Origin of the sequence: Streptomyces sp. NPDC048111 (genome assembly GCF_043202815.1) — a bacterium.
In the GTDB taxonomy this organism is placed as follows: domain Bacteria; phylum Actinomycetota; class Actinomycetes; order Streptomycetales; family Streptomycetaceae; genus Streptomyces.
Window position 1 is genome coordinate 227,394 of sequence record NZ_JBIDBD010000008.1, and the last position, 54,220, is coordinate 281,613.

The following is a 54,220-nucleotide window of genomic DNA, read 5'->3' on the forward strand; positions in this document are numbered from 1 at the left end:
GACTCGCCCTGGAGGCGGGGCTGCCCGAAGGGCTCTTCCAGGTGCTGCCGGGCGCCGGACCCGTCACGGGGAACGCGCTCGTGGAGCACCCCGGCGTCGCCAAGATCGTGTTCACCGGTTCCGGCCGGGTCGGCCGGCAGATCATGGCCACGTGCGCCCAGCGCGTGAAGCGGGTCACCCTCGAACTCGGCGGCAAGAGCCCCAACATCGTCTTCGCGGACGCCGACATCGAGGCGGCGGCCGCCGCCACCCCGATGTCCTTCCTCGACAACTCCGGCCAGGACTGCTGCGCCCGTACCCGCATCCTGGTCCAGCGCACCGCCTACGACCGCTTCATGGACCTGCTCGGCCCGGCGCTCACCCAGGTCGTGGTCGGCGACCCGGCCGACGAGAAGACGCAGATGGGCCCGCTGATCTCGCGCGCACAGCTGGACCGCGTCCGGGGCTACGTCCCCGACGGCGCTCCGGGGCTGCGCGGCAGCGCGCCCGAGGGGCCCGGCTTCTGGTTCCCGCCGACCGTCCTGACCGGTCTGGACGCGGACGCGCCCGCCGCCGTCGAGGAGGTCTTCGGGCCGGTGGCCGTGGTGCTGCCCTTCGAGGACGAGGCGGACGCGGTCCGGCTCGCCAACGCCACCGACTACGGGCTGTCCGGATCGATCTGGACCCGCGACCTCGGCCGCGCGCTGCGCGTCTCGCGGGGCGTCGCGGCGGGCAACCTCTCCGTCAACTCCCATTCCAGCGTGCGTCATTCGACCCCCTTCGGCGGCTACAAGCAGTCCGGACTCGGCCGTGAGCTCGGCCCCGACGCGCTGGCCGCCTTCACCGAGACCAAGAACGTCTTCATCAGCACGGAGGCCTGAGCACACATGAGCGACGACACCGCAACGACCGCGGGGGGCTCCCCCCTGACCCCCGTCTGCCGCCGTCTGGTCGGCCGGACCGCCGTCATCACCGGAGCCGGCAGCGGCATCGGTCTCGCCACCGCCAGGCGCCTGGCCGCCGAGGGCGCCAACGTGGTGTGCGGGGACATCGACGCGAGCGCGGGCAAGGCCGCGGCCGAAGCCGTCGGCGGCACCTTCGTCCAGGTCGACGTCACCGACCAGGAGCAGGTCGAGGCGCTGTTCAAGACGGCCTTCGACACCTATGGCAGCGTCGACATCGCGTTCAACAACGCGGGCATCTCGCCGCCCGACGACGACTCCATCCTCACCACGGGACTCGACGCCTGGCGGCGCGTCCAGGAGGTCAACCTCACCTCCGTGTACCTGTGCTGCAAGGCGGCCCTGCCGTACATGCAGCGCCAGGGCCGCGGCTCCATCATCAACACCGCCTCCTTCGTGGCCGTCATGGGCGCCGCCACCTCACAGATCTCCTACACCGCGTCCAAGGGCGGCGTGCTGGCCATGTCACGCGAACTGGGCGTGCAGTTCGCCCGCGAGGGCATCCGCGTCAACGCGCTGTGCCCGGGGCCGGTCAACACCCCGCTGCTCCAGGAGCTGTTCGCCAAGGACCCGGAGCGCGCCGCGCGCCGTCTGGTGCACATCCCGGCCGGGCGGTTCGCCGAGGCCGACGAGATCGCCGCGGCGGTGGCCTTCCTGGCCAGCGACGACTCCTCGTTCATCAACGCCACCGACTTCCTGGTCGACGGCGGCATCTCCGGCGCGTACGTCACCCCCCTCTAGACCGACCGCCCCCGTTGTTCACCCGGGGGTCACGCACCCGGCAGCCGGGCGTCGCACGACGCCCGGCTGTGCCGTCTAGCGTTCCCGACGATCTTCCCGACGACAGGAGTCCTCCCGCGTGTCCACGTCCCTCACCGCCCGCAGGCTGGCGGTCATCGCCGCGGCCCTGTCCCTGGCCGCCGCCGGACTCGCCGCGGCCCCGGCCGCCGCGGCACGCCCGGCCCACTGCCCCCAACTGACCGTCGGCCAGGGGTGGTTCGCGGACAACCAGGACCGTATCCAGGACCTGATCGACACCTACGGAACGTGCGGCGCGGGCGCCGGCGCGCGCCACGGCAAGCGGCCGCTCGCCGTCTTCGACTGGGACAACACCGTCGTCAAGAACGACATAGGCGACGCCACCCTGTACTGGCTGCTGCGCCACTCCAAGATCCGGCGCCCGGCGCACGGCGACTGGCACACCACCAGCCGCTACCTCGGCGACGAGGCGGCGGGGGCCCTCGCCGCGGCCTGCCCGGCGGGCCCCTCCACCACCCTGCCGACCGCCACCGACACCCGCTGCGCCGACGAGATCCTCGCGGTGTACGGCGAGGGCGCCACCAGCGCGGGCGCCCCCGCCTTCGCCGGTTACGACCGGCGCACCATCGAGCCCTCGTACGCCTGGCTCGCCCAGCTCCTGCGCGGCTGGACCCCCGCCCAGGTCACCTCCTTCGCGAGCGCGGCACGCGCCGAGAACCTGGCGGCGCCCGTCGACGCCGTCCAGACCGTGGGCAGCAACACCAGAGCGACGGCCTGGGTGCGCTACTACGACCAGCAGCGCGATCTGATCCGTACGCTGCGGAAGGCCGGCTTCGACGTCTGGATCACCTCGGCCTCGCCCGAGCCGGTGGTCGACGCCTGGGCGCGCGGCGCGGGCGTGGCCCCGGACCACGCGATCGGCATCCGCTCCACCACCGAGCACGGACGCATCACCGCACACCTCAAGGGCTGCGGCTCGGTCCGGGACGGCGCGGACTCGATGATCACCTACATCGACGGCAAGCGCTGCTGGATCAACCAGGAGATCCTCAAGGTGCGCGGCGCGGCGGCCGAGAAGGTGCAGCCGGCGGGCCGGCGGCAGGTGTTCGCGGCCGGCGACTCCGACACCGACGTCTCCTTCCTGCGGGACGCGACCGGCCTGCGCCTGGTCCTGAACCGCAACAAGAACGAGCTGATGTGCCGGGCGTACGACGACAGCGACGGCCGCTGGATCGTGAACCCGATGTTCATCGAGCCCAAGGGGCGGAAGGCGGCGCCCTACCCCTGCGCCGGCACCGCGTACACCGACCACGACGGCCGCACGGGCCCCGTGCGGCGGGCCGACGGGTCGGTCGTTCCGGACCAGTGGGACACGGTGTACGGGGGCTGAACGCGGTTTCCGGGGCGGCGCGCGTCAGCGGGCCGGCCCCGGCCGGTGTCCCCGCCCGGCCGGGGCCGGCGCCCGCCGTCGCCCGAGCGTGCCGGGCTACAGGAAGGGCTACAGGAAGGTGCGGCCCTCGCCCCGGTACGTCGGCACGGTGGCCGTCACCCGGTCACCCTCGATGAGCCTCAACTCCTCGAAGCGCTCGCACAGTTCGCCCGCCTTGGCGTGCCGGAACCACACCTTGTCGCCGATCAGCAGGTCGTCCGCGGCGGAGCCGAGCAGCGGCGTCTGCACCTCGCCCGCGCCCTCCTGCGGGTCGTAGCGCAGCCCCTCCGGCAGATACGGCACCGGCAGCCGGTCCGCGCCGGGCGCGCCCGAGGCCGGATAGCCGCCGCCGAGCACGGTCACCACGCCGACCCCGGGCCGGCGCACCACGGGCTGGGCGAACAGGGCGGCCGGACGGCCGCTGAACGAGGTGTAGTTGTCGAAGAGCCGCGGCACGTACAGGCCCGAGCCCGCCGCGATCTCCGTCACCGCCGCCTCGGCCGCGGTGTGCTGCACGCTCCCCGTGCCGCCGCCGTTGACGAACTCCAGGTCCGGCGCCACCGCCCGTACCGCGCGCACCACTTCGGCCCGCCGCGCCGCCAGCTCCTTGCGGGCCGCCGACTGCATGAGCCGGATGGCCCGCGAGCGCAGCGGGCTGCCCGCCACGGCGTCGCCGACCCCGGCCACGTGCCCCTCGTACGCCATCAGGCCCACGAGCCGGAACCCCGGCCGGCGCGCCACCGAGCGGGCCAGTTCGGCGAGTTGGGCGGGGGTGCGCAGCGGGGAGCGGCGGGCGCCGACGCGTACCCGGCCGCCGAACAGCTGGAGCGCGGTGTCCAGCTCCAGGCAGACCCGCACCTCCTCGCCGGCGCCCTCGCGCGCCCGGTCCACCAGGTCGAGCTGCGCCGGGTCGTCCACCATCACGGTCACGGCCCGCGCCAGTTTGGGGTCCGAGGTCAGCTCGGCGAAGCCGGCCCGGTCCGCGGACGGGTAGGCGAGCAGGACGTCCTCGAACCCGGCCCGCGCCAGCCACACCGACTCGGCGAGCGTGAACGACATGATCCCGGCGAACCCGGGCCGCGCCAGCACGCGTTCCAGCAGGGCGCGGCACCGCACCGACTTGCTGGCCACGCGGATCGGTTTGCCCGCCGCCCGGCGGACCAAGTCGGCCGCGTTGGCGTCGAACGCCTCCAGATCGACGATCGCGACGGGCGCATCGAGATGAGCGGTCGCCCGGTCGTAGCGGGCGCGGTCAGCGGCGCGGGGTGTCATGGCGGAAGCCTGCCAGAACCGGTTACCACAAGGTAGGGGAGGGCGGGCACGGATCTCACGGGCCCCCGGGCGGTCTGCGCCCGCACAGGATCAACCCGTAGAGTGACGGCCTGGCGGTAACGGGCTGAGCTGGACGGCAAGAGGGCACGAGGGGGGCGGATGACCACCGACGCACGACCCCCCGGGCCTCCTCGGACCCCGCCCCCGCGGATCGATCCGGGACCCGTCCTGCCGGACACCCCCCGCCGCGCCAACACCGCCGGCCACCCCAACGCCCCGATGCCGCCCGCCCCTTCGGCATCACGGCCGCCCGAGATACCTCCGCTGCCGGCCGCCCCTTCGGCGTCGCCGTCCGCGATACCCCCGCTGCCGTCCGCCCCGCCGAAGCCGCTGCTTCCCCCCGAACCGCTGTCCGACGAGCCCGGGCCGCTGCGGCCCGTACCGGCGCGCCGCCCGGGGCGGGTGGCCGCCGCCGCGGTCTGCGTGGTCCTCGGCATCGGGCTCATCGGCGGGGCCGCCGCGGGCACCTGGCTGGGCGACGACTCCGCCGGGGCCGAGGACCGCGGCAACTTCACCGCCGCCCGCGCCCTGTGGCACAGCGTGCCGGTCGACACGCTCTTCCCGCCCACCATCCACGGCACCGGCGCGGGCCCCGGCGGCGCGGACCGTGCCTGGACGCGGATCGGGGTCGCCCCCGACAGCGGCTGCGCGGGCGCGCTCGACCCCCTCCTGCTCAAGGTCCTCGAACCGGTGGGCTGCGCCCGCATGGTGCGCGCCACCTACACCGACGCCACCCACAGCAGCGTGACCACCGTCGGCCTCGTCTTCACCGAGGCCGACCCCGCCGCGATGACCGCCCTGGCGAACCGGTTCAGCACCGAGAAGCTGGCCACCCGCACCGATCTGATGCCGCGTGCCTACCCCGTCAAGGGCACCGACGCGGCCTCGTTCGGCGACAAGCAGCGCGCGAGCTGGACGGTACGGGTCCTCACCGACGCCCCCGTGGTGGTCACCGCCGCCTCCGGCTTCGCCGACGGCCGCACCGTGGCCACGCCCCGGCCCGCCGAACAGGCCACCGCGCCCGGGGCGAACGGGCCGGTGGCCGAGGCGGGCCTGGGCCACGACGCCAAGGGCATCGCCGACACCGTCGAACGCGGCCTGCGCAAGAGGGCCGCCGCGAGTCCGGAGCCCGCCAAGTGACCGCCCCAGACGCCCCGTTCGGCCCGCGGGCGCAGCGCCGGGCACCGACGCCCGGGGCCGCCCGGCTGCGCCGCACCGGCGCCCTCGCCTGCGCCGCCGTCCTCACCCTGCTCCTGTGCGCCGCCCCGGCCCGCGCCGACGGCATCCGGGACCGCCAGTGGGAGCTGGCCGCCATGCACACCCAGCAGGCGTGGCGTACGAGCGAGGGCCGGGGCATCACCGTCGCGGTCCTGGACACCGGAGTCGACGACAGCCACCCCGACCTCACCGGGCAGGTCCTGCCGGGCAACGACCTCATCGGCTTCGGGGCCGGCCCCGGCGGCCGCGACTGGGCCCGGCACGGCACCGCCATGGCCGGCATCATCGCCGGTCACGGCCATGGTGCCGGGAACCGGGCCGGGGTGCTCGGCATCGCTCCGCAGGCCAGGATCCTGCCGGTCCGGGTCATCCTGGAATCCACCGACCCGGCCCGCAAGCAGGCCCGCGAGACCAAGGGCGGCGCGCTCGCCGCCGGCATCCGCTGGGCCGCCGACAACGGCGCCGGTGTCATCAACCTCTCCCTCGGCGACGACAGCGCCTCCGCGCACCCCGAACCCGCCGAGGACGCCGCCATCCAGTACGCGCTCGGCAAGGGCGCCGTGGTGGTGGCCTCCGCGGGCAACGGGGGCGACCAGGGCGACCACATCTCCTACCCGGCCGCCTACCCCGGCGTCATCGCGGTGGCCGCCGTCGACCGCAACGGCACCCATGCCTCGTTCTCCACCCGCCGCTGGTACGCCACCGTCAGCGCGCCCGGCGTGGACGTGGTCATAGCGGACCCGGACCGCAAGTACTACGAGGGCTGGGGCACCAGCGCCGCCTCCGCGTTCGTCTCCGGCGCCGTCGCCCTGGTGCGGTCCGCCCACCCCGGCCTGTCCCCGGCGCAGATCAAGAAGCTCCTGGAGGACACCGCCCGCGACGCCCCCGACGGGGGCCGCGACGACGCCCGCGGCTACGGCATGATCGACCCGGCCGCCGCCCTCGCCGCCGCCGCCCGCCTCAAACCGGCCGCCCCGCGCCCGGAGGCCGCCGCGTCCGGCCGTACGTACTTCGGCGCCGGCCCCGACGCGCCCGCCACCCCCGCCGACCCCTCGGACTGGCTGGCCCCGCTCTCCGCCGCCGGCGGCGTCCTGCTGCTCGGGGCCGGGGTCGCGCTCTGGCGCTCCACCCGGGTCAGGACCCCGCGCGAGTGGCTCTGAGCCGGGAGGCCGTGGGCGGGGCGGGGCAGGCGCCCGGTTAGGCTCGTCGGGTGGCGCTCAAGAACATTCCGGATTCCGGTTTCTCCGACGACGACGGCACCGCCGCCCCCGAACTGACCGAGGCACTGGCCGCCTGGGCGAAGGACCGGTCGGCCGAGCCGCGGGTGCTGGCCGCGCTGCGCGGCGCGCGGCTGCTCGTGCCGGTGGTCGCGGTGCTCGGCGAGAGCGAGACCGACGAGAACGGCCTCACCCGCGAGAAGACCAGTGACATGGCGGTGCCCACCCTGAAGGCGGGCGACCGCACGGCGCTGCCCGCCTTCACCTCGACCGAGGCCCTCGCCCGCTGGGACCCGGCGGCCCGCCCGGTCGCCGTTCCGCTGCACCAGGCCCTCGCGGCGGCCGTGCACGAGAAGGCGGACACCGTGGTGATCGACCTCGCGGGCCCGGTGGCGTACGAACTGAGGGGCGCGGCGCTGCTGGCGCTCGCGGAGGGGCGCACCAGCGCGGACCCGCTGACGGATCCCGCGGTGATCGGCGCGGTGCGCTCGGCGGTGGCCGGCGTCCCGGAGGTGGTCCGCGCCCACCTCGGCCCCGGCGCCGCGGACGGCACGCTCGCGCTGGTCCTCGCCGACGGGGCGGCGCCCGCCGAGGCGGGGCGCCGGGTGGCCGAGCTGATCGCCGCCGACGAGACGCTGCGGGCCCGGCTGGTCCGGGGCCTGGACCTCGCGGTGCTGCCGGCCGGGGCCCCACAGCCGAACGAGCCGCTCTTCACCCGCTGAGGGGGAGGAGCGGCCCGTCGGTGCGGCGCTGGAGAAGGGGTCAGCCGAAGACGGCGCCCGTGTACTTCTCGCCCGGGCCCTTGCCCGGCTCGTCGGGCACGACGGAGGCCTCGCGGAAGGCCAGCTGGAGCGACTTGAGGCCGTCGCGCAGCGGGGCGGCGTGGAAGGACGAGATCTCGGTGGCCCCGGCGTCGAGCAGGCCGGCCAGGGCGTGCACGAGCTTGCGGGCCTCGTCGAGGTCCTTGTACTGGTCGCCCTCCTCGGTCAGACCGAGCTTCACGGCGGCGGCGCTCATCAGGTTCACGGCGACCGTCACGATCACCTCGACCGCCGGGACCTCCGCGATGTCGCGGGCCATGGTGTCGAAGTCTGCGGGCTCAGGGGTGGGCGTCTCACTCATGGCCCCCACGATATGCGGTGGGCGGACCGCCTCCGCCCGCGCACTCGATTCGCCCGCCCGTCCGGTTGCTGCTAACCTTGTGTAACGACCGGCCAGGCACGTGTGCCCGGCCCACAAGTGGAGGCTCCGATCTCCCACCCGACCACCCTCACGGGAGGCGGGTCATCCGGTCAGGTGGCCCCCATCGTTCCGTACGGACGATGGAGCCGCCCGATGTGCGCCCCGCGGTGGACCCGCGGCGGTGTTCCGGTTTTCTTGGAGCCCCGCCTGTGTCCGTCCCGGGGCATTTTTTGTGCTCGTGGCGGTTGGTCACGTCATCAGAGACGTACGCGGCTGTCTGCCAGACAGTCGTGTGGTGCTACCGAGGAGGATCCATCAGCGCCGAGCCCCGCATCAACGACCGGATTCGCGTTCCCGAGGTGCGACTTGTCGGCCCCAGCGGCGAGCAGGTCGGAATCGTTCCGCTTGCCAAGGCCCTGGAGCTCGCCCAGGAGTACGACCTCGACCTGGTCGAGGTCGCGGCGACCGCCCGTCCGCCCGTGTGCAAGCTCATGGACTACGGGAAGTTCAAGTACGAGTCGGCCATGAAGGCCCGTGAGGCGCGCAAGAACCAGGCGCACACGGTCATCAAGGAGATGAAGCTCCGGCCGAAGATCGACCCGCACGACTATGACACCAAGAAGGGTCACGTCGTCCGGTTCCTCAAGCAGGGCGACAAGGTCAAGATCACGATCATGTTCCGTGGTCGTGAGCAGTCCCGGCCGGAGCTCGGCTACCGACTGCTCCAGCGCCTCGCCTCGGACGTGGAGGAACTCGGCTTCATCGAGTCCAGCCCGAAGCAGGACGGCCGGAACATGATCATGGTTCTCGGTCCGCACAAGAAGAAGACCGAGGCAATGGCCGAGGCTCGCGAGGCCCAGGCGGCCCGCAAGGCCGAGCGTCAGGGTCACTCGGCCCAGACGGAGGAGTCCGCCCAGGACGAGACCGTCGCCGAGGCGCCCGCCGCCGAGGCCGTGGCCGAGGAACACCCCGCCGAGGCCTGATTCCGGGACAGCCCGTTCCGGAAATCAACCGACATACATGACGCTCCCGAGCGCCGGTCCCCGGACCGGCTGGGGGCGCCACTGACGAGGAGATAACGGCGCTATGCCGAAGAACAAGTCGCACAGCGGTGCCAGCAAGCGCTTCAAGATCACCGGCTCCGGCAAGGTGCTCCGTGAGCGTGCCGGCAAGCGCCACCTGCTCGAGCACAAGTCGTCCAAGCTGACGCGTCGCCTCACCGGCAACGCCGAGATGGCCCCGGGCGACGCCAAGAAGATCAAGAAGCTTCTCGGCAAGTGACGTTCCTCCGCCTCCGCGCCCCGGAGGCGGAACGTCGAGACCGGGACCTATTCGATTTCGGGCCGTGTGAGTCCAACCACGGCCCCGCTACAAGGAGTTAACAAGTGGCACGCGTCAAGCGGGCAGTCAACGCCCACAAGAAGCGCCGGGCGATCCTCGAGGCGGCCTCCGGCTACCGCGGTCAGCGTTCGCGCCTGTACCGCAAGGCCAAGGAGCAGGTCACCCACTCGCTGGTCTACAACTACAACGACCGCAAGAAGCGCAAGGGCGACTTCCGTCAGCTGTGGATCCAGCGCATCAACGCCGCTGCCCGCCAGAACGGCATGACGTACAACCGCCTCATCCAGGGTCTGAAGGCCGCCAACATCGAGGTGGACCGCAAGATCCTGGCCGAGCTCGCGGTCAACGACGCGAACGCGTTCGCCGCGCTCGTCGAGGTGGCCCAGAAGGCGCTTCCGAGCGACGTCAACGCCCCGAAGGCCGCGTAAGCGCCTGACGGTTTGTTGAGCCGGACCGGACCCGCAGGCCGATGGCCTGCGGGTCCGTGCGTTCTTGAGGCCCGGTCCGCCGGGCCCCGCTCCTGTCCGCGGGTGGTGTGTGGCCGGTCGCACGGCGCGCCCCGCGCCCCCGGCGGGGACGGACCCCCGCCCCCTCGTAGAGAGACCGCGAGTACATGCCCACCCCCGAGCTGATCTCCCCGCGTTCCCCGCGCGTCGCCGCCGCCCGCAGGCTCGCCCGGCGGGGCTTCCGTGGCAAGGAACGCCGGTTCATCGCCGAGGGCCCCCAGGCCGTGCGCGAGGCCGTCGAGCACCGCAGCGGCGGCGAGCCCACCCTGATCGAGCTGTTCACCACCGTCGAGGCCGCCGAGCGCTACGCCGACATCGTGGACGCCGCCCACCGGGCGGGCGCCCGGGTGCACTACGCCGACGACGAGGTGCTGGCCGAGGTCTCCCAGACCGTCACCCCGCAGGGTCTGGTCGGGGTCTGCCGCTTCCTGGACTCCCCGTTCGAGGAGATCCTCGCGGCCGGCCCGAAGCTGGTCGCCGTGCTCGCGCACGTCCGCGACCCGGGGAACGCGGGCACCGTGCTGCGCTGCGCGGACGCGGCCGGCGCCGACGCCGTCGTCCTCACCGACGCCTCCGTCGACCTCTACAACCCCAAGTCCGTGCGCGCCTCGGTCGGTTCGCTCTTCCATCTGCCGGTCGCCGTCGGCGTCCCCGTCGAACAGGCCGTCCAGGGCCTGCGGGACGCGGGCGTACGCGTCCTGGCGGCCGACGGGGCGGGCGAGGACGACCTCGACGCGGAACTCGACGCGGGCAGCATGGGCGGGCCCACCGCCTGGATCTTCGGCAACGAGGCCTGGGGCCTGCCCGAGGAGACCCGCGCGCTCGCGGACGCCGTGGTGCGCGTGCCCATCCACGGAAAGGCCGAGAGCCTGAACCTCGCGACCGCCGCCGCGGTGTGCCTCTACGGCTCCGCCCGTGCGCAGCGTGCTCCCGGAGGGTGCCGCTCCGTCACCTCCTCCTAGTAGGGTGGCGGGCTCGGGGGCGCCCACTCATTGCTCCGGAGAGGTGGGGTACGGGGATGGCTGTCGGCATGAGCGGCATCGGCAACGGCACCGCGCTGCATCCGTCCGGCCCTCCTGACGTCCTCGGCTTCGACCCGGACGACCTGCCCGACGGCATCGTGGTGGCCGACGACACCGGGCGGGTGGTCTGCTTCAACGCCGCCGCCGTACGGATCACCGCGGTCCCCCGGCACGAGGCGCTGGGCCTGCCCCTGGAGCGGGCGCTGCCCCTGGAAGACCTCAAGGGCCGCCGCTGGTGGCAGCTCACCGACCCCTACGGCGGTCTCGCCATCCGGGTCGGCCAGCCCGAACGCAACCTGCTGCTGCCCGGCGGACGCGAGGTGCTCGTCTCCGCCCGGTACGTGCGCGAGCGGCCGACCGGGCCGGTGTGCCGGGTCGTGGTGAGCCTGCGCTCCACCGAGGCCAGGCGTCGTACCGAACGCTCGCACGCCGAGCTCATCGCCACCGTCGCCCACGAACTGCGCTCCCCGCTGACCTCCGTGAAGGGCTTCACCGCGACCCTGCTCGCCAAGTGGGAGCGGTTCACGGACGACCAGAAGCGCCTCATGCTGGAGACCGTCGACGCCGACGCCAACCGCGTCACCCGGCTCATCGCCGAACTGCTCGACATCTCCCGCATCGACTCGGGCCGCCTCGAAGTGCGCCGCCAGCCGGTCGACGTCCCGGCCGCCGTCGAGCGCCACCTCCAGGCCCACGTCGCCTCGGGGCAGCGGGCCGACCGCTTCCTGGTCCGCATCGGGGGGCCGCTGCCCGATCTGTGGGCGGACCCCGACAAGATCGACCAGGTGCTCGGCAACCTGCTGGAAAACGCGGTGCGCCACGGCGAGGGAACCGTCACCATTGAGGTGGCGCCGGCACCCCTGCGCATCGACGAGCACGACGAGAAGGGAACGGCCGTCACCGTGAGCGACGAAGGTCCCGGCATCCCCGAGGAGTCGATGGGCCGTGTCTTCACCCGCTTCTGGCGGGGGAGCAAGCGCGGCGGGACCGGGCTCGGCCTGTACATCGTCAAGGGCATCGTCGAGGCGCACGGCGGCACCATCACGGTGGGGCGCGGCCCCGGCGGCGGGGCCCAGTTCCGCTTTGTCCTGCCCGTCGGCGCCCCGGCGTATCTCCAGTAGATCGCCCCCCGGGCCGCCCACGGGCGCATCCGCGTTCCCGCACCCCGTTAGACTCGACCTTTGGCGCGTTTGTGTCCGCGCGCTATCGCGGTATCGCTGTCGCGGTCGCGGGGACCCCAGCCAAGACGATCGGAAGCACGGGAAGAGATGTCGGCACCCAATAAGTCGTACGACCCTGTCGAGGTCGAGGCACTGAAACCGGAAGAGATCGAGCGCATGCGGGACGAGGCGCTCGCCGCCTTCGCCGCCGCCGGCGACCTCGACGCGCTCGCCCAGGCGAAGACCGCGCACGCCGGTGGCACCTCGCCCCTCTCGCTCGCCAACCGCGAGATCGGCGCGCTGCCGCCGCAGGCCAAGGCCGCCGCCGGCAAGCTCGTGGGCATGGCCCGCGGCGCCGTGAACAAGGCCCTGGCCGCGCGCCAGGCCGAGCTGGAGGACGAGCGGGACGCCCGGGTCCTGGTCGAGGAGGCGGTGGACGTCACCCTGCCCCACGACCGCGTACCGGCCGGCGCGCGCCACCCGCTGACCACGCTCTCCGAGCGCATCGAGGACGTCTTCGTGGCCATGGGCTACGAGGTCGCCGAGGGCCCCGAGGCCGAGGCCGAGTGGTTCACCTTCGACGCGCTCAACATCGGCCCCGACCACCCGGCCCGCACCGAGCACGACACCTTCTTCGTGCAGGGCCCCGAGGGGGCGTCGGCCAACTCCGGCGTCGTGCTGCGCACCCACACCTCGCCCGTGCAGATCCGCTCGATGCTCGACCGCGAGCCTCCGGTGTACGTGATCTGCCCCGGCCGGGTGTACCGCACCGACGAGCTGGACGCCACGCACAGCCCGGTCTTCCGCCAGGTCGAGCTGCTCGCCGTGGACGAGGGCCTGACCATGGCCGACCTCAAGGGCACCCTGGACCACATGGTCAAGGCGCTCTTCGGCGAAGGCATCGAGACCCGGCTGCGGCCGAACTTCTTCCCCTTCACCGAGCCGTCCGCCGAGATGGACATGGTCTGCTACGTCTGCCGCGGCGCGTCCGTCGGCAACCCGGACCGGCCCTGCCGCACCTGCTCCTCCGAGGGCTGGATCGAGCTCGGCGGCTGCGGCATGGTCAACCCCAAGGTGCTGACCGCCTGCGGTGTGGACGCCGAGAAGTACAGCGGGTTCGCCTTCGGCTTCGGCATCGAGCGGATGCTGATGTTCCGCCACAACGTAGAAGACATGCGAGACATGGTCGAGGGTGACGTCCGGTTCACCCGGCCGTTCGGGATGGAGATCTGATGCGGGTCCCGCTTTCCTGGCTGCGGGAGTACGTCGATCTCCCCGCCACCGAGACCGGCCGCGACGTGCAGGCCAAGCTGGTCGACTGCGGTCTTGAGGTCGAGACCGTCGAGCAGCTCGGCGCCGGGCTCAAGGGCCCGCTCGTCGTCGGCAAGGTGCTCACCATCGAGGAGCTGGAGGGCTTCAAGAAGCCCATCCGCTTCTGCACCGTCGACGTCGGCCGGGCCAACGGCACCGGTGAGCCGCAGGAGATCGTCTGCGGCGCCCGCAACTTCGCCGTCGGCGACAAGGTCGTCGTGGTACTGCCCGGCGCGGTGCTGCCCGGCGACTTCGCGATCGCCGCGCGCAAGACGTACGGCAGGACCTCGCACGGCATGATCTGCTCCAGCGACGAGCTGGGCATGGGGCCGGACACCACGGGCGGCATCATCGTGCTGCCCCCGGAGCACGAGGTCGGCACCGACGCCATCGCGCTGCTCGAACTCGTCGACGAGGTCCTCGACATCGCGGTCACCGCCAACCGCGGCGACTGCCTGTCGATGCGCGGCGTCGCGCGCGAGACGGCCATCGCCTACGGTCTGCCGCTGCGCGACCCGGCGCTGCTCGACGTGCCCGCGCCCAACTCCTACGGCTACCCGGTCAAGGTCGCCGACCCGATCGGCTGCGACCGCTTCACCGCGCGCACCGTGACCGGTCTCGACCCCGAGGCCCGCTCCCCGATCTGGCTGCAGCGCCGGCTGCAGAAGGCCGGGATGCGTCCGATCTCGCTCGCCGTCGACATCACCAACTACGTGATGATCGAGCTCGGCCAGCCGCTGCACGCCTACGACCGCAGCCTGGTCGAGGGTGCCATCGGCGTCCGCCGTGCCGAGCCGGGCGAGCTGCTCACCACCCTGGACGGCACCAAGCGCAAGCTGGACGCCGCCGATCTCGTCATCACCGACGACCGGGGCCCCATCGGCCTGGCCGGTGTGATGGGCGGAGCCAACACCGAGATCGCCGACTCCGTCACGGACCCCGAGACCGGCGAGGTCAAGGGCACCACCGAGGTCGTCGTCGAGGCCGCGCACTTCGACGCGGTCGCCATCGCCCGCACCGCGCGCCGCCACAAGCTGACCTCCGAGGCGTCCAGGCGCTTCGAGCGCGGGGTCGACCCGCAGGCCGCCGCGGCCGCCGCCCAGCGGACCGTGGACCTGCTCGTGCTGCTCGCGGGCGGCACGGCCGAGGCCGGCGTCACCGAGATCGTCTCGCCGTCCGCGCCGCGCAGCATCGCGATGCGCGCCGACCACCCGGACCGCGTCGCGGGCATCGAGTACGGCCGTGAGACCGTCGTGCGCCGCCTCCAGGAGGTCGGCTGCGACGCGTACGGGCAGGACGAGCTCGTCGTCACCGTGCCGTCCTGGCGCCCCGACCTCACCGAGCCGAATGACCTGGCCGAAGAGGTCATCCGCCTGGAGGGCTACGCCAACCTGCCCTCCACGCTGCCCAAGCCGCCCGCCGGCCGTGGCCTGACGGAGCGTCAGCGCCTGCACCGCAGGGTCGGCCGGGCGCTCGCCGGCGCCGGCTTCACCGAGGCGCCGAGCTACCCCTTCGTCGCCGAGTCGGTCTTCGACCAGCTCGGTCTCGACCGGGACGACGCCAACCGCTCCGTCGTGAAGCTGGTCAACCCGCTCAGCGACGAGGAGCCGGCGCTGCGCACCACGCTGCTGCCGGGCCTGCTCGCCACGCTGCGCCGCAACGTGGGCCGCGGCAGCCACGATCTGGCCCTGTTCGAGACGGGCCTGGTCTTCCACCCGTCGACGACCCCGGGCGTCGCCGCCCGGCTGCCCGTCGACCGCCGCCCCACCGACGAGGAGATCGCCTCCCTCGACGCCGTGCTGCCCGTGCAGCCGCGGCACGTGGGCGCCGTCCTCGCCGGTGCGCGCGAGCAGGCCGGCTGGTGGGGCAAGGGCCGCGCGGCCGACTGGGCCGACGCCATCGAGGCGGCGCGCGCGGTGGCCGCCGAGGCCGGGCTCGAACTCGCCGTGGAGCAGGGCCAGTACGGCCCCTGGCACCCGGGCCGCTGCGCCGAGCTGTACGTGTTCCCCGAGGGCGTCAAGACCCTCGTGGGGCACGCGGGCGAGCTGCACCCGCGCGTCGTCAAGGCGTTCGGCCTGCCCGCCCGCAGCTGCGCCATGGAACTCGACCTCGACGCCCTGGAGCGGGCCGGCGGGGGCGTGGTCCAGGCCCCGTCGATCTCCACCTTCCCGGTGGCGACCCAGGACGTCGCGCTCGTCGTGGACGCCTCGGTCCCGGCCGCCGCGGTGGAGAACGCGCTGCGCGCCGGCGCCGGTGAACTCCTGGAGTCCATCCGGCTGTTCGACGTCTACAGCGGTGAGCAGACCGGCGCGGGCAAGAAGTCCCTCGCCTACGCGCTGCGCTTCCGTGCCGCCGACCGCACCCTGACCGTCGAGGAGGCCTCGGCCGCCCGCGACGCCGCGGTGACCCGCGCCGCCGAGTCCACGGGCGCGGTGCTGCGCGGGGCGTGAGCCCCACCCGCATACGACGAGAGGGGCGCTCCGGGAATCCCGGGGCGCCCCTCTCGTCGTCTTCGCGCTCTCGTGCGTCCGCCTCGCGTGGTGTACGGGGCGCCGCCGCCCTGCCGGGAGTGCCGGGCAGCGCGGACAGGGCGGACGGCGCCGGGATCGGACCGCCGCACTGTTCGAGGGGGAGCCGGCGGCCCGGTCGCCTCGTTGCGAGGCGGTTCAGAGTCAACCGACTGGGGACGCTCGTGGGCAGAGAGCGCGGCGCATAAATGCGGGCATTCGCTTCACACCCCGTGTGAACCGGGCTCGACTACGCTGGCCGCACCGAGCCGACGGAGGGCCCCATGCAGCCCAATACCCTGCTCGACGCCCTGGTGGACGAGGCGGGGATCTCGAACGCCGGGCTCGCCGCCCGGGTGAACCAGGCAGGACGCGCCAGAGGCCTCGTCCTCAGGTACGAACACACCGCGGTGGCGCGGTGGTTGAAGGGCCAGCGGCCCCGCGGCCAGGTGCCCGACCTGATCTGCGAGGTGCTCGCCGGACGCCTCAGGCGCCGGGTCACCCTCGACGACATCGGCCTCGGCGTGCCGGGGGAGCCGTCCTGCGCGCACGGCTCTCCGCTCGCCGGGTTCGTGGAGCGGGCCACCGCCCTGTGGCGCTCGGACGAACAGCAGCGCGCGCACATACTCGACGCGCCCGCGGTGACCGGCACCCCGGCCGTCATGCCCGTGTGGGAGTGGGAGAACCCGCCGGAGGACACCGATGTCTCCCGCGACGGTCAGACGGCCGTGTACGCGTGCGACATCGAGATGCTGCGCTCGGCGCGCGAGCACTACGAGCTGATGTACCGCAAGGCGGGCGGGATCGCGACGCGCGCGCGCATCGTCGGCTTCCTCAACGCCGAGACCGCCCCGCTGCTGCGCGGCGGCTACACCGATGCCACCGGGCGCCAACTGCACCGCGCCACCGGGGGGTTGGTGGCCATCGCCGGGATCTGCGCCTACGACTCCAACGCCCAGGGGCTCGCCCAGCGCTACTTCCACCAGGCGCTGCGGCTCGCGAAGGCCAGTGGCGACAGGGGACTTGGGGCCTATGTCATCGCGCTGCTCGTCAACCAGTCGCTCTTCATGCGGGACTACCGCCAGTCGGTCGCCTTCGCGGAGGCGGCCCTGCGGGCGGCGGGCGGCCGGCTGAGCCCCGCGCTCGCATCCGATCTGCACGCGATGCAGGCCAAGGCGTACGCGCACCTGGGCGACGGGCACAGCGCGCTGTCCTCGATCAGGAGCGCCGAGACGGCGGCCGGCCGGATCAGGCCCGGCCAGGAGCCGGCCGAGACCGGTTACGTCCAGCCGGGCCTCGTCAACGTCCAGGTGGCGGAGGCGCTGCTCAGCCTCGGCGATCTGACGGCCGCGCGCGAACAGGCCGCCCTCGCGGCCGACGAGCCCTCCCACGACAGGGGCAGGGTGCACCGCCTTGCGATGCTCGCCCAGATCGAGCTGCGCCAGGGCGACGCCGACCGGGCCGTGGCCACCGCGGTCGAGATGGCGGAGCGGGCCCGGGGGATGGAGTCGCAGCGTTTGCGTGACCGGCTGCGGGTGGTGCGCGAGCACCTGATCGAGAGCGGTTGCGCCGGCGCCACCGAGGCCGCCGAGCTGATCGACGGGGCGCTTCGCGTTCCCCTGTAACCGTCAGCCTGCTGCGATATTGCCATCTACTTGTCGGAAGGTGGCAGAAACGTGCAGTGGACGAACCTGAACGAACAAACCGTGTATGAGAACCGCTGGTTCCGGGTCAACCTCGCGGACGTGGCGCTTCCGGACGGGCGACACCTGGACCACTTCCTGATCCGGCTGCGGCCGGTCGCCGTCGCGACCGTCGTCAACGCGGCCAACGAGGTGCTGCTGCTGTGGCGGCACCGCTTCATCACCGACAGCTGGGGCTGGGAACTGGCCGCCGGTGTCGTCGAGGACGGCGAGGACATCGAGGCCGCCGCCGCCCGTGAGATGGAGGAGGAGACCGGCTGGCGGCCGGGACCGCTCAAACCGCTGCTCACCGTCGAGCCCGCCAATGGGCTCATCGACGCCCGGCACCATCTGTTCTGGTCGGAGTCGGCCGAGTACATCGGCCACCCCGAGGACGACTTCGAGTCGTCCCGCCGCGAGTGGATCCCCCTCAAGCTGGTGCCCGACATGGTCGCCCGGGGGGAGGTCCCGGCCGCCAACATGGCGGCCGGTCTCCTGCTCCTGCACCATCTGCGGCTAGCCGACGGCTAGCCGCGGGGGGTGCCTCAGCGGCCGAGGGCCTGCCACACGGCGAGCGAGAGCGCGCCGACGGCGGCCAGTACGGTGAGGGCGGGAAGCGGCCACCTCAAATGTTCGAGGGCCGCCACCCGCCCCGCCGTCTCGGTCAGTTCACGCTCCGTCTGCTCGCCCCGCTGGGCGAGCAGCGCGAGCTGCCCGTCCATGTGGGCCATGCCGACTTCCAGGCAGCGGCGTAACTCCGCCAGTTCGTCGACGGTCGAATGTCCCGAGTGGGTGGACACGGCGTGGCTCCTTAGTCCTGGTGCGGACGTGCCAATGAATGGATTGGCTCAGAGTCAACTCGCCGTGCTCCAGGGGCGGGAGCGTGTGCGATGGGCATATGCGGGCTCGTGCCGCACACCCGGTGTGCGCGGCGCGAGCCCGGCTCACGCCTTTCGGACGTACACCCGCCCATACCTCCGAACGCCGACGATTCTCAGGCGTACGAGTAGAAACCGGACCCGGTCTTGCGGCCCAGGCGGCCGGCGTCCACCATGCGCTGGAGCAGCGGGGGAGCGGCGTACAGCGGCTCCTTGTACTCGTCGTACATGGAGTCGGCGACCGAGGCGACCGTGTCCAGGCCGATGAGGTCGGAGAGCTTCAGCGGACCCATCGGGTGGGCGCAGCCCAGCTCCATGCCGTTGTCGATGTCCTCGCGGCTGGCGATGCCCGACTCGAACATCCGGATCGCCGACAGGAGATACGGGATGAGCAGCGCGTTGACCACGAAGCCCGAACGGTCCTGGGCGCGGATGGCGTGCTTGCCCAGGACCTTCTCGACCAGGACCTGGGCGCGGCTGATGGTGCCCTCGGACGTGGTGAGCGCGGGGATCAGCTCCACCAGCTTCTGCACGGGGGCCGGGTTGAAGAAGTGGATGCCGATGACCTGGTCGGGACGCGAGGTGGCGACCGCGAGCTTGACCAGCGGAATGGAGGAGGTGTTGGACGCCAAGATCGCGTCCGGGCGGGTCACGACCTGGTCGAGGACCTGGAAGATCTCCGTCTTGACCTGCTCGTTCTCCACGACGGCCTCGATCACGAGGTCACGGTCGGCGAACTCGCCGAGGTCGGTGGTGAAGCTGAGCCGGGCGAGCGTCGCGTCGCGCTCCTCCTCGGAGATCTTGCCGCGTTCGGCGGCCTTCGAGAGGGAGTTGTGCAGCCGGGTGCGGCCGATCTCCAGGGCCTCGCCGGTGGTCTCGGCGACCATGACGTCCAGGCCGCTGCGGGCGCACACCTCCGCGATGCCCGCGCCCATCTGGCCACAGCCCACAATTCCGACGCGTTCGATGTCGGTCACATCGTGCCTTTCGCTCTACAGCAGTCCCCGGCAGGTCCCCCGTGTGATTCCGGCGCCCGCCTTCGGCCCCTGACGTTACTCCGGACGCGCGCGGGCGCGTGGGGCCGGGGCGGGCCGGAAGTCCGGTAGACCTGGGCCGACGGGATCCGAGTGAGGGGCAGACGTGGGACGAATCACGCGACGGGGCTTCGTTACGGGCACGGCCGGAGCGCTCGGCGGGCTGATCACGGCGGGCGGCGCGGGCGCCGCGGACCGGGACGGCTCCCTGCACCGGGCCGTACGGGACGCCGCCGCGGGCCGCCCGCGGGGGCGGGCCCGGGCGGAGCGGGAGGCGGGCGACGGCACGCGGGGCGAGTTCCGCGGGGTGTGGCTGGCGACCGTGGTGAACCGGGACTGGCCCTCCCGGGCCGGTCTGACCGCCGAGGCCCAGCGCGCCGAGCTCGTCGGCCACCTGGACACGGCGGTCGAGCGCCGCCTGAACACCGTGGTCCTCCAGGTCCGCCCGACCGCCGACGCCCTCTGGCCGTCTCCGTACGAGCCCTGGTCCCAGTGGCTCACCGGGGTGCAGGGCCGCGACCCCGGCTGGGACCCGCTGGGCACCGCCGTCGAGGAGGCGCACCGGCGCGGGCTCGCCCTGCACGCCTGGTTCAACCCGTACCGCGTGGCCAACCACACCGACCCGGGGCGGCTGGTCCCGGAGCACCCCGCCCGCCGCAACCCCGGCTGGGTCGTCCCCTACGGCGGCAAGCTCTACTACAACCCGGGCCTGCCCGAGGTCCGCCGCTTCGTCGAGGACGCGATGCTGGACGCCGTCGGCCGCTACGACATCGACGGGGTGCACTGGGACGACTACTTCTACCCCTACCCGGTGAAGGGGCAGGCCTTCGACGACGACGAGGCGTACGCGCGGTACGGCGACGGCTTCGCGGACCGGGCCGCCTGGCGGCGCGCCAACATCGACCTCCTGGTGCACGAGACGGCCGGGCGCATCAAGGCGCTCAAGCCCCAAGTCCGGTTCGGGATCAGCCCGTTCGGGGTCTGGCGCAACGACTCCAGCGATCCGCTGGGCTCGGCGACCCGGGCCGGTGCCCAGACCTACGACGACCTGTACGCCGACACCCGCACCTGGGTGCGCGAGGGCCGGGTCGACTACCTGTGCCCGCAGCTGTACTGGAACATCGGGCTGCCCGCCGCCGACTACGCGGTTCTGGTGCGCTGGTGGGACGAGGTCGCCCGGGGCACCGGCGTCGACCTCTACATCGGTGAGGCCCTGTACAAGGCGGGCGATCCGGCGCAGCCCGCCGCCTGGCAGGACCCGGCGGAGCTGTCCCGCCATCTGACCCTGGCCCGGCGCCACGCCTCGGTGCGCGGGCACTGCTTCTTCGCGGCGAAGGAGGTGGCGGAGGACCGCTCCGGGGCCATGGCCCGCGTCGTCGCCGACCACTACACCTCCCGGGTCCGCTGACACGGGGCCGGGCCCGCCGGCGTCGGCACCGGCTCAGGACCTGGCCCGCTGGGTCACCACGATGCACACCAGGACTCCCGCCGCGGCGAGCGGCGCGGCGGGGGAGAGGTGCTCGCCGAGCAGCAGCACCGACCACACGAGCGTGAGCAGCGGCTGGGCGAGCTGGAGCTGGCTGGCCCGGGGCACGCCGACCGCCGCGAGCCCGCGGTACCAGACGTACAGGCCGAAGCAGTTCGACCCGGCCGCCAGCCACACCAGACCGGCGATCCCGTGCCCGGTGAGGCGCCAGGGTTCGTGCGTGAGCGCCACCGCGGCCCCGGCCAGGGCGAACGGCAGGCACAGCACGAGCGCCCAGCCGACCACCTGCCAGCCCGGCATCACCGCGGCGAGCCGGCCGCCCTCCACGTACGCGGCGGCGCAGACCAGCAGCGCCGCGAAGAGGTACACGTCCCCCGAGGACAGCGCCCCGCCGCTCTGCTGCACCGTGAACACGGCGACCACCGCGGCCCCGGCCAGCGCCGCGCACCAGAACGCCCGCGAGGGGCGCCGGCGGGTGCGCAGTGCGCCGAGGGCCGCCGTGGCCAGCGGCAGCAGGCCGACCACCACGGCGGCGTGCGCGGTGGTCGAGGTCTGCAGGGCGAGGGTGGTGAGCAGCGGGAACCCGACGAGGGAGCCGCCCGCGACCACGGCGAGGCCCGGCCAGTGCGCACGGTCGGGGAGCGGCACCCGCAGGGCGAGCAGCAGCGCCCCGGCGAGCAGCGCGGACAGCGTGATCCGCAGCGTCACCAGCGACCAGGGTCCGAAGCTCTCCAGACCCCAGGCGGTGCCGGGGAAGGTGAGCGAGAAGGACACCACGCCGAGCCCGGCGAGCAGCGCGCCGCCGCGCCGGCCGCTCCCACCGCCGGCCGGGACGGCCCGGCCGGCGCGCGGCGCGGAGCCGGTCCGGGGGCCGGCGGGCGCACCCGAAGCGGTATCGACGCCAAGCGGCGAGGGCGCGGGCGCGGGCGAGCCCGGGGCCCGGTCGGCGGGAGCCGCGGTGACCGTGCCGGCACCTGCGTGGGCCGTGCCCGTACCGGCTCCTGCGTCGGCCGCCGTACCCGGGCCGACCGCTATCGGACTGGCGGGAGTAGCGCTATCGTGTGCTGTCATGCATGAGCGTAGCAGTGTGACGGAGCTGGCAACATCCCTGCGGAGCGAGCTGAACCGCTACTCCGTGGGGGGAAAGCTGCCGTCGAGCAGGGCGCTGGTCGAGCGCTACCGGGTGTCCCCGGTGACCGTCTCGCGCGCGCTCGCCCAGCTCGTCGCCGAGGGCCTCGTCGTCACGCGGCCCGGCGCGGGCGCCTACCGGGCCGAACCGCGTACGACCGCCGCGCCCGCCGGTGACACCTCGTGGCAGGAGGTCGCGCTCAGCGCGGACGGCGCGACCGACCCGGCGCCGCGCGCCGTGGACGCCACCGGCGTGCTGGCCACCCTCACCGTCCCGGCGAGCGGAGTCATCGACCTCAGCGGCGGCTATCTCAACCCCGGTCTCCAGCCCGAGCGGGCCATGGCCGCGGCCCTCGGCCGGGCCGGGCGCCGCCCCGGTGCGTGGAGCCGCCCGCCCGTCGCAGGCCTGGACGAGCTGCGCGCCTGGTTCGCCCGCGAGATCGGCGGCGCGGTCAGCGCCGCCGACGTGCTGGTCACCGCCGGCGGTCAGACCGCGCTGACCACCGCGCTGCGGGCGCTCGCCGCTCCGGGTGCGCCCGTCCTGGTCGAGTCGCCCACCTATCCGGGCCTGCTGGCCATCGCCCGCGCCTCGGGGCTGCGCCCGGTCCCGGTCCCGGTGGATCGCGACGGCATCCGTCCCGAGCTGCTTTCCCGTGCCTTCGCCGCCACCGGCGCGCGGGTGCTCGTCTGCCAGCCCCTGTTCCAGAACCCGACGGGCAGCCTGCTCGCCCCCCCGCGGGGCCGCGAGGTGGTCCGCATCGCCCATCAGCACGGCGCGTTCGTCGTGGAGGACGACTTCGCCCGCCGGATGGCCCACGAGGACGCCGGCCCGCTGCCCGCCCCGCTCGCCGCCGACGACCCCGACGGCGTCGTCGTCCACGTCTCCTCCCTCACCAAGGCGACCTCGCCGAGCCTGCGGGTCGGCGCGCTGGCCGCCCGCGGCCCCGTCGTCGAACGCCTGCGGGCCATCCAGGTCGTCGACTCCTTCTTCGTGCCGCGCCCCCTCCAGGAGACCGCCCTCGAACTCGTGGGCTCCCCGGCCTGGGGCCGCCATCTGCGGGCGGTGTCGGCCGAGTTGACGGCGCGCCGCGAGGCGCTGGCCGCCGCCCTGCTGCACCGCCTGCCGGAACTCGCCCTGCCGCACGTCCCCTCCGGCGGCTACCACCTGTGGCTCCGGCTGCCCGACGGCGTGCCCGAGAGCGCCGTGGTGTCCGCCGCGCTGCACGCGGGCGTCGCCGTCGCTCCCGGGCGCCCCTACTTCAGCGCCGAACCTCCGGGCGGTCACCTGCGCCTCAGCTTCGCGGGCGTGACGGGCCGTGCGGAGATCTCGGAGGCGGTTCGGCGCCTGCGCACCGCCCTGGACGCCGTCCTCGGATGAGCCCGGCCCGGCGGCCTCCCGGCGTTCCGGCACTTCCGGCGTGGCATCCGCCACTGACATCCGGGCCGCCGCCTGCCAGGCTCCGGGCATGAGCGACGTGATCTTCCGCAATTGTGTGATCTCCAGCGACCCGGAGCGCCTGGACGCCGCCCGGGTCCACCACTGGCTCTCCACGGACGCCTACTGGGCCATGGGCCGCAGCCGTGAGAAGCAGGACGCGGCCATCGCCGGCTCCCTCAACTTCGGTGCGTACGACCGGGGTTCGGGTGAACAGCTCGCCTACGCGCGGGTCGTCACCGACCGTGCCACGTTCGCCTGGCTGTGCGACGTGTACGTCGACCCGGCCGCGCGCGGCGAAGGGCTCGGCACGGCCCTGGTCACCGCCGTCCGCGACCACCTGGAACCGGCCGGGCTGCGCAGGATCCTGCTGGCCACGGCGGACGCCCACGGCGTCTACGAGAAGATCGGGTTCCGGGTACTGGAGACCCCGGGCAAGTGGATGGCGCTCGGCCTGCAATAGGCCCCCGCACCTCTGGCCCCGCCACCCCGGCGGCCCCTCGACCGCGGCCCGCCCGGGCACCCGGGTGAGCCCGGCCCCGGGTGCCCGCTCCCGCCCGGCCCGGGCCGCGCTCAGGTCGGCTCGCGCACCACCCGGGCCGGAGTGCTCGTGCGCCGGGGCCCGGTGAAGAATGCCGCGCGCGGCGCGCGATCCGTGTCGATCCGGCCGGATCCCGTTCGTATAGACAGTGAGGGCCGCCCCGCCGGGGCGCCACCGTCCGAGGAGAACGTCATGACGAACGCGAAGCACTACCTGCTCAGCGTGGTCCAGCCGGCCGACGGCACCCCGCCCGGCGCCGAGGAACTGGCCGCGATCAACGAGAACCTCCAGGCCTTCCACCAGGAGCTCAAGGAGGCCGGGGTCTGGGTCTTCGCGGGCGGCCTCGCGGCTCCCGGCACGGCCACCGTGCTCCGCGAGAAGAACGGTGACGTGCTCACCACCGACGGTCCCTACATCGAGAGCAAGGAGTACCTCGGCGGCCTCTGCATCGTGAAGGCACCCGACCTGGACGCGGCGCTGGACTGGGGCCGCAAGGCGGTGCGGGCGACGACCCTGCCCATCGAGGTGCGCCCCTTCCACGGTGAACCCGACGCATGAGCGCGCCGGAGCCCGGCCGGCCCGGGAAGGCCGCGATCGAGCGGATCTTCCGCGCGGAGTACGGCCGGGCGGTCGCGGTCCTGATCCGCGTCACCGGGGACATCGGCCTGGCCGAGGAGGCGGTGCAGGACGCGTTCACCACGGCCGTCGCCCGCTGGCCCGCCGACGGGCTGCCGCCGAGCCCGGCCGGCTGGATCATCACCACCGCCCGCAACCGGGCAGTGGACCGCATGCGCCGCGAGGCGACCCGCGCCGACCGGCAGGCCGAGGCCGTCCGGCGGGAGCGGCTGTACGCGCCGGACGAGGGGGCCGAGGAGGGCGCCGTGCACGACGACCGGCTCCGCCTGATCTTCACCTGCTGCCACCCCGCCCTCGCACCCACCGCCCAAGTCGCCCTCACTCTGCGGCTGTTGGGCGGCCTGAGCACGGCCGAGATCGCCCGCGCCTTCCTGGTTCCCGAGCCGACGATGGCCCAGCGCCTGGTACGGGCCAAGGGCAAGATCCGCGACGCCCGCATCCCCTACCGCGTGCCGCGCGAGGCCGATCTGCCCGACCGGCTCGACGCCGTGCTCGCGGTGCTCTTCCTCATTTTCAACGAGGGGTACGCGGCGAGTTCGGGCGAGCGGCTCGTGCGGGACGAGCTCTGCGCCGAGGCCGTGCGCCTGGGGCGGCTCCTGGTCGAGCTGATGCCGGACGAGCCCGAGCCGCTCGGGCTGCTGGCCCTGATGCTGCTCACCGAGTCGCGCCGGGCGGCGCGGTCGGGACCGGACGGCGGGCTCGTCCTCCTGGCCGACCAGGACCGCACCCGCTGGGACCGTCAACTCGTCCTGGAGGGGCAGGAGTTGGTGCGCCGCTGTCTGCGCCGCGGCCGGCCCGGCCCGTACCAGATCCTGGCCGCCGTCAACGCCGTGCACAGCGACGCGGTGACCGCGGCGGACACCGACTGGCAGCAGATCCGGCAGCTGTACGACCAGCTGCTCGCCCTCGCCCCGACCCCGGTGGTCGCCCTCAACCGGGCCGTCGCGGTGGGCGAGACCGAGGGCCCGGCCCGGGGGCTGGCCCTGGTCGACGCACTCGCCCTCGACTCCTACCACCTCTTCCACGCCACCCGCGCGGACCTGCTGCGCCGCCTCGGCCGCCCCGAGGAGGCGGCCCGCGCCTACGAGGAGGCCCTGGCCCGCACGGACAACGCGGCCGAACGGGCTTTCCTCGACGGGCGGTTGAGGGAGCTGCGGGGTGGGTGAGGAGGCGCCGGGAAGCACACGGTCACCCGTCGCGCCCGCCCGCCGGCTCGTCCGCTCAGGCCGGTGTGGTGACCGCGTCGCCCGTGCGCTCCGGTTCGCGCACGACGCGGCGGGGCCGCGAGGGCAGGCCGAGGAGCGGGTGGGCGACGCCCCAGGCCGCTCCCTTGCAGACCAGCTCCTTGTACCGGGCGGCCGTCCGTCCGGTCAGGGCGCCGCGTACGGCCCGGTCGTCGGCGGTCACGTACTGGATGAGACCGTCCCCGCGCCCCAGCGAGACGCACTGGTTGAAGTAGCGCAGCGAGGCCCGCGGAACCTTGGTGCCGGTCAGACGGGCCGCGATGGCGTCGGCGGCCTGCCAGGCCATCGGCACGCCCGAGGCGCACGACATGCGCAGCGGCTTGTCGCCCGCGCCCATCGCCTGTGCCGCGTCGCCGACGGCGTACACGTCCGGGTGCGAGAGCGAGCGCATGGTGGCGTCGACCACGATCCGGCCGGCGCCGGTGACCTCCAGGGCGGTGGCTCGGGCGAGGGGATGGACGGCGAACCCGGTGGTCCACACGGTGACGGCGGCCGGGATGTCGGTGCCGTCCGCGGTGGTGACGCGGTCGGCGCCCACGGCGGTGACGGCCGTCCGCTCGTACGTGGTGATGCCGAGCCGGTCGCAGACCTTGCGCACATGCGCGCGCCCCCGCGGCGAGAGCCAGTCGCCGAGGGCGCCGCGGGCGGCGAGCGCGACGTCGAGGTCCGGGCGGGCCTCGGCGATTTCGGTCACGGCCTCAAGGCCGGTGAGGCCGCCGCCGACCACGACCACGGACTCTCCGGCGCCGAGGCGGGCGAGGCGTTCGCGCAGCCTGAGCGCCCCGGCGCGCCCCGAGATCTCGTGGGCGAACTCGGCGCTGCCGGGCACGCCCTGGTCGTTCCAGCCGCTGCCGAGCGCGTACACCAGGGTGTCGTAGGACCGTTCCCGCACGGCGCCGTCCGCCCCCGCCACCTCGACGCCGCGGCGCTCGACGTCGACGGCGGTGACCCGGCCGAGGCACAGCTCGACCCCGGTGCCCGCGAACATCTCGGCGAGGGGCCGCGGCGCCAGGTCCTGGCCGACGGCCAGCTGGTGCATCCGGACGCGCTCGACGAAGTCGGGCTCGGCGTTGACGAGGGTGATCGCGACGTCCTCGCGGTGCAGGCGGCGGGCGAGCCGCCCGGCGGTGATGGCCCCGCTGTAGCCGGCCCCGAGGACGATGATGCGGTGCTGTTGCATGTCCCTGCTCCTGTCTCACGCGGTGTCGCCCCTTGAACCGGGCGGCCCGCCGATTCCTGACAGGCGCGGGATGTGAACCAGGTCACAACCCGCCAGGGCCGTGCGCGCCACCATCGCGCGGCGCGCTCAGAAGGTGTGGTGCAGCGGCTCGGCGTGCTCGGTGGCCGCCCAGCGCCGGGTCGCGCGGACGAGCTTGTCCGGGTTGACCTGGCTGCGGATCGCGACGATGCCCTCGGGCGAGATCTGCGGGCACATGACGCCGATGACCGTGCCGCCGGCGACCACCACCAGGGCCGGGGCGCCGTTGGCGTCCGCCCGGTAAATCTCCACCGTGTCGCCGACCAGCCGCCGCTTGGCCTCGCCGGGCCTGAACAGGCCCCGCAGGAACGTCGCGACCGCGACGGCGCCCTCGAAGGCCCTGGCACGCGCGGGCACCTTGCCGCCGCCGTCGCCGATCGCGATGGCGTCGGCCGTGAGCAGCCGCACCAGCGGCTCGGTCCGCCCGCTGGTGGCGGCGGCGAGGAACTCCTCCACGATCCGCCGCGCCGCCGCGGCGTCGACCTCGGTACGCGCCTTGCCCTCGGCGACGTGCTTCTTGGCCCGGTGGAAGATCTGCTGGCTCGCCGCCTCGCTGATGTCCAGGACATCGGCGATCTCCCGGTGCGGACAGCCGAAGGCCTCCCGCAGGACGTACACCGCCCGCTCGTTGGGGGACAGGCGCTCCAGGAGGGTCAGCACGGCGTACGACACGGAGTCGCGCTGCTCGGCGGTGTCGGCGGGGCCGAGCATCGGGTCCCCGGCGAGCAGCGGCTCGGGCAGCCACTGTCCGACGTACGTCTCGCGCCGGGCCCTGGCGGAGGTGAGCTGGTTGAGGCACAGATGGGTGAGCACCTTCGTCAGCCACGCCTCGGGCACCTCGATGTGCTCCACGCCCGAGGCCTGCCAGCGCAGGAAGGTCTCCTGCACGGCGTCCTCGGCCTCGCTCGCGGAGCCGAGCAGCCGATAGGCAATGGCTTCGAGCCGGGGCCGCGACGCCTCGAACCGGTCTACGTCGTCCGTGGTCAGCGCCATGGCCGGATCCTAACGCCGGACGCCCCGCGAGTCGCCGTGTCAGGAGGCCGCGCCCGCCGGGCGCAGTACGCAGAACTCATGGCCCTCGGGGTCGCTCAGGCACCGCCACGGCACGTCGCCCTGGCCGAGGTCGAGGTCGGTGGCGCCGAGGGCGCGCAGCCGCGCCACCTCGGCCGCGTGGTCGTCCCCCGGGTACGGCAGCAGGTCGAGGTGGACGCGGTCCGGCACGGTCTTGGGGCCGGCCGCGCGGAGGAACTCGACGTAGGGGCCGACCTGTTCCGCCGAGCGCAGCACCGCGTGGTCGTCGTTCACCTCGTGCACCACCCAGTCCGTGGCCCCGCCCCAGAACCGCGCCATCGCCCGCGGGTCCACGCAGTCGACCACGATCGCGGCGAGGGGCCCGGTCCCGCGGTAGGTCTCCCGCGGTTCCAGGACACAGAACTCGTTGCCCTCCGGGTCGGCGAGCACCGTCCACGGCACGTCGCCCTGGCCCACGTCGACCCGCTCGGCGCCGAGCCCTTCGAGCCGGGCGACGAGCTCCGCCTGGTGGGCGGTTGAGGTGCTGGCGAGGTCGAGGTGCACGCGGTTCTTCGTCGCGCCCTTCGGCTCGGCCACCCGGACGACGTCCACGCACACCGCGCTCGCGTCCGGCCACACGAACCCGCCCCCGGGTTCGGCGTTGGCCACCCCTGGCGCCTCGCTCGACAGCTCCCAGCCCAGTGCCGCCGCCCAGAACCGGCCGACGGCCATCTCGTCGAGCGCCTTGATGTTCACGTTCACGGGTCGCAGTGCCATGCGGCTGATCATAGGCAGAGGGTCGCGGAGGGACGGGTGCGAGGCCGCAGGCCCGCATGGTTGCCTGCCCGGGAGGCCGTCCGCGCCCCTGTCGGTGGGTGGGGCTACGGTGCGGAGACACGGGTCCGCTCGCGCGTACGAACAAAGGGGAGACCATGACCACCTTGGAGAACCGGCCGAACACCGCGCTTCTGGTCGTCGACGTGCAGAACGGCGTCGTGGACGGTGCCCACCGGCGCGACGCGGTCGTCGCGACCATCGCGGGCCTGGTCGAGCGGGCCCGGCGGGAGGGCGTCCCGGTGATCTGGGTCCAGCATTGCGACGAGGGGCTCACCCGGGGCAGCGAGGACTGGCGGATCGTCCCCGAACTCGTCCCCGAGGGCTCCGAGCCGCTGGTGGGGAAGAACTACGGCGACTCCTTCGAGGACACCACGCTGGAGTCGGTGCTGGCCGGCCTCGGCGTCGGGCGGCTCGTGATCACCGGCGCGGAGACCGACGTGTGCATCCGCTCGACGCTGCACGGCGCGTTCACCCGGGGCTACGACGCGACCCTGGTCAGCGACGCGCACACGACCGGCGACAAGACGGCCTGGGGCGCCCCGCCCCCGGACCAGGTGGTCGCCCACACGAACCTGTACTGGAACCACCAGGCGGCGCCGGGCCGCACGGCGGGGGCGGTCGAGGCCAAGGACATCGCCCTGGGCGGCGCGTCCTGACCACGCGAGCCCGGGTGCCCCGGACCGATGAGTTCTGGCTCCCGACGGTGTCTGCAGAGGAAGAAGCCCCACGAACGCTCTCTGGAAGCAGGCGGTTCCCATGGACGTGACGCGCGTACTGATGGTCTCCCCGGTGCGGGACATCGGCATCGCGGTGGCCTGGTACGAACGGCTGCTGGGCCGCCCGGCGGACCGTCGGCCGATGCCGTCGCTGGCCGACTGGCATCTCACCGCGGGCGGTTGGCTCCAGGTCTTCGAGGACCCGGCGCACGCCGGTTCGACGCTGCTCAACCTGGAGGTGCCGTCGCTGGACGAGGCGCTGTCCGAGCTGGCCGGGCGCGGTCTTGCGGCGGGCCCGGTGCAGACCGGCGGTGTGCGGACCCGGTTCGCCGCCCTGGAGGACCCGGACGGCAACCGGGTGACCCTGCTGGAGAACCCGGTGGCCTGATCCGCCCGTCGCGCTCTGCCCTGCCCCGCCCTGCCCTGCCCCGCCCCGCCTCGCCTCGAAGGGGACCACAGCTCGTTGCATAAAAGTGCGTAGCTGCGTATAGTCATGCCATCACCGAGGAGGACTGATGGCGGCGGTACGTGCGGCAGTGGCAGGGGCCAGTGGGTATGCGGGCGGGGAACTGCTGCGGCTGCTGGTCGGGCACCCCCGGGTCGAGATCGGTGCGCTGACCGCGCACTCCAACGCGGGGCAGGCGCTCGGGGCGCTCCAGCCGCACCTGCTTCCGCTCGCCGGACGCATCCTTGAGCCCACCACGGCCGAGGTGCTCGCCGGGCACGACGTCGTCTTCCTGGCGCTGCCGCACGGTCAGTCCGCGGCGGTCGCCGAGCGGCTCGGCGACGAGGTGCTCGTCATCGACATGGGGGCCGACTTCCGGCTCAGGGACGCCGGCGCGTGGGAGAGGTTCTACGGCTCGGCGCACGCCGGGACCTGGCCCTACGGGCTGCCCGAACTGCCCGGCGCCCGCGCCAAGTTGGAGGCAGCGCGGCGGATCGCGGTGCCGGGCTGCTTCCCGACGGCCGTCTCCCTCGCGCTCTTCCCGGCGTACCACGGCCGGCTCGTCGAGCCCGACGCCGTGATCGTCGCCGCCACCGGCACCTCCGGCGCCGGGAAGGCCCTCAAGCCCCATCTGCTCGGCAGCGAGGTGATGGGCTCGATGTCCCCGTACGGCGTCGGCGGCGGCCACCGGCACACCCCCGAGATGATCCAGAACCTGAGCGCCCTGGCCGGCGAGGACGTCACCGTGTCCTTCACGCCCACCCTCGCGCCCATGTCCCGCGGCATCCTCGCCACCTGCTCCGCCAGGGCGAAGGACGGCGTGGACGCCGACACCGTACGGGCCGCCTACGAGAAGGCGTTCGCGGACGAACCGTTCGTGCACCTGCTCCCCGAGGGGCAGTGGCCGGCCACCGCCTCCGTGTACGGGTCCAACGCCGCGCAGGTGCAAGTGGCGTACGACGAGAGCGCGCGGCGCGTCATCGCCGTCAGCGCCATCGACAACCTCACCAAGGGCACCGCCGGCGGCGCGGTGCAGAGCATGAACATCGCCCTCGGACTCGACGAGTCGACGGGCCTTTCCACGATGGGAGTTGCGCCGTGAGCGTGACCGCAGCGCAGGGATTCACGGCGGCGGGCATCGCCGCCGGAATCAAGCAGAACGGGAACCCGGACCTGGCCCTCGTGGTCAACACCGGACCCCGCCGAGCGGCCGCCGGTGTCTTCACCTCCAACCGCGTCAAGGCCGCCCCCGTCCTGTGGTCCGAGCAGGTGCTCAAGGGCGGCGAGGTGAGCGCTGTGGTCCTCAACTCCGGTGGCGCCAACGCCTGTACCGGACCCCAGGGCTTCCAGGACACCCACGCCACCGCCGAGAAGGTCGCCGAGGTGCTCGACGGGCACAGCGCGGGCGAGGTGGCCGTGGCCTCCACCGGGCTCATCGGCCTCCTGCTCCCCATGGACAAGCTCCTGCCGGGCATCGAGCGGGCCGCTGCCGAACTCTCCCCGCACGGCGGCGAGAAGGCCGCCATCGCCATCAAGACCACCGACACCGTGCACAAGACGAGCGTCGTCACCAAGGACGGCTGGACCGTCGGCGGCATGGCCAAGGGGGCCGGCATGCTCGCCCCCGGCCTCGCCACCATGCTCGTCGTGCTCACCACCGACGCCGACCTGGACGCCGCCACCCTGGACAAGGCCCTGCGCGACGCCACCCGCCAGACCTTCGACCGGGTCGACTCCGACGGATGCATGTCCACCAACGACACGGTGCTCCTGCTCGCCTCCGGGGCCTCTGAACTGGCGCCGGAATACGACGAGTTCGCCGAGGCGGTGCGGACCGTGTGCGACGACCTCGCGCGCCGGCTCATCGGGGACGCCGAGGGCGCCTCCAAGGACATCCGCATCGAGGTGATCAACGCCGCGAGCGAGGACGACGCCGTCGAGGTCGGCCGCTCCATCGCCCGCAACAACCTCCTCAAGTGCGCCATCCACGGCGAGGACCCCAACTGGGGCCGGGTGCTCTCCGCCATCGGCACCACGAAGGCCGCCTTCGAGCCGGACTCGCTGAGCGTCGCCATCAACGACGTGTGGGTGTGCCGCAACGGCTCCGTCGGTGAGGACCGCGACCTGGTCGACATGCGCTTCCGTGAGGTCAGGATCACCGCCGACCTCGCCGCCGGCACCACCGCGCCCGTCGTCATCTGGACCAACGACCTCACCGCCGACTACGTCCACGAGAACAGCGCGTACAGCTCATGAGCGCCCACCCGTCTCCCGCCACCACCCCGCCAAGGAATGGGCTGCGTCCGTGAGTACCCGTAAACACACCGCTCTGCCCAAGGCCCAGATCCTCATCGAGGCGCTGCCCTGGCTGACCCGGCACCACGGCAAGACCGTCGTCATCAAGTTCGGCGGCAACGCCATGGTCGACGAGGAGCTGAAGGCGGCCTTCGCCCAGGACGTGGTGTTCCTGCGCCAGTCCGGCCTCAAGCCCGTCGTGGTGCACGGCGGCGGCCCGCAGATCAACGCCCAGCTCGACCGGCACGGCCTGGTCAGCGAGTTCAAGGCGGGCCTGCGGGTCACCACGCCCGAGGCCATGGACGTCGTGCGCATGGTGCTCGCCGGGCAGGTCCAGCGCGAACTCGTCGGGCTGCTCAACCAGCACGGGCCGCTGGCCGTCGGCATGACCGGCGAGGACGCCCACACCATCACCGCCACCCAGCACCGCCCCGAGATCGACGGCGAGCTGGTCGACATCGGCCGGGTCGGCCAGATCACCGCGATCGACCCGGGCGCCATCAAGGCGCTCCTGGACGACGGCCGGATCCCGGTCATCTCCTCGATCGCCCGTTCCCAGGACGACGGACATGTCTACAACGTCAATGCTGATACGGCGGCTGCGGCACTTGCGGCTGCTCTGGGCGCCGAGACCCTGATGGTCCTCACGGACGTCGAGGGGCTCTACGAGGACTGGCCGCACAGCGACGACGTGATCAGCAGGCTGACGGCCACCCAGCTGGAGAAGCTGCTGCCCGAGCTCTCCAGCGGCATGGTCCCCAAGATGGAGGGCTGTCTGTTCGCCGTGCGCAACGGGGTCAACACCGCGCGCGTCATCGACGGACGGGTGCAGCACTCGATCCTGCTGGAGATCTTCACGGATGAAGGCATCGGCACGATGGTCGTGCCGGACGGACCGCACACGAGCGAACGGCAGGGGGGAGCGCGGTGACCAACGAGGACCTCACACGGCGCTGGCAGCAGGTCATGACGGACAACTACGGCACGCCGAAGCTGTCCCTGGTGCGCGGCGCGGGCGCGACGGTGTGGGACGCCGACGGCACCGCCTACACGGACTTCGTGGGCGGGATCGCGGTCAACGCGCTCGGGCACGCCCACCCGGCGGTGGTACGGGCCGTCAGCGGCCAGATCGCCTCGCTGGGCCATGTGTCGAACCTGTTCGTCGCCGAGCCCCCGGTGGCTCTCGCCGAGCGGCTGCTCCAGCACTTCGGCCGGCCCGGCCGGGTCTACTTCTGCAATTCGGGCGCCGAGGCCAACGAGGCCGCCTTCAAGCTCGGCCGGCTGACCGGGCGCACCCACATGGTCGCCACCGACGGCGGCTTCCACGGCCGGACCATGGGCGCACTCGCACTCACCGGCCAGCCGAAGAAGCGGGAGCCGTTCCGCCCGCTGCCCGGCGACGTCACGCACGTGCCGTTCGGCGACATCGAGGCGCTGCGGGCGGCCGTGACCGAGGAGACCGCCTTCGTCGTCATCGAGCCCATCCAGGGCGAGATCGGCGTCGCGGTCCCGCCGGCCGGCTACCTGAAGGCGGCCCGGGAGATCACCCGCGCCACCGGGACGCTGCTCGTCCTCGACGAGGTGCAGACCGGCATCGGGCGGACCGGCAGCTGGTTCGAGTACCAGCGGCACGAGGGCGTCGACCCGGACGTCGTGACCCTGGCCAAGGGGCTCGGCGGCGGTCTTCCGCTCGGCGCGACGATCGCGTTCGGCGCCGCGGCCGACCTGTTCGAGCCGGGGATGCACGGCACGACCTTCGGCGGGAACCCGGTCGCCTGCGCGGCCGGCCTCGCCGTGCTCGACACGCTGGCCGCCGACGGGGCGCTCGACCACGTCAAGCGGACCGGCGAGAAGCTCCGCGGTGGCGTCGAGGCGCTGGGGCACCCGTTGGTCTCCCATGTCCGTGGTGCGGGGCTGCTGCTGGGTATCGTGCTCAACGAGCCCCTCGCACCGCGGGTGCAGCAGGCGGCTCAGGATGCCGGCTTCCTGGTCAACGCACCCGCCCCCGATGTCGTACGGCTCATGCCGCCGCTCATCATCGGTGACGCGGAGGTGGACGCGTTCCTCCAGGCCCTGCCCGGTGTTCTCGACGCAGCAGGCGGGGACGGACGATCCGGAGAATGAGACGACGATGACCGACGAGGCGCAGGACTTCGAGCCGGGCGGCCCCGCCGTACCGCAGACCCGCACCGCCCGCCACCGCCGGATCGTGGACATCCTCAACCGGCAGCCGGTGCGGTCCCAGAGCCAGCTCGCCAAACTCCTCGCGGACGACGGGCTGAGCGTCACCCAGGCGACGCTCTCCCGCGACCTCGACGAGCTGGGCGCGGTCAAGATCCGCAACACCGGCGGCGAGCTGATCTACGCGGTGCCCAGCGAGGGGGGCTTTCGCACGCCCAAGGCACCGCTCGGCGAATCGGCGAAGGAGGAGCGGATGCGCCGGCTGTCCGCGGAACTCCTCATCTCCGCGGAGGCCTCCGCCAACCTCGTGGTCCTGCGCACGCCGCCCGGCGCGGCCCAGTTCCTGGCCTCGGCCATCGATCAGGCCGAACTGCACGACATCCTCGGCACGATCGCGGGTGACGACACCCTGATGCTGATCAGCCGCGACCCCTCGGGCGGACAGGCGCTGGCCGCGCATCTGCTGCGGCTCGCCCAGAACGACCACCGCTGACGGGAGTCGGGGGCCCCGGCCCCCAACTCCCTTCAGCGGCAGGCTGGTTCAGTAGCGCGTGAGGGCCGTCGGGCCGTGCGCCGTGCCGATCGCGATGTGCGGGGCGCGCGCGGGGTCGGCCCACCGCAGGACGCGTTCCATCGCCTCGGCGGGCACCGACACACAACCCGCCGTCGCGCCGCGCCCGTTGACGTGCAGAAAGATCCCGGCGCCGCGGCCGTGCACGGGCCGCCAGTAGTTGAAGCCGATGACGAGCGCCCGGGCGTACTGGCTCGCGTACGCCGTCAGATGCTCCGACTCGCCCGCCCGGCAGTCCCGGGGCAGCCCCTCCACCCAGCGGTTGTAGGCCCGCGACGCGTTGTCCTCGCACCACCAGGACCGCCCGGTGGCCCGCCGGTAGGGGTAGCGGGTGCCGGAGGGCGCCGCCGCCACGCCGAAGGCGTACGGCAGCGGGTAGAGGCCGGTCGGCGTGGTGTCGGTGCCCTGCACCCGGGACGCGCCCTCCACCAGTCCCTTCGCCCCGAACCGCGCGGGCGCCGACCCCACCGCGACCCAGCGCCGCCCCCGCCGGTCCCACCAGGTGAGCCGCCCGGTGGTGGAGCCGGGGGCGGGCGCCTCGGCGGTGAGCAGCTGGGTGCCCCCGCCGGTGTCGGCCAGCCGTTCGGGCAGCGGGGCCTCGTGGGCGGGGACGGCGAGCGGGATCAGCAGGGACGCGAGGAGCACGGCGGCGATGCGCATGCTCCGGACCGTATGCCCTGGCGCGCGGCCGGGCCGCCCGAACCGGCCGGAGTTGCTCCGTACGCGGGACCCGCCCGGACCGGCCGTAACCGGCCGGGTTCAGACCGCGCGCTTGGGGAGCGGCAGCGGCAGGCCCGGCAGGCCGTCGATGCTGGCGGCGATGTGGTCCTTCTTCTCGAAGTACGCGCTCAGACTGTCGTCGTCCTCCCGCGCGAACCGCTTGGCGTGCAGATCGCGGTCCTCGTCGTAGGACAGGAACGGCACCGCGTAACCGCAGGTGTCGCGGACGAGTTCGGCGGTGACGACGATGATGGCGCGCAGGCCGTGCGGGCTCGGGTCGATGGCGGTGAAGTGGCCGAGGAGCTCCTCGAAGCGCGGGTCGTCACGGAAGACGGGCTCGCCCCTGCCGTGGACGCGCACGATGTTCGGCGGCCCCTGGAAGGCGCACCACATCAGGGTGATGCGGCCGTTCTCGCGCAGGTGCGCGATGGTCTCGGCGTTGCTTCCGGCGAAGTCGAGGTAGGCCACGGTCCGTTCGTCGAGCACGGCGAACGAACCGGCGAGGCCCTTGGGGGAGAGGTTGATGGTGCCTTCGCCGTCGAGCGGGGCGGTGGCGGTGAAGAAGACGTGCTGCTCCTCGATGAAGGTGCGCAGCCGTCCGTCTATGCGTTCGTGAGTCTTTCCCATGCACAGGATTGTCCGCCCGTGGAGCCCGTCGGCGTAAGGAAGCGCGTTGACAGAACATACGGAGCCTTGCATAGTTATGCCTAACGCTGGATCGCCGCCAGGCGCGACCTCCGGCAAGCGCGACTCGTTATACGCCCGCCTCCCCGTTCCTCCGCGGCGGGGAGGCGGCCGCACATCCACTTCTGAGGAGCTTGAGCTGTGAGCAGCAACAACGGTGACGTACGGCTCTGGGGCGCCCGGTTCGCCGACGGTCCCGCCGAGGCGCTGGCGAAGCTGTCCGCATCGGTCCACTTCGACTGGCGGCTCGCCCCGTACGACATCGCCGGCTCCCGCGCCCACGCCCGGGTGCTCCACACGGCGGGCCTGCTCACCGCGGACGAACTCCAGCGCATGATCGAGGGCCTCGACCAGTTGGAGAGCGACGTCGCCGACGGGTCCTTCGTCGGCACCGTCGCCGACGAGGACTGCCACACCGCCCTGGAGCGCGGCCTCCTGGAGCGGCTCGGCGCCGAGCTCGGGGGCAAGCTGCGGGCCGGCCGGTCCCGCAACGACCAGGTGGCCACGCTCTTCCGGATGTACCTGCGCGACCACGCCCGCACCATCGGGGGCCTGATCGCCGAACTCCAGGACGCCCTGGTCGGGCTCGCCGAGGCGCACCCGGACGTCGCGATGCCGGGCCGCACCCACCTCCAGCACGCCCAGCCGGTGCTCTTCGCCCACCATGTGCTGGCCCACGCCCAGGCCCTGTCCCGGGACGCCGAGCGGCTGCGGCAGTGGGACGAGCGGACCGCGGTCTCGCCGTACGGCTCCGGCGCGCTCGCGGGGTCCTCGCTCGGTCTCGACCCGGAGGCGGTCGCCGCCGACCTCGGCTTCGAGCACGGCTCGGTCGGCAACTCCATCGACGGCACGGCCTCGCGGGACTTCGTCGCCGAGTTCGCCTTCATCACCGCGATGATCGGCGTCAACCTGTCGCGGATCGCCGAGGAGATCATCATCTGGAACACGAAGGAGTTCTCCTTCGTGACGCTGCACGACGCCTTCTCGACCGGCTCGTCGATCATGCCGCAGAAGAAGAACCCGGACATCGCCGAGCTCGCACGGGGCAAGTCGGGCCGGCTTATCGGCAACCTCACCGGGCTGATGGCGACCCTGAAGGCGCTTCCCCTGGCGTACAACCGGGACCTCCAGGAGGACAAGGAGCCGGTCTTCGACTCCTGCGACCAGCTGGAGCTGCTGCTGCCCGCCTTCACCGGCATGATGGCGACGCTCACCGTGCACCGCGAGCGGATGGAGGAGCTGGCCCCGGCCGGCTTCTCGCTCGCCACCGACATCGCCGAGTGGCTGGTCAAGCGGGGCGTGCCCTTCCGGGTCGCGCACGAGGTCGCCGGTGAGTGCGTCAAGGAGTGCGAGGCGCACGGCATCGAGCTCGACCAGCTCACCGACGAACAGTTCGCGAAGATCTCCGAGCATCTGACCCCCGAGGTCCGTACCGTCCTCAACGTCAAGGGCGCGCTCGCCTCGCGCAGCGGGCGCGGCGGCACGGCGCCCTCGGCCGTGGCCGTCCAGCTCGCGGAGGTCAAGGCGGACCTGGCCGTCCAGCACGCATGGGCGACCGCGAAGAAGTAAGGCCCACACGCCCGCGGCCGACGAGCCCAGGTGAGACACTCATGTCTCACCTGGGCTAGAGTTGTCTCATGACCGTGGACCGAGACCAGGTACTCCGCACCGCCGCCGCCCTCCTCACCCGCAAGGCCACCGCCACCATGGACGAGGTGGCCCGGGCCGCCGGCATCGGGCGCGCCACCCTGCATCGCCACTTCGCCGGCCGCGAGGCCCTGGTCAGAGCGCTCGAAGAGCTGGGCATCCGCGAGCTGGAGGCCGCCCTCGACGGCGCCCGGCTCGACGAGGACGCGGCCGGCGACGCACTGCGCCGCCTGGTCGGCGAGGTGGAGCCGGTCGCGGGGCTGCTCGCCTTCCTCGTCACCGAGAACCAGCTCTTCGAGGGCGAGGAGATGCACGAGGGCTGGGCCCGCATCGACGCCCGGATCTCGGCGCTGTTCCGGCGCGGCCAGGAACAGGGCGAGTTCCGCATCGACCTCACCCCCGCCTGGCTCACCGAGGCGCTGTACGGGCTGATCGGCTCCGGCGCCTGGGCTGTGCAGGACGGCCGGGTCGCCGCCAAGGACTTCCAGTACATGATCGTCGAGTTGCTGCTCGGCGGCGCACGGCGGAGCGTGGAGAAGTGACCGCAACCGATCGGCGGGCCCCCCAGGCCGTCGGCCCGATGGGCCGCTGGCTCGCGCTCGCGGTGCTCGTACTCGCCGTACTGCTCGTCGCCGTGGACGCGACCGTGCTCGGCCTCGCCACGCCCTTCCTCAGCGAGGACCTCAAGCCGACCGGCACCCAGCTGCTGTGGATCGGCGACGTCTACTCGTTCGTCATCGCCGGCCTGCTCGTCTCCATGGGCAGCCTCGGCGACCGCATCGGACGCAAGAGGCTGCTGCTCCTGGGCGCCGTCGCGTTCGGCGCGGTGTCCGTGCTCAACGCCTACGCGTCGAGCCCCGAGATGATGATCCTGGCCCGGGCGCTGCTCGGCGTCGCGGGCGCGACCCTGATGCCCTCCACGCTGGCCCTGATCCGCAACATCTTCCACGACCCCCGCGAACGCAGCCTCGCCGTCGGCATCTGGGGCGCGGCCGCCTCCGCGGGCGCCGCGGTCGGGCCGGTCGTCGGCGGGTTCCTCCTGGAGAACTTCTGGTGGGGCTCGGTCTTCCTCATCAACCTGCCGGTGATGGCGGTCCTGGTGCTGGTCGGCATCAAGCTGCTCCCCGAGTCCCGCGACCCGGACCCGGGGCCCTGGGACCTCATCAGCGTCGGGCTCTCCCTGGTCGGCATGGTCGCCGTGGTGTACGCGGTGAAGGAGGCGGCGGTCGAGGGGTTCCGCTGGGACATCCTCGGCGCGGGCCTGCTCGGTATCGGCGCGCTCGTGTGGTTCGTACGCCGCCAGCGCACGCTCGCCTCGCCACTCCTGGACATCCGGCTCTTCCACCACCGGGGCTTCTCCGGGGCGGTCCTCGCCGATCTGCTGACCATCCTCGGCCTGTCGGGCCTGGTCTTCTTCCTCTCCCAGTTCCTCCAACTCGTCCAGGAACGCTCGCCGTTGCAGGCCGGGCTCATCGAACTGCCCGCCGCCGTCGGGGCGGTGGGGGCCGGGCTCGCGGCCGGCACGATCGCCCGGCGGGCCTCCGTGCGCAGCGCGGTCGCCGGCGGGCTCGCGGCGGTCGGCCTCGCGCTGGCCGCGTGCGTTCTGCTCGGCGCCGACACGAACGTGCTCTCCCTGGGGGTCGCGCTGTTCGTGGGCGGCCTCGGGGCGGGCCTCGCCTTCACGGTGACGGCGGACGTCATCCTGTCCAGCGTGCCCAAGGAGCAGGCGGGGGCGGCCTCCGCGGTCTCCGAGACGGCGTACGAGCTGGGCGCGGCGCTCGGCATCGCGCTGCTCGGGTCCGTGGTGACCGGGATCTACCGGGGGTTCCAGGCGCCCGCCGGCGTGCCCGCGGACGTCGCGGCGGAGGCGCACGACTCGCTCGGCGGGGCGGTGGAGGCGGCGTCCCGCCTGCCGGCCGACCAGGCGCAGGCGATGCTCGCGGCGGCGCGGGACACGTTCACCCAGGGGTTTCAGGCGGCGGCGGCCGTGGGGGCGGGGGTGCTGTTCGCCACTGCGCTGGCGGCGTGGTTCCTGCTGCGCGGGCAGCGCCTGGCGGAGGGTCTGGAGCACCCCTGACGCTGTTTCAGCTCCGCTGAGGTGGCTCGGCTGCGCCGGTGCTGGGGGCTGAGGCCGGGGGTGCTGTTCGGGTGCGGGTCCGTGGTGGCTGGTCGCGCAGTTCCTCGCGCCCCTGAGGGGGTTGGGGGGTGTTGTTTGGGTGCCGGTGTGTGGTGGCTGGTCGCGCAGTTTCCCGCGCCCCTGGGGGAGTTGGGGTGCTGCGCGAGCAGCCGCAGGGGCCGGGGGCCCCCGGGTCAGGCGGCCTTGGCCTTCGTGGCGTACATGTCCACGTACTCCTGGCCCGACAGCCGCATGACCTCCGCCATCACGGAATCCGTCACGGCCCGCAGCACGTACCGGTCCCGATCCATCCCCTCGTACCGGGAGAACTCCATCGGCTCACCGAAACGCACCGTGACCTTGCCCGGCCGGGGCATCCCCGCCCCGCCCGGCTGGAGCTTGTCCGTGCCGACCATCGCGAAGGGGACGACGGGCGCACCCGTCATCAGGGTGAGCCGCGCGACGCCCGTGCGGCCGCGGTACAGGCGGCCGTCGGGGGAGCGGGTGCCCTCCGGGTAGATGCCGAACATCTGCCCGTTCTCCAGCACCCGGCGGCCCGTCATCAGCGCGGCCACCCCGCCGTTCGCACCGTCCCGGTCGACCGGGATCATGCCGACGCCCGTGAAGAACCACGCCATGAGGCGGCCCTTGAGGCCCTTGCCGGTGACGTACTCGTCCTTGCCGATGAAGGACACCTGCCGGTCGCACACGATGGGCAGCACGATCGAGTCGATGAACGTCACGTGGTTGCCGGCGAGGATCACTGGACCGGTGCCCGGGATGTTCTCGGCGCCCTCCACCTGTGGGCGGAACATCAGGCGCATGATCGGACCGAGCACTGCCTTGATGAGCGCGAAGCGGGACAACGGGCCCTCCGGGGTCGTCTGTCTGGGGTCGGATGTGTCGGTGCAGGTGAGGACGATACTCGCGGGTCACCGCTGATCGCACATCGGGTTCACGAAGTGGATACGCGCTGTTGACATGTGTTTGCGCCGCGTTCGGCCCGCGTTGGTCCCCGGGTACCCCCGAATCATCCCGCTTTTCAGGTGGGTCCGCCTACGCTCGACTTCCGCTTCGACAGAACTGACGACCGAGGAGTGTCCATGACTGAGGGTGAGCGGATGAGCCCCGCGCGGCGCAGCGTGCTGGGAGCGGCGGGCGCGGCCGTACTCGGCGCCGCGGCGGCCGGGCTCCCGGCCGCACCGGCCTCGGCCGCGCCGCGCCGAGGCCAGGACCCGTCCGCCTACCGCGACCTGCCCGTCCCGTACGTCATCGGGCACCGCGGCACCGCCGGATACCGGCCCGAGCACACGCTCGGCTCCTATCAGCACGCCCTCGACCTCGGCGCCCACGTCATCGAGCAGGACGTGGTGCCCACCAAGGACGGCCACCTGGTCTGCCGCCACGAGAACGACATCTCGGCGACGACCGACGTGTCCGACCACCCCGAGTTCGCCTCCCGCAGGACCACCAAGAGCGTGGACGGGGTCGCGGTCACGGGCTGGTTCACCGAGGACTTCACGCTCGCCGAGCTGAAGACGCTGCGGGCCAAGGAGCGCATCCCGGCCAACCGTCAGCGCAACACGCTGTACGACGGCCGCTGGGACGTGCCCACCCTGGAGGAGGTGCTGCGCTGGGCGCAGGAGCAGGGCCGCCGCCTGGGCCGCCGGATCTGGCTGCACTGCGAGACCAAGCACCCCACGTACTTCCGCGGTATCGGCCTGCCCCTGGAGGACCGGCTCGCCGCGCTGCTGCGCCGCTACGGACGCCATCGCGCCGACTCGCCGCAGTTCCTGCAGTCCTTCGAGCCGAGCAGCATCCAGCGGCTGTCCCGCCTCGTCGACACGCCCTCGGTGGTGTTGCTCTCCAACGCGGGCACCAGGCCCTGGGACTTCGTGGCGGCCGGCGACCCGCGCACCGTCGACGACCTGGTGAAGCCCGCGGGCCTGCGGTGGATCGCCTCCTTCGCGCAGGGCATCGGCCCGACCCTGGACCTGATCATCCCCAAGGACGCGGACGGGAGGCTGACCCGGCCCACCACCCTCGTACGGGACGCGCACGCGCGCGGCCTGATCCTGCACCCGTACACGATGCGCAACGAGAACACCTTCCTGCCCGCCGACTTCCGGCGCGGCAGCGACCCCAACGCCTACGGGGACGCGTTCGGCGCGTTCCGGACGTATTTCGCGACCGGCATCGACGCGGTGTTCTCCGACAACGCGGACACCGCGCTGCTCGCCGCGGCCGACTTCCGGGCCCGCTGAGGCACCACCCCGTACGAGTGAGAAGCGTCCGCCGCGGAAACCGGACCCCGCGGCGGACGCGTCCCGCCGGGCATGGATCTCGTCACTGAGCTCAGCCCCCTCCTCGCCGCCGAGGCCGCGGCGGAGGCCCCCGGCACCGGGGTGGACGCCGCCGACCTCGAACAGGCCGTCTGGCTGCGGCTGTTGGAGGAGCGGCCCCCGCATCCCCAGGCCCGGGCGCGCTGGGTGCGCAGCGCCGTACGGGCCGAGGCGCGCCGGGCCCGCCGGCTGCGGCGCCGGGAGAGCCCGTACGCCGGCGCGCCGGCCGCCGACCCGGGCCCCGGGCCCGAACTCGCCGCCCTCAGCGCCGAGCGGCGCCGCATCCTGCACGCCGCGGTCGGCCGCACCCCGGGGAACTGCCCCCGTCTGCTGACGGCGCTGCTGTCCCCGAAGGACCCCACCTACCGGGAAATCGCAGGGGAGTTGGATATCTCACAGGGGAGCCTGGGGCCGATGCGTTCCCGATGCCTGGGATGCCTGCGCAGAATGCTGGCGGCGGAGGTTGCCGCTCCTGAACGCGGGGGAAAGGAGCGGTAGACAATCGGGGACCAGTTGAGCGAGAGGCATGCACACATGGGCATGAGCGTGACCATCTCTGCGGCCGGCGCACAGGATGCCGAGCAGATACTGAAGTTGCAGTACCTGTGCTACCAGAGCGAGGCCGAGCTCTACGGCGACTACTCGATCCAGCCCCTGACCCAGACCCTCGAAGAGCTGAGGGCCGAACTCTCCACGGGATACGCCCTGGTGGCCCGGCTCGGTGACGAGATCGTGGCCTCGGTGCGCGGACGGGTGGACGAGTCGGGCACCGGCCGCATCGACAAGCTCATCGTGCACCCGCGGATGCGGGGCCACGGCCTGGGCGGCCGGCTGCTGGACGCCATCGAGGCCCACTTCGCGGCCCGGCTCGACGCCAAGCGCTTCCAGCTGTTCACCGGCCACCGCAGCGAGTCCAACCTGCGGCTCTACCGCAGGCACGGCTACGCGACCGTGGCCACCCGGGCCGTGAGCGGGCGCCTGTCCCTGATCACCCTCGAAAAGGACGCGGCCGCCGAGGAGTTCGTCGCCAGCGCCTGACGAACCGGGTCCGACGAACCGGGCCAGACGAACCGGCGCCCGGTGCCTAGCGCTTGTTGCGCCGCAGCCAGAGCATGCCGAGGACGGGCAGGATCACCGGGATGAACAGATAGCCCATGCCGTAGTCCGACCACACGGTGGCGTCGGGGAAGGCGGAGGCGTCCGCCAGGGTCCAGGTGCCGACGACCAGGACGAAGAGGAGTTCCGCCGCGCAGCACACCATGGCTGCCCGGCGGGCCCTCTCGCCGCCGCGCACCAGCGAGTACGTGATGAAGCCGTACACGCAGGCCGCGATCGCGGACAGGACGTATGCCAGCGGGGCCTTGCCGAAGTCCATGATCATCTGGACGATCGAGCGGGACGCCGCGGCCACGGTGAAGACGCCGTAGAACCAGAGGAGCACCCGGCCGGGCCCGGAGCCCAGCTTCTCGGCGGGCGTGGTGTCCGTGGCGGACTCGGTCATGGTCAGCCTCCCCAGATGTCGTAGAGACGCACTTCGAGCACGGCGAGGACCACGGCCCCCGCGGACACCGTCACCGAGCCCCACTTGGTCCGCTCCGAGAGCGAGAGGAAGCCCGCCGCCGGGACGGCCGCGAACGCTCCGGCCAGATACGCGATGAAGATCGCGACGCCCTGCTCGGGCCGCTCGCCCCGGCCGAGCTGCACGAGCCCGACGACCAGCTGGGCCAGCGCCAGGACGGCGACCACGGCCATGCCGATGAAGTGCCAGTCCTTGGTGGGCTGGTCCCGGTAGGCGGCGTAACCGCACCAGGCAGCGAGGGCGAGCGCGGCGGCGGCGACCGCGACCGTCAGGGCATCGAGCATGGGGTCGAGGGTATTACGGGCCGAAAGGCCCGATGCGCTCACCCCCGCCCCTCGTCCGGCGGACGCGCGGCCGACCGGGCCGCGGGCGGGGCGGCCGTGGCCTTGACCACAGTGCACCGGGTCGGCGGGCACGCCACCGACCCGGCGGCCGGGGGTCCGGCGGCCTTGTCTCCGCAGGCCGGCGTGGGTGGATCAGGGGTCGTCGCGGCGGAGGGACGCCGTCCGCATCGCAGTCCAAGAGTGTCCGGTATACGGACATCGCTGATCCGTCCCCGACCGGTTCTGCTTTACTTGCGACATGACCACGACGAGCAGCCGCACCCTTGCGACCGAGGCGATGACGACGCCCGGTGCTCGTTGTATGTGTCGAATGTGCGCCTTCTGAGGGCCCCCGCCTGAGCCTCGCGCCCCGAAGCGAGACCACGACGGCCGCGCCCGGATCCGTACCCACCCCACGGAACCGGCCCGCCCCCGCGCACACCGTGCCCCCGGTATCCACCGATGAGGCCGAGCCGCGCCCCGAACACGTTTGCCCCGTGCCCGGCATACCCCGCGCCGCGCACTCGACAGTGACGGAAATCCTGTGATCACCACAATGGGCCTGACCAAGGTCTACCAGTCGCGCGGCCGAGACGTCACCGCGCTCGACGGCGTCGACCTGCACGTCCGCGAGGGCGAGGTGTACGGCGTCATCGGCCAGAGCGGCGCCGGCAAGTCCTCCCTCATCCGCTGCGTCAACCTCCTGGAGCGCCCCACGTCCGGCACGGTGACCGTCGACGGCGTCGACCTCACCGCGCTCGCCGGACGCGGACGCCGGGCCGGCAAGGACCTGCGCCGGGCCCGCTCCCGCATCGGCATGGTCTTCCAGCACTTCAACCTGCTGTCCTCGCGCACCGTGCGGGACAACGTCGAGCTGCCCCTGGAGATCCTCGGGGTCTCCGGCAAGGAGCGCTCCCGCAAGGCCCTCGAACTGCTCGACCTGGTGGGCCTCGCCGACAAGGCGCGGGCCTACCCGGCGCAGCTCTCCGGCGGCCAGAAGCAGCGCGTCGGCATCGCCCGCGCCCTGGCCGGCGACCCGAAGGTGCTGCTCTCCGACGAGGCGACCAGCGCGCTCGACCCCGAGACCACGCGCTCGATCCTCCAGCTGCTGCGCGACCTCAACCAGCAGCTCGGCCTCACCGTCCTGCTCATCACGCACGAGATGGACGTCGTCAAGACGATCTGCGACTCGGCCGCGCTGATGCAGAAGGGCCGCGTCGTCGAGTCCGGCACCGTCGGTGAGCTGCTCGCGACCCCGGGCTCGCAGCTGGCCGCCGAGCTGTTCCCGGTGACCGGCGAGGCCACCGGGCCCGAGCGCACCGTCATCGACGTGACCTTCCACGGCGAGTCCGCCACCCAGCCGGTCGTCTCCCAGCTGGCCCGGACCTACAACATCGACATCTCCATCCTCGGCGCCGCCATGGACACCGTCGCGGGCCGCCAGATCGGCCGGATGCGGATCGAACTGCCCGGCCGCTACGAGGACAACGTCGTCCCGGTCGGATTCCTGCGCGAGCAGGGCCTCCAGGTGGACGTCGTCGACGAGAGCGTCGTGACCGACGGCCAGGCGCTCGACCTGGTCAAGGAAGGTGCCAAGTGAGCTGGTCGGAAATGCAGCCGCTGCTGTCCCAGGGAACCTACGACAGCCTGTACATGGTGCTGTGGGCGACCGTCGTCACCATCGGCCTCGGGCTGCCGCTCGGCGTGCTGCTCGTGCTCACCGACAAGGGCGGGCTGCTCCAGAACCGCCCGGTGAACAAGGTCGTCGGCGTCATCGTGAACATCGGCCGCTCGCTGCCCTTCATCATCCTGCTGATCGCCCTGATCCCGTTCACCACCTGGGCCGTCGGCACCTTCATCGGCCCCAGCGCCATGATCGTGCCGCTGTCCATCGGCGCCATCCCGTTCTTCGCGCGGCTCGTCGAGACCGCGGTGCGCGAGGTCGACCACGGGCTCGTGGAGGCCGTGCAGTCCATGGGCGGCGGCATTCCCACCATCGTGTGGAAGGTGCTGCTCCCGCAGGCGCTGCCCTCCCTCGTCTCGGCGGCCACCACCACCGTGATCACGCTGGTCGGCTACTCCGCGCTCGCCGGCGCGGTCGGCGGCGGCGGCCTCGGCTCGGTCGCCATCACCTACGGCTACCAGCGCTTCGAGACCAATTTCATGCTCATCACGGTCGCCGTCCTGATCGTGATCGTCACCGTGGTCCAGCTGCTCGGTGACGGCGCCGTCCGCCTCCTCGCCCGGCGCGGCCGGACCTCCTGAACGTATCTCCCCAAGCCCGCACTCCTTGTCCGGGCGTCCCACCGCACCACCAGAAAGAGGCACTTTTCGTGCGTAAGAACACCAAGATCACCGCTGCCGCCCTCGTCACCGGCGCCCTCGCCGTCGGCCTCACCGCCTGCGGCTCCTCCTCCGACCCGAAGACCGGCGGCAAGGCCGACGAATCCAAGGCGCTCGTCGTCGCCGCGTCCCCGACGCCGCACGCCGACATCCTGAAGTTCGTCAAGGACAACCTGGCGGCCAAGGCCGGACTCAAGCTGGAGGTGAAGGAGTTCACGGACTACGTCCTGCCGAACACCGCCACCGAGCAGGGCCAGGTCGACGCCAACTTCTTCCAGCACAAGCCCTACCTGGACGACTTCAACAAGAAGAACAACACCCACATCGTGCCGGTCGTCGACGTGGAGCTGGAGCCGCTCGGCGTCTACTCCCACAAGGTCAAGTCCTTGGGGGACCTCGCCTCCGGCCAGACCGTCGCCGTGCCGAACGACACCACCAACGAGGGCCGCGCCCTCCAACTCCTCGCCGCCAACGGTGTGATCACCCTGAAGGACGGCGCCGGCGCCGGCGCCAAGCTCTCGGACATCAAGGACGCCAAGGGCCTGAAGTTCAAGGAGCTGGAGGCCGCCACGCTGCCCCGCGCCCTCAACGACGTGGACGCCGCCGTCATCAACGGCAACTACGCGATCGAGGCGAACCTGAAGCCCTCCAAGGACGCCCTCGCCCTGGAGAAGGCCGACGGCAACCCCTACGCCAACTTCCTCGCCGTCAAGCAGGGCAACGAGAACGACCCGCGCGTCCAGAAGCTCGCCAAGCTCCTGAACTCCGACGAGGTCAAGAAGTTCATCACCGACAAGTACGCGGGCTCCGTCGTCCCGGCGTTCGGCCCCGCCAAGTAGCCCTGGCGGTACGGCAGTACGAAGGCCCCGGACACCCCGTCAGGTGTCCGGGGCCTTCGCCGCTGCGGCCACCCGGCCATGCGCGCCGGGGCCCCCATGCTGCATGCTGTGCCTTTACGGTCCCTTATAGGTTCACGGGCCACGGAGGACGCGGGGCCTCCCCGGCCCCCACGGCGGTCCACGGCATGGAGCGGCACATGACTTCCCCCTTTCCGGTGCTCCCGGACATCTCCATCAGCACGGACCGCCTGGTGATGCGCCCCTTCGAGGACGCCGACGGCCCCGCGCTCATCGAGATGATGAACGACGAGCAGGTCGTCGCCTGGACCTCGGCGCCCCACCCGTACACGGCCCGGGACGCCGACGCCTGGATCCGCCGCCTCGCCCCGCGCGAGCGCACCGAGGGCCGAGGAATCGTTCTGGCGGTCACCGAGTTCCTCACCCAGCGCCTCGTCGGCATCGTCCACCTCAAGAACACCGACTGGCGCACCCTGGCCACCGAGGTCGGCTACGTGGTGGCGCCCTGGGCGCGCGGCGAGGGCTACGCCACCGAGGCCGTGCTCGCCACCGCCCAGTGGCTGTTCAGGGACCTGCGCTTCGAGCGTCTCGAACTGCGCACCGCCGCCGACAACACCGCGTCCCAGCAGGTCGCCCAGAAGATCGGCTGCATCAGTGAAGGGGTGCTGCGCAACGCGTGGATAGCGCGTACGCAGACCGAGGACGGCGGCTGGACGGACATCCGCACCGACCTCATCGTGTGGAGCCTGCTCCCCGAGGACCTCGACGGCATGGCCGACCAGCCGGCCGAGGCCGGCTACGCCTCCTACACCGACTGGAACTGAAACCGCCCGCACCGATCCGGCGACCGGCCCTCGGCGGCGGACGCGCCCCCGGGGCGGAGCTACCCTCGCTGAGTACCCCCGGCACCCCCGCCGCCCCGCCGCGACCCCACCTGGAGACTGACGAAGATGGCCGACCGCGTCACGGTGATCGGCTGGGACGGCTCGCCCCTCACTCCGGCGGCCACCTCCGCGCTCTCCGCGGCCACCCTGGTCGCCGGCGCCGCCCACCACCTCGCGCTCCCCGAGGTCCCGGCCGGCGCCGAGCGCATCCGCCTCGGCAGCGTGAGCCTGGCGGCCCGCCGCATCGCCCGGCACCGCGGCAGCGCGGTCGTCCTGGCCGACGGCGACCCCGGGTTCTTCGGCGTCGTGCGCACCCTGCGCGCCCCTGAACACGGCCTGGAGGTCGAGGTGGTGCCCGCCGTGTCGGCGGTGGCGGCGGCCTTCGCCCGGGCCGGGATGCCCTGGGACGACGCCCGGACCGTCGTCGCCCATCCGCGCACCCTGCGCCGCGCGGTCAACGTCTGCCGCGCGCACCCCAAGGTCGCCGTCCTCACCTCGCCCGGCGCCGGACCGGCCGAACTCGCCCTGCTCCTGGACGGAGTGCACCGCACCTTCGTCATCTGCGAGGAACTCGGCAGCGACCGCGAACAGGTCACCGTCCTCACCTCCGAGAACGCGGCCGACCACGCCTGGCGCGACCCCAACGTGGTCATCGTGCTCGGCGGCGGCCCGGCCGGCGAGGGCGACGGCTGGCTCGCCGGTCCCGCCGCCGGCTACCCCTCCGCGCCGCGCGGCTGGGCGCTGCCCGCCCGCGAGTACGGCGACGGGCTCGGCCCGGGGGAGTCCGCCGATCTGCGCGCCGCCCAACTCGCCCGGCTCGGACCGCGCGTCGGCGACCTCGTCTGGGACATCGGCTGCGGCAGCGGCGCGCTGTCCGCGGAGACGGCCCGCTTCGGCGCCGCGGTCATCGCCGTGGACGCGGACGCGGAGGCCTGTGCGCGCACCGAGGCCGCCGCCCGCCGCTTCGGCGTCCAGATCCAGGTCGTCCGCGGGCGCGCCCCGCACGTCCTCGAATCGCTGCCGGAGCCCGACGTCGTACGCGTCGGAGGGGGCGGCGCCGTCGTCGTGTCGGCGTGCGCCGACCGCAGGCCGGAGCGCATCGTGGCGCACGCGACGACCCGTGACGAGGCGGAGGCCGTGGGGGCGGCGCTGAGCGCCGGCGGGTACGAAGTCGAGTGCGCCCTCCTGCAGTCGGTCGACCTCGACACGAGCGCCTGGTCGGAGCGCGAACGCTCGGTCGCCTTCCTGCTGTCCGGAAGGCGGAAAGAAAGATCCCTGTGACTCCTCCGGCGCGTCGCGGGGGGTAGGCTGGCCGATCGTTGTACCGCACCCGGCCGTTCGGCGCCCAGCTCGCCAAGGGCCGGAGAAGGGGCCCGCTTTGGGACCCGGTCGCGGTACGGCACATCCGGGGGACGCGCAACGTGGCGCAGCCCACACGTTCCGTGGCCGGGACCGACCGCCACGGCCGCGGAGGCCCGCGACAATGCATGGTGTCGTTGATGCCTGCGGGCCGCTCGCAACCGTGCGGCGCACGCGTTCCGGGCGACGGGTGCCTCACGCGTCCCGCGTGTGCGGCCCCGGGCGCAGGCCGAAGGAGCACTACAGATGGGCGAGGGGTACGCATGACTGACACCGGCCAGGTCCCGGGCGAGGGACTGCCGGAGAACGCAGGCATGGTGGAACAGCCGGGCGTCCCCGCTCCCGGCGCCTACACCTTCCTCGACCCCTCCGAGAACGTTGCGGACGACGACGATCTGCTCCTGATGCCGGGCGCCCAGGGCGCCTGGATCGACCCGCAGTCCGCGCCCGCCCCCGTCATGGCCCAGGTGCCGTCCGCGCCCGGCCAGGCCGAGCCCGGTACCCACGAGAGCGGCGGCCGCGACACCGGCTCGGTCGATCTGGGCGGCGTGCGCGCCGCGCAGACGCCCGCCGGCGCGACCCCGCCGCCGAACCGCCGCCCGCTGCACCTCGGTCCGCAGGTCCCGGACGCCTCCGCCGGCGTCGTACGCTCCCTCGCCGACCGGGGCCCGGCAGGCGCTCCCGTGAACCCGGCGCCCGCCCGTACCCAGGGGCCGCCGACCACCGGCCCCGAGTACCTGGACATCCCGCGCGACGAGGCCGGCGCCCAGCTTCCGGGGCCGCAGCTCGGTGAGTACCCGCCGCAGCCCGGGATGGCATGGACGCCTCAGCAGCGTTCCGCGCCCCACGCGTCACTCGACACACCCATGCCCTCTGCAGAAACGGTCGTCCCGGAGGACTTCGCGCCGCAGGCCGTGGCGGCGCAACCCGCTGCCGACCACGTGGCCCAGCAGCCCGCGCTCCTCGTGGACCAGCTCGTCGCCCAGCAGGCGGCCCATGCCCGGCCCGCGCCGCAGCAGCCCGGACAGCCGCAGCCGGTCGGCCAGTTCGTGCCGGTCGAGGGCGCGGTGCCGGCCGGCCCGCACCTCGCGCCCGCCGCCGATGGCGGTCCCGGGGAGGCCGCGCCCGCGCCGGACGCCCCCGAGGCGCCCCTCGCGCAGGACGTGCCGCAGCCGTCGGCCGAACCGGCCGGCCCGTCCGCCGAGCCCGCCGCCGCGATCGCCGAGCAGCACGTACCGGTGGCCGGGACGGACGCCCCGGCGCCCGAGCCGCAGGCGGCCGTCGCCGCCGGGAGCGCGGCCCCGATCGCCGTCGAGCCCGAGCAGGCCGTCGCCGGTGAGGCCCCGGCTGCCGAGGTGGCGCAGGCCGACGCCGTCCCTGCCGAGCAGGCCACGGCCCAGCCCGTCGCCGAACAGCCCGCTCCCGAGCCCTCGGCCGCGGCGGTGCCCGCGCCCGCCGACCCCGTGGCCGTCGCCGAGCCCGCCCCGGCGGAGCAGCCGGTCGCCCGGCCCGCCGCTATCGAGGCGCCCGTGGCCGCTGAAGCCCCCGTCGCGGAAAGCGCCCCGGCCCAGCCGCTCGTCGCCGAGCCCGTGGCCTTCGAAGCGGCCCCCGCCGTCGCCGAGCCCGAAGTGGCCGAGCCCGCCGGGGAGGCGGCACCGATCGGTGAGGCGGCACAGGTCGCCGAGGCGGCGCCCCTTCCGCAGCAGCCGACGGCTCCCGAGGCCGCCCCCGAGGCCGCGCCCGCCCCCGAGGCCGCCCCCGCCCCCGAGGCCCAGCCCGCCGCCGTGCCGTCGAGCCAGGCCGCCACCCACGTGGCCGTGCCCGTGCCGCAGATCCCCGTCGAGGAGCAGAGCGCGCCGGAGCCGGCCGCCGAGGCCGTGGGCGTACCGCCCCAGGCCCAGCCGGACCAGGCCCAGCCGGTGGCCGACGAGGCCCAGGCCCAGGCCGAGGCCCAGCCCGCCGAGCCCGTCGTCGCGCCGGCCGCCGAAGCACCCCAGGTACCCCAGACCGACGCCCTCGGCACACAGGCGCCGGCCGCCGCTCCCGCCGGGGTGCCCGCGCCCCAGGACGAGCGGCTCGACGTGGTCGCCGCGCCGCACCCCGAGGCCGTGGCCGGGCCCGCAGCCGGGCCGGCCTCCGGGCCCGAGTCGCCCGCGGCCGAGGAGCCCGCCGCCCCCGCCGAGCAGGCGCCCGCCGCCCCGGGGTACGACGACGCCGAACGCGAGGCCGTCCTGCGCGTGATGCGCGAGCGCCGCGACATCCGCAACGGGTTCCGCAGCGACCCGATCCCGCACGAGGTGCTGCTGCGCGTCCTGGAGGCGGCCCACACCGCGCCGTCCGTCGGGCACTCGCAGCCTTGGGACTTCGTGGTCATCCGGTCCGCCGAGACCCGCCGCACCATGCACGAACTCGCCCAGCGCCAGCGCGAGGCGTACGCCAAGTCGCTGCCCAAGGGCCGGGCCAAGCAGTTCAAGGAACTGAAGATCGAGGCGATCCTCGACACCCCGGTGAACATCGTGGTCACCGCGGACCCGACCCGCGGCGGCCGGCACACCCTCGGCCGCTACACGCAGCCGCAGATGGCTCCGTACTCCTCGGCGCTCGCCGTCGAGAACCTGTGGCTCGCCGCGCGCGCCGAAGGCCTCGGCGTCGGCTGGGTCTCCTTCTTCGACGAGCGCGAGATGGTCCGCGCCCTCGGCCTGCCCGAGCACCTCGAAGTCGTGGCCTACCTCTGCGTCGGCTACGTCGACGAGTTCCCGGAGGAGCCCGAGCTGATGCAGGCGGGCTGGTCCAAGCGGCGTCCGCTGTCCTGGGTCGTCCACGAGGAGACGTACGGCCGCCGCGCGCTGCCCGGCGAGGACCCGCACGACCTCCTCCAGGAGACCGTCGCCGGCATCCGCCCGCTCGACGCCAAGGCGCTCGGCGAGGCCTGGGAGCGCCAGAAGCGGATGACCAAGCCGGCCGGCGCGCTCGGCATGCTGGAGATCATCTCCGCCCAGCTGTCCGGGCTTTCGCGCAAGTGCCCGCCACCGATCCCGGAGCCCGCCGCCGTCGCGATCTTCGCCGGCGACCACGGGGTGCACGCCCAGGGCGTCACGCCCTGGCCGCAGGAGGTCACCGGCCAGATGGTCGCCAACTTCCTCGGCGGGGGCGCGGTCTGCAACGCCTTCGCCCATCAGGTGGGTGCCGAGGTCTGTGTCATCGACGTGGGCGTCGCCTCCGAACTCCCGGCCACACCCGGCCTGTTGCCCCGCAAGGTGCGTCCGGGCACCGGCGACATGACGACCGGCCCCGCGATGTCCCGCGAGGAGGCCATCGCCGCCATCGAGGTCGGCATCGAGACCGCCCGCGACCTGGTCGCCGCCGGCAACAAGGCGCTCCTGACCGGTGAGATGGGCATCGCCAACACCACCGTGTCGGCCGCCCTGATCTCCCTCTACACCGGCGTCGACCCGGCCGAGGTCACCGGCCGCGGCACCGGCATCAACGACGAGACGCACGCCCGCAAGGTCGAGGTCGTCCGGCGCGCCCTCGACCTGCACCGGCCCGACCCGGCCGACCCCATCGGCGTGCTCGCCGCGGTCGGCGGCCTCGAGCACGCGGCCCTGGTCGGCTTCCTGCTCGGCGGTGCCTCGCTGCGTACGCCGGTGATCCTGGACGGCGTCAGCACCGGAGCCGCCGCCCTGGTCGCCCGTGCCATCGCCCCCGAGGTGCTGTCCGCCTGCATCGCGGGCCACCGCAGCGCCGAGCCCGGCCATGTCGCGGCCCTCAACAAGCTGGGCCTGCGCCCGCTGGTCGACCTGGACCTGCGCCTCGGCGAGGGCACCGGCGCGCTGCTCGCCCTGCCGGTGGTGCAGAGCGCGGCCCGCGCGATGCACGAGGTCGCCACGTTCGACTCGGCCGGCGTGACCGAGAAGTAGCCCAGGACGGCACGAGCGGGGGGGGGGGGGGGGGGCCGCCCCCCCCCCCCCCCCCCCCCCCCCCCCCCCCCCCCCCCCGGGGGGGGGGGGGGCCGCGCCGGCCCCCGCGGGGGGGGGGGGGGCGCCCCCCCCCCCCGGAGCCG

General features: G+C 73.4%; 52 protein-coding genes (1 of these 52 running past the window's edge). 39 read left to right on the forward strand and 13 right to left on the reverse strand.

Features of this window, described 5'->3' with window-relative positions:
- The 3 genes from ACGF3I_RS17015 to ACGF3I_RS17025 form a co-directional block, all read left to right on the forward strand.
- A protein-coding gene (locus ACGF3I_RS17015; RefSeq protein WP_393132663.1) for an aldehyde dehydrogenase family protein crosses the window boundary here: on the forward strand, positions 1 to 860 show its 3' portion. 511 nt of this gene lie to the left of the window's left edge; 860 of the gene's 1,371 nt are visible here — the last part of the coding sequence; the start codon falls outside the window, past its left edge; the stop codon is at positions 858 to 860.
- Positions 861 to 866: 6 nt separating this feature from the next.
- On the forward strand, positions 867 to 1,682 hold the full coding sequence (locus tag ACGF3I_RS17020; RefSeq protein ID WP_393132665.1) for a 3-oxoacyl-ACP reductase: 816 nt from the start codon (positions 867 to 869) through the stop codon (positions 1,680 to 1,682).
- A 118-nt stretch (positions 1,683 to 1,800) separates the two neighbouring features.
- Positions 1,801 to 3,090, forward strand: coding sequence for an HAD family hydrolase (locus tag ACGF3I_RS17025; RefSeq protein WP_393132667.1), 1,290 nt, complete (start codon positions 1,801 to 1,803; stop codon positions 3,088 to 3,090).
- A 108-nt stretch (positions 3,091 to 3,198) separates the two neighbouring features.
- Here the strand turns inward: ACGF3I_RS17025 and ACGF3I_RS17030 are convergent, their stop codons facing one another.
- Entirely contained in the window at positions 3,199 to 4,401 is a 1,203-nt protein-coding gene (locus tag ACGF3I_RS17030; protein ID WP_393132669.1) for an amino acid deaminase/aldolase, read from the reverse strand.
- Between the two features lie 159 nt (positions 4,402 to 4,560).
- Between ACGF3I_RS17030 and ACGF3I_RS17035 the strand changes: the two genes are divergently transcribed.
- The 3 genes from ACGF3I_RS17035 to ACGF3I_RS17045 are packed head-to-tail and all read left to right on the forward strand — an operon-like array spanning position 4,561 to position 7,618.
- Positions 4,561 to 5,601, forward strand: a complete 1,041-nt coding sequence (locus ACGF3I_RS17035) for a hypothetical protein (protein WP_393132671.1) — start codon at positions 4,561 to 4,563, stop codon at positions 5,599 to 5,601.
- Positions 5,598 to 6,839, forward strand: coding sequence for a type VII secretion-associated serine protease mycosin (mycP, locus tag ACGF3I_RS17040; RefSeq protein WP_393132673.1), 1,242 nt, complete (start codon positions 5,598 to 5,600; stop codon positions 6,837 to 6,839). The genes ACGF3I_RS17035 and mycP overlap by 4 nt, the downstream gene beginning before the upstream one ends.
- Before the next feature lie 50 nt (positions 6,840 to 6,889).
- On the forward strand, positions 6,890 to 7,618 hold the full coding sequence (locus ACGF3I_RS17045; protein ID WP_393132675.1) for an SseB family protein: 729 nt from the start codon (positions 6,890 to 6,892) through the stop codon (positions 7,616 to 7,618).
- Between the two features lie 40 nt (positions 7,619 to 7,658).
- Here ACGF3I_RS17045 and ACGF3I_RS17050 read toward each other — a convergent pair whose 3' ends face one another.
- A complete protein-coding gene (locus ACGF3I_RS17050) occupies positions 7,659 to 8,018 on the reverse strand; it encodes a DUF1844 domain-containing protein (protein ID WP_393132677.1) in 360 nt (119 codons plus the stop codon).
- A gap of 350 nt (positions 8,019 to 8,368) precedes the next feature.
- Between ACGF3I_RS17050 and infC the strand changes: the two genes are divergently transcribed.
- The 9 genes from infC to ACGF3I_RS17095 all read left to right on the forward strand — a co-directional run bounded on the left by infC (position 8,369) and on the right by ACGF3I_RS17095 (position 18,138).
- The gene (infC, locus tag ACGF3I_RS17055; protein WP_393132679.1) at positions 8,369 to 9,061 is read left to right on the forward strand and encodes a translation initiation factor IF-3; all 693 of its coding nucleotides are present in this window, start codon (positions 8,369 to 8,371) and stop codon (positions 9,059 to 9,061) included.
- A gap of 103 nt (positions 9,062 to 9,164) precedes the next feature.
- On the forward strand, positions 9,165 to 9,359 hold the full coding sequence (gene rpmI / locus ACGF3I_RS17060) for a 50S ribosomal protein L35 (protein WP_030754426.1): 195 nt from the start codon (positions 9,165 to 9,167) through the stop codon (positions 9,357 to 9,359).
- A gap of 104 nt (positions 9,360 to 9,463) precedes the next feature.
- Entirely contained in the window at positions 9,464 to 9,847 is a 384-nt protein-coding gene (gene rplT / locus ACGF3I_RS17065) for a 50S ribosomal protein L20 (protein WP_003970214.1), read from the forward strand.
- A 185-nt stretch (positions 9,848 to 10,032) separates the two neighbouring features.
- A complete protein-coding gene (locus tag ACGF3I_RS17070) occupies positions 10,033 to 10,887 on the forward strand; it encodes a TrmH family RNA methyltransferase (RefSeq protein WP_393132681.1) in 855 nt (284 codons plus the stop codon).
- Positions 10,888 to 10,943: 56 nt separating this feature from the next.
- Entirely contained in the window at positions 10,944 to 12,068 is a 1,125-nt protein-coding gene (locus ACGF3I_RS17075; RefSeq protein WP_393132683.1) for an ATP-binding protein, read from the forward strand.
- Between the two features lie 147 nt (positions 12,069 to 12,215).
- Complete coding sequence (pheS, locus tag ACGF3I_RS17080; protein ID WP_393132685.1) at positions 12,216 to 13,340, forward strand: phenylalanine--tRNA ligase subunit alpha; 1,125 nt, start codon at positions 12,216 to 12,218, stop codon at positions 13,338 to 13,340.
- Complete coding sequence (gene pheT / locus ACGF3I_RS17085) at positions 13,340 to 15,868, forward strand: phenylalanine--tRNA ligase subunit beta (RefSeq protein ID WP_393132687.1); 2,529 nt, start codon at positions 13,340 to 13,342, stop codon at positions 15,866 to 15,868. The genes pheS and pheT overlap by 1 nt, the downstream gene beginning before the upstream one ends.
- A 341-nt stretch (positions 15,869 to 16,209) precedes the next feature.
- Positions 16,210 to 17,550, forward strand: coding sequence for a transcriptional regulator (locus ACGF3I_RS17090; protein WP_393132689.1), 1,341 nt, complete (start codon positions 16,210 to 16,212; stop codon positions 17,548 to 17,550).
- Positions 17,551 to 17,601: 51 nt separating this feature from the next.
- A complete protein-coding gene (locus ACGF3I_RS17095) occupies positions 17,602 to 18,138 on the forward strand; it encodes an NUDIX domain-containing protein (RefSeq protein ID WP_393132691.1) in 537 nt (178 codons plus the stop codon).
- 14 nt (positions 18,139 to 18,152) lie between these two features.
- Here the strand turns inward: ACGF3I_RS17095 and ACGF3I_RS17100 are convergent, their stop codons facing one another.
- On the reverse strand, positions 18,153 to 18,407 hold the full coding sequence (locus ACGF3I_RS17100; RefSeq protein ID WP_393132692.1) for a hypothetical protein: 255 nt from the start codon (positions 18,405 to 18,407) through the stop codon (positions 18,153 to 18,155).
- Positions 18,408 to 18,601: 194 nt separating this feature from the next.
- The gene (locus ACGF3I_RS17105; protein WP_393132693.1) at positions 18,602 to 19,462 is read right to left on the reverse strand and encodes a 3-hydroxybutyryl-CoA dehydrogenase; all 861 of its coding nucleotides are present in this window, start codon (positions 19,460 to 19,462) and stop codon (positions 18,602 to 18,604) included.
- 163 nt (positions 19,463 to 19,625) lie between these two features.
- On the opposite strand from ACGF3I_RS17105, the gene ACGF3I_RS17110 reads away from it, so the two are divergent.
- Positions 19,626 to 20,927, forward strand: a complete 1,302-nt coding sequence (locus ACGF3I_RS17110) for a glycoside hydrolase family 10 protein (RefSeq protein WP_393132694.1) — start codon at positions 19,626 to 19,628, stop codon at positions 20,925 to 20,927.
- 33 nt (positions 20,928 to 20,960) lie between these two features.
- Here the strand turns inward: ACGF3I_RS17110 and ACGF3I_RS17115 are convergent, their stop codons facing one another.
- Positions 20,961 to 22,076: a DMT family transporter gene (locus tag ACGF3I_RS17115; RefSeq protein WP_393132696.1), complete on the reverse strand. Its 1,116-nt coding sequence runs from the start codon at positions 22,074 to 22,076 to the stop codon at positions 20,961 to 20,963.
- On the opposite strand from ACGF3I_RS17115, the gene ACGF3I_RS17120 reads away from it, so the two are divergent.
- The 4 genes from ACGF3I_RS17120 (at position 22,075) to ACGF3I_RS17135 (ending at position 25,911) form a co-directional block, all read left to right on the forward strand.
- Entirely contained in the window at positions 22,075 to 23,511 is a 1,437-nt protein-coding gene (locus tag ACGF3I_RS17120; RefSeq protein ID WP_393132698.1) for a PLP-dependent aminotransferase family protein, read from the forward strand. The genes ACGF3I_RS17115 and ACGF3I_RS17120 overlap by 2 nt on opposite strands.
- A gap of 88 nt (positions 23,512 to 23,599) precedes the next feature.
- Positions 23,600 to 24,031: a GNAT family N-acetyltransferase gene (locus ACGF3I_RS17125; RefSeq protein ID WP_393132700.1), complete on the forward strand. Its 432-nt coding sequence runs from the start codon at positions 23,600 to 23,602 to the stop codon at positions 24,029 to 24,031.
- Positions 24,032 to 24,301: 270 nt separating this feature from the next.
- Positions 24,302 to 24,667 (forward strand): YciI family protein, encoded by a 366-nt coding sequence (locus tag ACGF3I_RS17130; RefSeq protein ID WP_393132702.1) that lies wholly within the window; start codon positions 24,302 to 24,304, stop codon positions 24,665 to 24,667.
- Positions 24,664 to 25,911 carry an RNA polymerase sigma factor gene (locus ACGF3I_RS17135; RefSeq protein WP_393132704.1) on the forward strand — a complete coding sequence of 416 codons (1,248 nt, stop codon included), beginning with the start codon at positions 24,664 to 24,666 and terminating at the stop codon, positions 25,909 to 25,911. Before ACGF3I_RS17130 ends, ACGF3I_RS17135 begins: the two co-directional genes overlap by 4 nt.
- Before the next feature lie 55 nt (positions 25,912 to 25,966).
- Here the strand turns inward: ACGF3I_RS17135 and ACGF3I_RS17140 are convergent, their stop codons facing one another.
- From ACGF3I_RS17140 to ACGF3I_RS17150, 3 genes are all read right to left on the reverse strand, one after another.
- The gene (locus tag ACGF3I_RS17140) at positions 25,967 to 27,169 is read right to left on the reverse strand and encodes an NAD(P)/FAD-dependent oxidoreductase (protein ID WP_393132706.1); all 1,203 of its coding nucleotides are present in this window, start codon (positions 27,167 to 27,169) and stop codon (positions 25,967 to 25,969) included.
- Between the two features lie 126 nt (positions 27,170 to 27,295).
- A complete protein-coding gene (sigJ, locus tag ACGF3I_RS17145; protein WP_393132708.1) occupies positions 27,296 to 28,240 on the reverse strand; it encodes an RNA polymerase sigma factor SigJ in 945 nt (314 codons plus the stop codon).
- Positions 28,241 to 28,279: 39 nt separating this feature from the next.
- Positions 28,280 to 29,035: a VOC family protein gene (locus tag ACGF3I_RS17150; protein ID WP_393132710.1), complete on the reverse strand. Its 756-nt coding sequence runs from the start codon at positions 29,033 to 29,035 to the stop codon at positions 28,280 to 28,282.
- A gap of 155 nt (positions 29,036 to 29,190) precedes the next feature.
- Between ACGF3I_RS17150 and ACGF3I_RS17155 the strand changes: the two genes are divergently transcribed.
- From ACGF3I_RS17155 to ACGF3I_RS17185, 7 genes are all read left to right on the forward strand, one after another.
- Entirely contained in the window at positions 29,191 to 29,751 is a 561-nt protein-coding gene (locus ACGF3I_RS17155; protein WP_393132712.1) for an isochorismatase family protein, read from the forward strand.
- A gap of 100 nt (positions 29,752 to 29,851) precedes the next feature.
- The gene (locus tag ACGF3I_RS17160) at positions 29,852 to 30,199 is read left to right on the forward strand and encodes a VOC family protein (RefSeq protein WP_393132714.1); all 348 of its coding nucleotides are present in this window, start codon (positions 29,852 to 29,854) and stop codon (positions 30,197 to 30,199) included.
- A 127-nt stretch (positions 30,200 to 30,326) separates the two neighbouring features.
- Positions 30,327 to 31,358 (forward strand): N-acetyl-gamma-glutamyl-phosphate reductase, encoded by a 1,032-nt coding sequence (argC, locus tag ACGF3I_RS17165; RefSeq protein WP_393132716.1) that lies wholly within the window; start codon positions 30,327 to 30,329, stop codon positions 31,356 to 31,358.
- The gene (gene argJ, locus ACGF3I_RS17170; protein WP_393132718.1) at positions 31,355 to 32,512 is read left to right on the forward strand and encodes a bifunctional glutamate N-acetyltransferase/amino-acid acetyltransferase ArgJ; all 1,158 of its coding nucleotides are present in this window, start codon (positions 31,355 to 31,357) and stop codon (positions 32,510 to 32,512) included. Before argC ends, argJ begins: the two co-directional genes overlap by 4 nt.
- A 49-nt stretch (positions 32,513 to 32,561) precedes the next feature.
- The gene (argB, locus tag ACGF3I_RS17175) at positions 32,562 to 33,482 is read left to right on the forward strand and encodes an acetylglutamate kinase (RefSeq protein ID WP_393132720.1); all 921 of its coding nucleotides are present in this window, start codon (positions 32,562 to 32,564) and stop codon (positions 33,480 to 33,482) included.
- Entirely contained in the window at positions 33,479 to 34,675 is a 1,197-nt protein-coding gene (locus tag ACGF3I_RS17180; RefSeq protein ID WP_393132722.1) for an acetylornithine transaminase, read from the forward strand. Before argB ends, ACGF3I_RS17180 begins: the two co-directional genes overlap by 4 nt.
- A gap of 7 nt (positions 34,676 to 34,682) precedes the next feature.
- The gene (locus ACGF3I_RS17185) at positions 34,683 to 35,225 is read left to right on the forward strand and encodes an arginine repressor (RefSeq protein ID WP_393132724.1); all 543 of its coding nucleotides are present in this window, start codon (positions 34,683 to 34,685) and stop codon (positions 35,223 to 35,225) included.
- Positions 35,226 to 35,273: 48 nt separating this feature from the next.
- Here the strand turns inward: ACGF3I_RS17185 and ACGF3I_RS17190 are convergent, their stop codons facing one another.
- Both ACGF3I_RS17190 and ACGF3I_RS17195 read right to left on the reverse strand, forming a co-directional pair.
- On the reverse strand, positions 35,274 to 35,963 hold the full coding sequence (locus tag ACGF3I_RS17190) for a L,D-transpeptidase (protein ID WP_393132726.1): 690 nt from the start codon (positions 35,961 to 35,963) through the stop codon (positions 35,274 to 35,276).
- A gap of 99 nt (positions 35,964 to 36,062) precedes the next feature.
- Complete coding sequence (locus ACGF3I_RS17195) at positions 36,063 to 36,650, reverse strand: pyridoxamine 5'-phosphate oxidase family protein (RefSeq protein ID WP_393132728.1); 588 nt, start codon at positions 36,648 to 36,650, stop codon at positions 36,063 to 36,065.
- Between the two features lie 198 nt (positions 36,651 to 36,848).
- Between ACGF3I_RS17195 and argH the strand changes: the two genes are divergently transcribed.
- From argH to ACGF3I_RS17210, 3 genes are all read left to right on the forward strand, one after another.
- Positions 36,849 to 38,276 carry an argininosuccinate lyase gene (gene argH, locus ACGF3I_RS17200; protein ID WP_393132730.1) on the forward strand — a complete coding sequence of 476 codons (1,428 nt, stop codon included), beginning with the start codon at positions 36,849 to 36,851 and terminating at the stop codon, positions 38,274 to 38,276.
- A gap of 68 nt (positions 38,277 to 38,344) precedes the next feature.
- A complete protein-coding gene (locus ACGF3I_RS17205; RefSeq protein ID WP_393132732.1) occupies positions 38,345 to 38,896 on the forward strand; it encodes a TetR/AcrR family transcriptional regulator in 552 nt (183 codons plus the stop codon).
- 38 nt (positions 38,897 to 38,934) lie between these two features.
- Positions 38,935 to 40,431 (forward strand): MFS transporter, encoded by a 1,497-nt coding sequence (locus ACGF3I_RS17210; protein WP_393132777.1) that lies wholly within the window; start codon positions 38,935 to 38,937, stop codon positions 40,429 to 40,431.
- A gap of 233 nt (positions 40,432 to 40,664) precedes the next feature.
- Here the strand turns inward: ACGF3I_RS17210 and ACGF3I_RS17215 are convergent, their stop codons facing one another.
- Positions 40,665 to 41,294 (reverse strand): lysophospholipid acyltransferase family protein, encoded by a 630-nt coding sequence (locus tag ACGF3I_RS17215; protein ID WP_393132779.1) that lies wholly within the window; start codon positions 41,292 to 41,294, stop codon positions 40,665 to 40,667.
- A 279-nt stretch (positions 41,295 to 41,573) separates the two neighbouring features.
- On the opposite strand from ACGF3I_RS17215, the gene ACGF3I_RS17220 reads away from it, so the two are divergent.
- The 3 genes from ACGF3I_RS17220 to ACGF3I_RS17230 all read left to right on the forward strand — a co-directional run bounded on the left by ACGF3I_RS17220 (position 41,574) and on the right by ACGF3I_RS17230 (position 43,850).
- Entirely contained in the window at positions 41,574 to 42,734 is a 1,161-nt protein-coding gene (locus ACGF3I_RS17220; RefSeq protein WP_393132734.1) for a glycerophosphodiester phosphodiesterase, read from the forward strand.
- Between the two features lie 72 nt (positions 42,735 to 42,806).
- Positions 42,807 to 43,310 (forward strand): sigma-70 family RNA polymerase sigma factor, encoded by a 504-nt coding sequence (locus ACGF3I_RS17225; protein WP_393132736.1) that lies wholly within the window; start codon positions 42,807 to 42,809, stop codon positions 43,308 to 43,310.
- 36 nt (positions 43,311 to 43,346) lie between these two features.
- Positions 43,347 to 43,850, forward strand: coding sequence for a GNAT family N-acetyltransferase (locus tag ACGF3I_RS17230; RefSeq protein WP_393132781.1), 504 nt, complete (start codon positions 43,347 to 43,349; stop codon positions 43,848 to 43,850).
- A 46-nt stretch (positions 43,851 to 43,896) separates the two neighbouring features.
- Here the strand turns inward: ACGF3I_RS17230 and ACGF3I_RS17235 are convergent, their stop codons facing one another.
- Both ACGF3I_RS17235 and ACGF3I_RS17240 read right to left on the reverse strand, forming a co-directional pair.
- Positions 43,897 to 44,313 (reverse strand): hypothetical protein, encoded by a 417-nt coding sequence (locus ACGF3I_RS17235; RefSeq protein ID WP_393132738.1) that lies wholly within the window; start codon positions 44,311 to 44,313, stop codon positions 43,897 to 43,899.
- A gap of 2 nt (positions 44,314 to 44,315) precedes the next feature.
- Positions 44,316 to 44,675, reverse strand: coding sequence for a hypothetical protein (locus tag ACGF3I_RS17240; RefSeq protein WP_393132740.1), 360 nt, complete (start codon positions 44,673 to 44,675; stop codon positions 44,316 to 44,318).
- A 583-nt stretch (positions 44,676 to 45,258) separates the two neighbouring features.
- Between ACGF3I_RS17240 and ACGF3I_RS17245 the strand changes: the two genes are divergently transcribed.
- The 6 genes from ACGF3I_RS17245 to cobT all read left to right on the forward strand — a co-directional run bounded on the left by ACGF3I_RS17245 (position 45,259) and on the right by cobT (position 54,077).
- Positions 45,259 to 46,314: a methionine ABC transporter ATP-binding protein gene (locus ACGF3I_RS17245; protein ID WP_393132742.1), complete on the forward strand. Its 1,056-nt coding sequence runs from the start codon at positions 45,259 to 45,261 to the stop codon at positions 46,312 to 46,314.
- Positions 46,311 to 46,979, forward strand: coding sequence for a methionine ABC transporter permease (locus ACGF3I_RS17250; protein WP_393132744.1), 669 nt, complete (start codon positions 46,311 to 46,313; stop codon positions 46,977 to 46,979). Before ACGF3I_RS17245 ends, ACGF3I_RS17250 begins: the two co-directional genes overlap by 4 nt.
- Before the next feature lie 68 nt (positions 46,980 to 47,047).
- Positions 47,048 to 47,896 (forward strand): MetQ/NlpA family ABC transporter substrate-binding protein, encoded by an 849-nt coding sequence (locus tag ACGF3I_RS17255; protein WP_393132746.1) that lies wholly within the window; start codon positions 47,048 to 47,050, stop codon positions 47,894 to 47,896.
- A gap of 185 nt (positions 47,897 to 48,081) precedes the next feature.
- Positions 48,082 to 48,738 (forward strand): GNAT family N-acetyltransferase, encoded by a 657-nt coding sequence (locus tag ACGF3I_RS17260; RefSeq protein ID WP_393132748.1) that lies wholly within the window; start codon positions 48,082 to 48,084, stop codon positions 48,736 to 48,738.
- Between the two features lie 126 nt (positions 48,739 to 48,864).
- Positions 48,865 to 50,079, forward strand: coding sequence for a precorrin-6y C5,15-methyltransferase (decarboxylating) subunit CbiE (gene cbiE / locus ACGF3I_RS17265; protein ID WP_393132750.1), 1,215 nt, complete (start codon positions 48,865 to 48,867; stop codon positions 50,077 to 50,079).
- A gap of 341 nt (positions 50,080 to 50,420) precedes the next feature.
- Entirely contained in the window at positions 50,421 to 54,077 is a 3,657-nt protein-coding gene (gene cobT / locus ACGF3I_RS17270) for a nicotinate-nucleotide--dimethylbenzimidazole phosphoribosyltransferase (protein WP_393132752.1), read from the forward strand.
- Positions 54,078 to 54,220: the final 143 nt, after the last annotated feature.

Bases quoted from the DNA above. Each gene is read 5' to 3' on its own strand.
- ACGF3I_RS17020 (WP_393132665.1), top strand. From the start codon at position 867: ATGAGCGACGACACCGCAACGACCGCGGGGGGCTCCCCCCTGACCCCC.
- ACGF3I_RS17030 (WP_393132669.1), bottom strand. From the start codon at position 4,401: ATGACACCCCGCGCCGCTGACCGCGCCCGCTACGACCGGGCGACCGCT.
- ACGF3I_RS17035 (WP_393132671.1), top strand. From the start codon at position 4,561: ATGACCACCGACGCACGACCCCCCGGGCCTCCTCGGACCCCGCCCCCG.
- ACGF3I_RS17050 (WP_393132677.1), bottom strand. From the start codon at position 8,018: ATGAGTGAGACGCCCACCCCTGAGCCCGCAGACTTCGACACCATGGCC.
- rpmI (WP_030754426.1), top strand. From the start codon at position 9,165: ATGCCGAAGAACAAGTCGCACAGCGGTGCCAGCAAGCGCTTCAAGATC.
- ACGF3I_RS17070 (WP_393132681.1), top strand. From the start codon at position 10,033: ATGCCCACCCCCGAGCTGATCTCCCCGCGTTCCCCGCGCGTCGCCGCC.
- ACGF3I_RS17075 (WP_393132683.1), top strand. From the start codon at position 10,944: ATGGCTGTCGGCATGAGCGGCATCGGCAACGGCACCGCGCTGCATCCG.
- pheS (WP_393132685.1), top strand. From the start codon at position 12,216: ATGTCGGCACCCAATAAGTCGTACGACCCTGTCGAGGTCGAGGCACTG.
- pheT (WP_393132687.1), top strand. From the start codon at position 13,340: ATGCGGGTCCCGCTTTCCTGGCTGCGGGAGTACGTCGATCTCCCCGCC.
- ACGF3I_RS17090 (WP_393132689.1), top strand. From the start codon at position 16,210: ATGCAGCCCAATACCCTGCTCGACGCCCTGGTGGACGAGGCGGGGATC.
- ACGF3I_RS17120 (WP_393132698.1), top strand. From the start codon at position 22,075: ATGCATGAGCGTAGCAGTGTGACGGAGCTGGCAACATCCCTGCGGAGC.
- ACGF3I_RS17115 (WP_393132696.1), bottom strand. From the start codon at position 22,076: ATGACAGCACACGATAGCGCTACTCCCGCCAGTCCGATAGCGGTCGGC.
- ACGF3I_RS17125 (WP_393132700.1), top strand. From the start codon at position 23,600: ATGAGCGACGTGATCTTCCGCAATTGTGTGATCTCCAGCGACCCGGAG.
- ACGF3I_RS17130 (WP_393132702.1), top strand. From the start codon at position 24,302: ATGACGAACGCGAAGCACTACCTGCTCAGCGTGGTCCAGCCGGCCGAC.
- ACGF3I_RS17135 (WP_393132704.1), top strand. From the start codon at position 24,664: ATGAGCGCGCCGGAGCCCGGCCGGCCCGGGAAGGCCGCGATCGAGCGG.
- ACGF3I_RS17140 (WP_393132706.1), bottom strand. From the start codon at position 27,169: ATGCAACAGCACCGCATCATCGTCCTCGGGGCCGGCTACAGCGGGGCC.
- sigJ (WP_393132708.1), bottom strand. From the start codon at position 28,240: ATGGCGCTGACCACGGACGACGTAGACCGGTTCGAGGCGTCGCGGCCC.
- ACGF3I_RS17150 (WP_393132710.1), bottom strand. From the start codon at position 29,035: ATGGCACTGCGACCCGTGAACGTGAACATCAAGGCGCTCGACGAGATG.
- ACGF3I_RS17155 (WP_393132712.1), top strand. From the start codon at position 29,191: ATGACCACCTTGGAGAACCGGCCGAACACCGCGCTTCTGGTCGTCGAC.
- ACGF3I_RS17160 (WP_393132714.1), top strand. From the start codon at position 29,852: ATGGACGTGACGCGCGTACTGATGGTCTCCCCGGTGCGGGACATCGGC.
- argC (WP_393132716.1), top strand. From the start codon at position 30,327: ATGGCGGCGGTACGTGCGGCAGTGGCAGGGGCCAGTGGGTATGCGGGC.
- ACGF3I_RS17185 (WP_393132724.1), top strand. From the start codon at position 34,683: ATGACCGACGAGGCGCAGGACTTCGAGCCGGGCGGCCCCGCCGTACCG.
- ACGF3I_RS17190 (WP_393132726.1), bottom strand. From the start codon at position 35,963: ATGCGCATCGCCGCCGTGCTCCTCGCGTCCCTGCTGATCCCGCTCGCC.
- ACGF3I_RS17195 (WP_393132728.1), bottom strand. From the start codon at position 36,650: ATGGGAAAGACTCACGAACGCATAGACGGACGGCTGCGCACCTTCATC.
- ACGF3I_RS17205 (WP_393132732.1), top strand. From the start codon at position 38,345: ATGACCGTGGACCGAGACCAGGTACTCCGCACCGCCGCCGCCCTCCTC.
- ACGF3I_RS17210 (WP_393132777.1), top strand. From the start codon at position 38,935: ATGGGCCGCTGGCTCGCGCTCGCGGTGCTCGTACTCGCCGTACTGCTC.
- ACGF3I_RS17215 (WP_393132779.1), bottom strand. From the start codon at position 41,294: ATGCGCCTGATGTTCCGCCCACAGGTGGAGGGCGCCGAGAACATCCCG.
- ACGF3I_RS17220 (WP_393132734.1), top strand. From the start codon at position 41,574: ATGACTGAGGGTGAGCGGATGAGCCCCGCGCGGCGCAGCGTGCTGGGA.
- ACGF3I_RS17225 (WP_393132736.1), top strand. From the start codon at position 42,807: ATGGATCTCGTCACTGAGCTCAGCCCCCTCCTCGCCGCCGAGGCCGCG.
- ACGF3I_RS17230 (WP_393132781.1), top strand. From the start codon at position 43,347: ATGGGCATGAGCGTGACCATCTCTGCGGCCGGCGCACAGGATGCCGAG.
- ACGF3I_RS17235 (WP_393132738.1), bottom strand. From the start codon at position 44,313: ATGACCGAGTCCGCCACGGACACCACGCCCGCCGAGAAGCTGGGCTCC.
- ACGF3I_RS17240 (WP_393132740.1), bottom strand. From the start codon at position 44,675: ATGCTCGATGCCCTGACGGTCGCGGTCGCCGCCGCCGCGCTCGCCCTC.
- ACGF3I_RS17260 (WP_393132748.1), top strand. From the start codon at position 48,082: ATGGAGCGGCACATGACTTCCCCCTTTCCGGTGCTCCCGGACATCTCC.
- cbiE (WP_393132750.1), top strand. From the start codon at position 48,865: ATGGCCGACCGCGTCACGGTGATCGGCTGGGACGGCTCGCCCCTCACT.
- cobT (WP_393132752.1), top strand. From the start codon at position 50,421: ATGACTGACACCGGCCAGGTCCCGGGCGAGGGACTGCCGGAGAACGCA.